The sequence below is a fragment of the Methylomonas sp. EFPC3 genome (assembly GCF_029643245.1).
Taxonomy (GTDB): domain Bacteria; phylum Pseudomonadota; class Gammaproteobacteria; order Methylococcales; family Methylomonadaceae; genus Methylomonas; species Methylomonas koyamae_B.
The window spans coordinates 4,258,309-4,315,979 of the sequence record NZ_CP116398.1 but is presented as its reverse complement, the minus strand read 5'-3'; the positions used below and the strand labels follow the sequence as shown (position 1 = coordinate 4,315,979).

Here is a 57,671-nt window from a genome sequence, read left to right as displayed (position 1 = left end):
GAATGCGTTTATCCAGATCTTTGACGCGCTCATCCAGGCCGATCAAATCGTCTTTTAAACCGTTGAGCAAACTTCGGAAGTGGCTGGTCAGGTGGTTGTCACCATCTTCCAATAAGCCCGGTAGCGCTTTGCGTAAGGTTTCCAGGCGTTGTCCGACGACGATGCCGTATTCGGCCAGCAAGCCGCGAATTTGATTGGCCTTCTCGGTGCGCTGACTGACCAATTGACTGCGTATGCGATGCGTGGCCTGTAGGTCTTGCTGAGCCACCGTCTTGATGGCTACGAAACGCATCGTTGGTCGCGAGACCGCTTCGCAGATCGCTTCCGCATCATTGGCGTCGTTTTTGTTCGCCTTGACATAGGGTTTGACGAATTGCGGCGCAATCAATTTGACGGTATGACCCAGTTTTTCGAGTTCTCGTCCCCAGTGGTGGGCACTGCTGCAGGCTTCCAGGCCAATCAAACACGCCGGCAAGTCCCGAAAAAACGGCAGCATTTGCTCGCGTTTAAGTTTTTTCTTCAGCACGGTCTGTTCGTGGCTATCGACCCCATGCACTTGAAACACCTGTTTTGCCAAATCAATTCCTATACGTTTAACATTCATCTCGGACTCCTCCTTCCGCTTGTCGGATAGCTTTAGTCTATCCCTCTGGCACCCGATGCCGCTAGGAGGGAGGAGTCCATCCCATTGCCCTACAAAACTGCACAAATATTAGCCGGATTCGAATATAGCGGCGGGGTTTTCTCCCGTATGCCGCGCCGAGCACCGGAGCTTTTATCGAGATCAGCCCGAAGGGGCACCGCATGGATGCGGTGCGTCGGCGGAGGGGCTGGGAAGCCCCTTCTGCCGACCCTCGATAAAAGCTACGGCGCGCAGGAAACAAGCGGCATCCGGGTGTCTTTTCTTTTGGATACTTTTCTTTGGACAAGCAAAGAAAAGTATCGCGGCTGCCGGTCCGCGAACCGGCATCAAAAAACCATCGCGACAGCGACACCAAATTTAACCCATCCACCTAACCTTCAAACTACAAACCCAAATCGCCATAAACCACGCTGGAAAACCCCACACCCCACAGCCATTCCGTTTGACCTGAATCCGCTTATCCTGCAACATGCTCCGGCCCAGATCGCTACACTATTCTGCCGGACCGGAACTCGAATCCACAGACCAACGCCGCGCCAAGACCGGATGGGGAACACAGGCCATGACCATCAAACCGCTAGAGCCGTCGCAACTCTATAAACCGTGCCAGCTGGAGCAGTTCAGCTTTACCACCACCGACGAACTGGACGATGTCGATACGCTGCTGGGGCAGGACCGGGCCGTGGCCGCGATCAAGTTCGGCCCGCGCATCGACAAGAGCGGTTACAACATCTTCGCGCTGGCGCCGGACGGCACCGGTAAAATGACCACGATCAAACAACTGGCCGAGCACGAGGCCTGCCGGCAACCGCCGCCGGCGGATTGGTGTTACGTGCATAACTTCAGCCAGCCGGCCAAGCCGAAGGCGATCCGGCTGGAGCCCGGCGAGGGCAAGGGCTTTCAGGACGATATGGCCGAGTTGATCGACGAACTCAGCGTCGGCATCCCGGCCGCCTTCGACGGCGACGAGTACCGCTCGCGCGCCGGCGAGCTGGAAAACGAATCGCGCCAACGCGAGCAGGAAGCCATCAACCAGTTGCGCGAGGAAGCCGAACAAGCCCACATCATTTTCACCGAGGCCCCGAACGGCTACGCCTTCCTGCCGGCCGACGACAACAACGAACCCTACACCCCTGACCAATTCAACAAGCTGGACAAGGAGCGCCAGCATCAATTTCACGACACGGTGTTGGATTTGCAGGAAAAGGTGCAGGATGCGCTGAAGAAATTTCCGCAATGGCGCAAGCAAACCAAACGCAAGATCCAGGCCTTGAACCGGGAAGTCGCCGAATTGGCCGTGCACCATTCCATCGACGAATTGAAGCAAAAATACGCCAAAAACCAGGCGGTGCAGGACTATCTGAGCGCGGTGCAGCAGGACATCATCGACCATGTCCGCGACTTCATGCCGCATAGCGAGAAGGTGCTTTCATTCATGGAATTGCCGCAGGAACCGGCGCCGTTCAAGCGCTACCGGGTCAACCTGATGGTGAGCCTGAACCACAAACGCTGCGCGCCGGTGGTGTGCGAAGATTTGCCCAATTACGCCAACCTGCTCGGCCGCATCGACCATCAGGCGCAAATGGGCTCGCTGGTCACCGACTTCACGATGATCAAGCCCGGCGCGTTTCACAAGGCCAACGGCGGCTATCTGATCCTGGACGCCCGCAAGTTGCTGTTGCAACCCTACGCCTGGGAAACCCTGAAACGCACGCTGCAAGCCGGCGAGATCCGCATCGAATCGCTGGAGCGGGCACTGAGCCTGATCAGCACCACCTCGTTGGAACCGGAGCCGATTCCGCTAGATGTCAAGGTTTTGCTGCTGGGCGAGCCGATGCTGTATTACCTGCTGAATTTCTACGATCCGGAATTCGCCGATTATTTCAAGGTTGCCGCCGACTTTGCCAGCCATATCGACCGCGAACACAACACACTGGAATACGCCCGCCTGCTGGCCACCATCGCCCGCCGCGAAAAACTGCGGCCGTTGAGCCGGTCGGCCGTGGCGCGCATCATCGAACACAGCGCGCGGCTGGCCGACGACTCGGAAAAGCTGCTGACTCATCTGCGCAGCATCCGCGACCTGTTGGCCGAGGCCGACTATTGGGCCGCCGAAAACGGCCATACCGCGATCGCCAACAGCGACGTGCAGCAAGCCATCGACCAGAAAAACCACCGGCTGGACCAATTGCGCGAGCGGCTGTACGAAACCATCCGCCGCGGCACGATCATGATCGCCACCGAAGGCCGCGTCGCCGGCCAGATCAACGGCCTATCGGTGTTGCAACTGGGCGAGTTCAGCTTCGGCCAGCCGTCGCGGATCACGGCGACGACGCGGATGGGCAGCGGCAAGGTGGTCGACATCGAACGCGAAACCGAATTGGGCGGCGCGATCCATTCCAAGGGCGTGCTGATATTGTCCAGCTTCATCGCCGCCCGTTACGCCCGTAACAGCCCGTTCTCGCTATCGGCCAGCCTGGTGTTCGAGCAGTCCTACGGCCACGTCGAAGGCGACAGCGCGTCGCTGGCGGAGTTGTGCGCGATCCTGTCGTCTTTGGCGCAAGTGCCGCTGCGCCAGGATCTGGGGATGACCGGTTCCGTCAACCAACTCGGCCAGGTGCAACCGATTGGCGGCGTCAACGAAAAAATCGAAGGCTTTTTCGACATCTGCGCCGCCCGCGGTCTGAGCGGCAGCCAGGGCGTGATCATTCCGGCCAGTAACGTGCCGCATCTGATGCTGCGCTGGGACGTGGTCCACGCCGCCCAGGCCGGGCAATTTCATATCTATCCGGTCACGACGGTCGACGAAGCGATGGAATTGTTGAGCGGCATCGAAGTCGGCACCGCCGACGCCAGCGGCGCCTATCCGCCCGACTCGTTCAACGGCCGCATCGACGCCCAATTAAAGCAATTCACCAATACGATCAAAGAGTTCGGCAGCAAAGGCGACGGCAAATAGTTTACGGGCCGCACCGACCCGGTCAGAGCGAAGGGGTATCGCCTTCGATCGTTTCCGCCGGCAACTCAGCAACCACCTCCGGCAACCGACGAGATAGGCCGGCCAATAGCGAATCAATCGATCCGCTAAGATTCCACGCTCCCCTTCGTGAAAATGAAGCTACCAACGCTGAATCAACGCCGGCCGCCGGCGCTCTTCATCAGTGCATCGTATATCGGCGAGGTTTTCAACCAGCCGGCAATCAGCAGCGCCATGAAACAAGCGACGAACAAGGGCAGGATCAGCGCATAATTGCCGGTCAATTCAATAATCAGCACAATCGCCGTCAGCGGCGCCTGCACCACGCCGGTAAAAAACGCGGCCATACCGACCGTTGCAAACAGGCGCGGATCGACCGGGTTGTCCAACAATGGACCGATAAGCAAACTGAAAGCCCAGCCCAGCAAGGCCCCCAGCGCCAATACCGGCATGAAGATGCCGCCGGCGGCGCCGGAGTTTGCGCTGGCTACGGTCAAACCGAAACGAATCGACCAATAGGCCAGGACAATCTGCAAGGCAAACCCGTCCCGGTTCAGCAGTTGGTCGATCAAGGCCTGGCCGCCGCCCAGCAGCAAAGGACTACGGAACGCCGTGAACGTCACCAGCCCGGCCAGCATGGCCCACCACAGCCAGCGCCGCCAACCGCGCAGATCGGCCAGCGAGCGGCCGCGCAGCATCAGGTAATTGAATAATGCGCCGAACAGCCCGGCGCAAACGCCCAGCGGCAAAAATGCACTGAGTTGGGTTAAGGCCGGTGCGGGGGTGAACGGAATCTGGAACGTCGCGTCCTGGCCCAACAACGCTCGGCATACCATATCGGCGGACAAACAAGCCACGGCCGCCACGAAAAATTCCAACGTAGAACAACGCCTGTCCAATTCTTCCAAAACGAAGGTCAGACCGGATAACGGCGCATTGAAAGCGGCTGCCAAACCGGCGCCGCCGCCGGCTGCCAACAAAATGGCGGAGTCCCGCGGGCTTCTCCCCGACCCAAGTTGGGACAAGCCCTGCCCTATTGCCGCCCCCATCTGCACGCTGGGGCCGCCTCTCCCCAAAATCAGGCCGGCGCTGTTGCCCAGCCAGGTACTGAAGAATTTGACAAATAGAATACGAACCCAACGCAGCCGCCGGTTAGCTGCCAAATCCGCTTTCAATTGGGGGACGCCGCTGCCGGCCGTTTCCGGCGCCAGCAAACTTACCGTGCCGGCGGCAACGGCGATTGCGGCCAAAGCGATACCGAACAGAACGACGATACCCAACTCGTGCCGGCCTGCAACGTGGGCCAGGAATTGCTGACGGTAGGCTTCACCGCCATCCAGAGACAAGCGAAAACAGACCGCAATGAAACCGGCGCCTACCCCCACCGCCAGGGCCTGCGGCAGCATGCGGTGTCGATGCGCATCGGCCACACCGATCGTTTGTCGGTTTGAATGTTCGATACGCCCTCCCAATTTAAGTCGATTGACATGCCGGCCGATTCTAACGAACCCGCTAATTTTGAGGCAAACAATGTTTGCCTCAAAATATCAACCGGACACACGCCAAGCGCCATCCAATTGATTTTTATAAACTAATCCGGAAACTCGGGGTTGCGATAACGATATTGGTTGGCTATGAACCGGCTGACGGGGACTACCGACTCAAGCCGAATGTTTAACGAAAACAGCCAGCTCGTGCAGAGTGATCCCGGTGGCGTCGGCGGCCGCGCCCAGATTTTCCAGCGGCGCCTGTACCCGATTCACCCAGAAAGTCGGATAACCGAAGGCTTTGGCCCCGGCCGCATCCCAGCCGCCGAACGCGGCGAAGGCGATTTGTGCGCGCGGCAGTTCGAAGGCGTCTACTCCCATTTGATAGGCGCGCGGGTCCGGTTTGAAGGCGCGGACCCGGTCGGTGCTCAGATGCGCTTCGAAAATCCCCTCCAGGCCGGCATGCTTGACGCAGGCGTCCAGCATCGCTGCCGTGAAATTGGATAAAAACGCCAGCCGCAGGCCGGCGGCCTTCATTTGCAGCAAGGCCTCTTTCGCATCCGGCCAAGGTTCCAACCTCAGAAAGCTTTGCAACAAGCGGTCGCGTTTTTCGCCGCTTACATCCAGATGATGTTGGCGGACCGCAAAGTCCAAGGCTTCCGCGGTGACTTGCCAAAAATCGGCGTAATTCCCCATCAGGGTCCGTAGCCACGTGTATTCGAACTGGCGGGTACGCCAGGTTTGCGCCAGGGCCTGACCTTGGCCGGGAAACAGGCTTTCGGCCAAGACCGCGATCGGCCGCGGATCGAACACGGTAAAGCCGTCGAAGGCGACGGCTTTAATCCCGGTCGCCGCTTCGGCCCGGACCGGGTTCGGCAACATCAGGCCGGCGGCAACGCTACCGGAAACAGTCAGAAATTCGCGGCGGTTCATCGGCATTGCAGTTCTCCAAAATCACAATTTAAAAGGCCCTTATATACCGGTTCGCCTTTATGCCATTGGCTAGGGCGACCGAAAAGCAACATCGCATAAGGCTGCGGCAGGCTCAGGCTTTATGCCGCAGAAGGTACCAACGGAATACCAGCGATAACCGGAGCCTTTTAAAAAAACGATTTCAGATATGTCCGTCAAGCAGCAAGCACCCGTCTAACCTAACACCGGTTCGGCACACAGTCATTGTCCCGAATGAATTTGACGTTTTTGTGATCAGCCGACCGCCGCCAAGCGCCCGATTTTCTGCAGCGCCCGCCCGCCGAAATTGCGGTATTTACCGCTGGCAGACGCGATCGCCGATAACGACCGGGCAACGGCCAAGCCCAGCCTGGACCTAATCGACCAAATCTCACGGAGTTATCACGCCGCCGCGAAACTTTCGTGAATGGCGCTAACACGGCGCTTGGCCGATAATCGGCGTTATTTTGAACCAAGCCACCGCCGATGCCGCCCACCAAACACCTATTATTGGTTGAAGACGATCCCGACATCGCCGGGCTGCTGGCCGCCAATCTGCGCGACGAAGGCTACGATGTGGACTTGGCGGCCGACGGCGACGCGGCGCTGACGGCAATCGCCGGCAAGCCTTACGACTTGTTGTTATTGGACGTGATGCTGCCCGGCGTCGATGGCCTGGAAATTTGCCGGCGGGTGCGGGCCGAGCCGGTGTATACCCCAATCATCATCGTCAGTTCCAAATCCAGCGAGGTGCAGCGCGTAGTCGGCCTGGAAATGGGCGCCGACGACTACATCGTCAAGCCGTTCGCCTTGGCCGAGGTGGTCGCCCGAGTTCGCGCGCTGTTGCGCCGAGTCGAAGCCTTGAGCCGGCCGGCCGCCGAGCAAACCGATGCCGTCATCGTCGGCCACGGCTTGCGGATCGATGCGCAAAGCCGCACGGTGCTATTGGACGGCCAGCCGCTGGCGCTGACCGCCCGCGAATTCGACTTGCTGCATTTTTTCGCTCGCCATCCCGGCCGGATGTTCACCCGGCTGGAACTGCTGAATCAGGTCTGGGGCTACAGCCACGACGGCTACGAACATACCGTCAATTCCCACATCAATCGGCTGCGCGCCAAAATCGAGACCGATCCGGCCAAACCGGCGCGAATCCTGACGGTATGGGGCGTCGGCTACAAATTCGCCGGTCCTGACGACCTCGGCGCATGACGCTCAGTTTCCAAAGCCGCATCGCCTTACTGTTTGCCGCTCTGTTCGTCGCGGTGCAAGCCTTGACGGTGGCCTGCATTTACGTCGCGGTGCGGGACAATCTGCTACGCCAGCTTGATCAGGATTTGCGCTACGCCGAACAAGCTTTCCGCCAGTTGCTGGTCGAGCGCGCCGAACGGGTGGCCGGCGAGACCGGCTTGCTGGTCGCCGATTTCGGCTTCCGCAGCACAGTGACCGGCGGCGATCCGGCCACGATCGCCTCGGCGCTGGAAAACCTGCTGCTGCGCGTCCGTGCCCGGCGCGGATTTTTCATCGATCCGCAATTCAACGTCGTCGCCGACAGCGCCGGCCAATGGCAGGGCCGGCCGTTTCCCTATCCGCAAGCCTTGGCGCGTGCCGACGGCAACAACCCGGCGGTGTGGTTCGCCGTCACGGACGGCCGCTTGCAGGAATGGGCATTAGTGCCGGTGCTGGCGCCGCTGCCGGTAGGTTGGGTGGCGGTGGCGCAGGCGGTCGACGAGCCGCGCATCGCCCAGTTTCGGCAGAATTCGCTATTGCCGCTGCAAATCGGCTTGGCCGAGCTGAATGCCGACGGCGGCCGCTTGTTGGCCGGCTCCGCGCCGGACGCGGCCCTGGCTTTGCTGAACAGCGGCGCCGACCGGACGCTGGCGGCCACGGTCGATACCGCTCAGGGCCGTTATCTCGGCCGCATCCTGCCCTTGCCGGCCGCCGACCCGACGCAAGGCATCGTTGCCTTACTGCAAATCAAGTTCACCGACGCTTTCGCCGGTTATCGCCGGATGCTGTTGCTGGCGGCCGGGGTGTTGGTGCTCGGCCTGTTGGCGACGCTGGCCGGCAGCGTCGTGATCGCCCGTAATCTGTCGCGGCCGCTACGGGCCTTGGCCGGGGCCGGCGAACGGGTAGTCAACGGCGACTTCGCGTCTTCTGCGCTGACCGGCCGGAGCGACGAACTGGGCCGGCTGGCCGACACCTTCGTGCGCGCCGCGCAACTGGCCGGCCAATTGGGCGAATTGCGCCAGAAAGACCAGGAACGGCGCGAGCTGGTGGCGACCATGTCACACGATTTGCGCACGCCGCTGGCCGCGTTGCGCGGCTTTCTGGAAACGATGCAGCGCAAGGCCGATATCTTGCCGGCCAACGAGCAGCGGCATTTCCTGGACACCGCGTTGCGCCAGACCGAAAAAGTCAGCCGGCTGGCGCAGGAATTGTTCGAACTAGCCAAGCTGGAATGCGACGATGCCAGCTTGAATCCGGAGCCGTTCAATCTGGCCGAATTGCTGCAAGATGTAGCGCAAAAATACCGCTTGCAGGCCGAGCAGCGTGGCGTGACCTTACGGGCCGAATTGCGCCCGGCGCTACCGGCGGTCGTCGCCGACATCGGCCTGATCGAACGCCTGCTGACCAATCTGATCGACAACGCGCTGCGCCATACGCCATCCGGTGGTGCGGTAAGGCTGGACGCCTGGCCGGCGGACGGCCGCGTCGCCGTCTCGGTTGCCGATACCGGTATCGGAATTTCCCCGGAATACTTGCCGACCTTGTGCGATTGGGACTCGCCGCTGGCCCGGCGCGCCCGCGCCGACGGCGGCGGCTTCGGCTTAATCGTGGTCGGCAAGATCGCCCAATTGCACGGCAGCCGCTTGGACGTGGACAGTACGCTCGGCGTCGGCAGCGAATTTCGCTTCGATTTGCCGCTGGCGGATATGGCGCGCGACGCCGGCGGCAAACCCTAAATCGGCGACGTTTTCCGTGATCCGGCTGTCCTCGATTATCTCAACGCCGCCCAATTGGAACAGCGGGGTTTCATCGCGGCTGAAACTGTCGTTGGCCTTACTCGCTGTTACCGGCTTGCCAATCTGCCAAGCCGACGACGGCCAATTTCCGGAATTGACCTGGCACGGCCTGCTGGACCTGCGCTACCAGCACAGCGACGCCGCGCCCGGCGAGCTGGAACACGGCCTGGGCAAATTGCGGGCCGGCGGCGAGCACGACCGCTGGCGGGTCAACGAAGCCGCCGCTACCTTGCAGGTGCGCTTGGACTGGGACTGGATGGTCAATGCCACCGTCAAATACGCCGACCGCCAATCGGCACCGCTGGATTTGACCGAGGCCTATTTGGCCTACCGGCCGGTCGGCGCCGCCGGCTGGCGTTTCGCCGGCAGGTTGGGCATGTTCTTTCCGCCGATTTCGCTGGAGAACACCGGCACTGCCTGGAGCAGCCCTTACACCTTGAGTTCGTCGACCATCAACGCCTGGGTCGGCCAGGAATTACACGCCTTCGGCGGCGAGCTGCGCCTGGATTACCAAACCGAGGCCGGCGACAGACTGGGCGTGTTCGGCGCCGGGCTGGCCAACAACGACACCGCCGGCCTGATGCTGGCCTGGCGCGGCTGGAGTCTGCACGACTTCGAATCGACCTTGACCGGCCGCCTGCGCCTGCCGGACGGCATCGGCATTCCGGCCTTGTTTCCAAAGCAGGCGAACGCCAGCCAAACCTTCGTCGAAGTCGACGGCCGGCCCGGCTTTTACGCCGGCATCGCCGCCGAACGGCCACAGCGCTACACACTGCGGGCTTTGTATTACGACAACAACGCCGACCCGGCGGCGCTGTCGGCCGGCCAATACGGCTGGCACACCCGTTTCTGGAGCCTGGGCGCCAAGGCCGAATTGCCGTGGGAAATCACGCTGATCAGTCAAGGGATGCGCGGACGTACCAGCATGGGCGACTTGATCGACGACTTGCACGCGGTCGATGTCGGCTTTTGGTCGGCGAGCTGGCTACTGAGCCGGCCTTTGGGCGACGGCCGCTTCAGCGTGCGCTACGAGCGCTTCGGCAGCGACGAACGCGACTACCTGCCGCAAGACCGCAACGGCGAACACGGCCAGGCCTGGACCGTCAATTACAACCTGACCTTCGCTCAGCGCCATCAATTCAACCTCGAATTCAGCCGCATTTTCAGCGCCCTTCCGGCCCGATTGGAGCGCGGCGAAGCGGCATATCAGGAGGAGACGCTGTGGCAAGTCGGCTACCGGCTGTTTTTTTAACGGCGTGGGCCTCGGTGGCGCCGGCCGCGGAATTGGCCGGCACAGCCGAAGCCGGCGGCCTGCCACTGGCCAATCTGGTGGTGGCGGCACAGGCGCTGGACGAAGCCGGCCGGGTCAAGGCCGCGCCGCCGCCGGCAGCGATGGCGCTGGACCAGAAAAGCCGCGAATTCATCCCCCACGTGTTGGCGGTGCGTAGCGGCACGCCGGTGTATTTTCCGAACAGCGATGCCATCAAGCACCACGTCTATTCGTTCTCGCCGGCCAAGCGCTTCGAAATCAAGTTATACAGCGGCGTGCCGCCCGAGCCGGTGGTATTCGGTCAACCCGGCATCGTCGCACTGGGCTGCAACATTCACGATTGGATGCTGGGTTACGTCTACGTCAGCGACGCGGATTATCTGGCGGTTTCCGATAACGACGGCCGCTGGAGCTTGGACTTGCCGAACGGCCGCTACCGCCTGACCTTCTGGCATCCGGACGCCGCCGAACAGCCGGCCGATCAGGTAGTGACCTTGCCGTCCGCCGAATTGCGTGTATCGCTGGAATTGAAAATGCGCTTTCAGACCGGCAAACCACCGGCCAGCCTGCAAAATCAAGGCTATGGCGATGGGTTTTGACGCGTCGCATCGCCAAGCCGGCGTATAAATCCAGACTTGCACGCCAAGCCGGAAGCAACCGACAGCAAATAGCCGTACCGGGAGATCGTTGCCTCGCCGCCAAGTCCGTCAGCCCGACCTCAGCAGCATATCGCCGAACCGCGAACTGCCTTGGTTCGAGCGCGAATGGGGCGAACCGGAGTACAAATCGAGATTTGTACTCCAAGCCAACCCAAGCTGGCGGCGAAAAACCGAAGGGGGAAAACGCTTTCCCGCCGCCAACTCGGCCAGTCCGATCTTTAGCTCCTCATCGCGGCTAGAAAACGAACCGCCCGCCTCACGCCGACAAAGCAGAAGCCGGCGCGCGCCGCCGCAGCCAACCGAACAACGGCAACACGCTGCCGAACAACCACGCTGCCGCCGGTACCGGCACTTGCGACACCGCCGTGATTTGCAGCAACGGTGTGTTGGCGCCGGGCAGGTCGGTAAAGTTGTAACCGGCCGCGGTCGGCAAGCCGGCGTAGACGGAGAAGTCGTGGTTGGCTTGAATCGTGCCGTTTTGCGCCGGGCTGTCTAATGCGTTCGAGCCGACCAGAAAGGCCGCGCCAGTGGTGCCGTCCAGTTCGGTGCCGGCATCCCAAATACTGCTGCCGTTCTCGACGAAGGTGCCACCGGTGAAATGGCCTTGGGCGTCGAACAATTCGATTTCGGTTGGCGAATCGTTACCGACAAACCGATCGTTGGACGGTACTACCATCGCGAAGTAGCTCAGATAACGGTTTTTTACTGGATCCAGATTCAAGGTAACGCTGCCGCTGCCGCCGGGCAGGAAGATGCCGGGGCCGAAAGCGTTGACCGACGCCGTCACCGTCGCGCTGGTGCCGCCGGCCGCCGCCGCGCTGCTGGCCGCGAACGCCGAGGACAAGCCGCCGCCGTTGCCCAATTCGGCGATCGCTTCGATGGCCGAAGAGGCGGTCGTGCCGACATCGAAGGCATCGAACGAACCGTCGTGCAAGGCAATAAAGAACGGACTCAAGGCCGGCCCGTTGGCTGCGGACAAATTGCTGAAACTCAAGGTAACTTGCGCCGCCTCGGCCGAACTCAACGGCGCCGCGCCGGCCGCCAACAACAGCGCCGACAGCGCGAAAGCATGGTTTTTCTGCATCGTGATTCTCCTGAATGTGAATGCCAAATGGCGCGGCCATTGTGCAAACGGAAACATCACGAAATCCTCACGGGGCAGTCAAATCGGCGTGAGATGTGGAGCTGTCAGTCTTCAATTGCAGCTATAGGGTGGGCAAATTTGCCCACCGCTTCAATCCGCGTGGGCACAAAACCGTGCCCACCCTACCGGACCATACCCCATTTTGAAGGGCTGATCGATCCTGGAAAGCAGTCGCAGGGAAAATTCCGTTCCCGATGTGCGGCATACACAAACTGTGCAAGATACACTACCATGAGGTTAATATATTGAGCTACATAAAATGAGATCAACATTATGAGTAAAAATTATTTATTGGAAGACCGGCGTACTAACTGTCTATCTTGTATTTACACAACAACTGTTAATGAGTATTTGACTCTTGTTGAAAGTGTTTATTCAGACCGAGGTGGACTAGCTGGCCAGAGGGCTCCGCTGAAAACCAAAACGGGGATAAGAATAAGAAATCGTATGGTAAACGACATAAAAGTTGGCGCTATTCTCCCTCCAATGGTTATAGGTGCGGTACTTACTGAAAGTCAATTCAGTACTGCTAAAAATATTCAGTCAGATGAAGACATGAGTGATTTCATCAATAAAGTCAATAAGGATGATCTTTCGATCATTGACGGCATGCAAAGAACCACTGCAATTTTGGAGGCTAATAAAGACGGCCAAATTTCCAGTCATCCTATCAGAATCGAAATCTGGCTCTCAAGTCATATAGATGAGCTCATATATCGAATGCTTGTTCTAAATACTGGGCAGGTTCCTTGGGATATGAAACGTCAACTTGAAACAATCTACAAACCAATTCTAACGGAAATTGAAAAGGAGGTTCCGAACATAAATATCCTTTTTATTGACGAAAAAGAGCGTAGAAATCGAACCGATGCTGGCCAATATTTAAGCGAACGATTAATCGAATATTTCCTAGCGTTTTCGTCGCGTAAGACTGACGTTGACATTAAAGAACGAGTAGCCGAGGATTTTGCAAGAATGGATGCCACCGAGGCGACAGCAAGCAAATCATTTTTACCTAGGTTTATAAGTTCGTTAAAAAACATGGCGAAACTAGATGAAGCTTTCACCAAACTCACAAGCTCAGCAAATTCGATTGGTGAAAGATTTGAATCCGGTCGGGATATATTTGCTAGCGCACCTGCGGGTATTGGGTTCATTGCGGCTGCTTCAGTCTATATTTTTGGGCCTCCAGGGTTTTCCTATGATGACAACGATGCTGACAATAAGACAAATACACTTTCTACTAATATAGAAAACTTGGTGAATGTTCTAAATCAAAAGAATTTAGCTGAACTTGATTCATTTCTTGAATTGTCTTTTTTGAACGAAAAGCTTAGTCGAAGAAGCGGTAAAATCGGCGAATTTGAAAGAGATTTTTTCTTCAAAGCTTTTTCGACATTATTTTCTTACGCAGACAGACTTACATCAATGGAACCTTGTTGGGCGGCTAAATAATGAGTAGAGGCCTAATTCAATATAGCAGAAACATTTTCAACCTCCTTTCAGATGGTTTGAGCGTTTCTAATATTGATAACATGAAAATATTAAAAAACAAAAATAAATCAGCTTTTTGCGAGGAGTTAAAAATATTTCGTAACGCATCAAGACTAGAAGTAGACTACATCTTACATAACGTAAAAATTGGCAGGTTTTTATATGAAAACATCGAATATTTAGTACTAACCCAAATAAATAAAACCAACCCGAGTTATGAAGAAATATCGAGACACTTAGAGTCTTTAGGCATAGTTGAGCAAGAAGTTAATGCTGGACTATTTTTAGTAATAGCTACCGAAGCCAATTTACAAAGAATTTCACCATTAGATTTACGAGAGCTAGACGAAATATTTTTTGATGAATATGATGAAAATTATCAAGGACATGATTTTTATGATCTAATAAAATTTATCGAGATCTTTGCGATATTTAAAATAGATGCCAATAGCATTTATAGCGGTAGAAATTACATTGAAACAGGTTACTTTATTTGCTCTCAATTCCAAGAATTTATTAAGCTACCGATGCAACCCCTGATTAGTGATTATATTTCCATGCTGCAGGAGGACTCCCCAGTTCTAAAGGAAAACATTTTCTTATCGCTAACCGCAACGCATTATAAGCATGCATTTATTGAGCTATATCGATGCATTGAGGTTTTATATGTTATGCCGCGCAGCATAATGTTAAAAAATAAATTATCTTATTCAAACCCAGCTTATGAATTAGCAAGACATTGTATCGATGAGCTTGGGTGGCGAAAGCGTGAGGAAGATTCGCTATGCAGAATATTCAAAGATATCGATGAGAAAATAATTGAGACCAGTGGTATTCAGAGCGTTAGTTTTGCTGAAAACAGCTGGTCGTTTGATGGCACCGATGATCAGAAGAAATCTCACGAAGCATTGGCTATAAAGATTTACAGAATACGAAATCAACTTGTTCATCAACTCTATCCAAATAACGAACTTAAAATAATGGATTCTGACTGGAATCCCCTCATTAAACTTTTGCTGAATGTTACTAAGGATGCTTATCGTGTTTACCAAGCTGAACTACCTCAAAAATTTTCCTAAAATAGATCGCTCCGATTAGCGGTAGCCTAATCGGAGGCATGTTGACCTCGAAACAACCAACTCGCCTCCCGCTTCAAGCGCTACACTATCAAATCGACGAAGCTTCTGACCTTCGGGAAAGACCGGGGTCAGGTCTAGCATTCGAGCAACTTCTGCAGCAGCCGTAGGGTGGGTACAAAACCGTGCCAACCGGGCTTACTCGCTCCGAAGCACAAGTTTTTTAAGAGCCCGCAGTAAATAGTCCGGTATCAACTATATTAAAACCACCTTTAAAATTAACCCGGACCAATCGACCATGACCAAAAGAATTCTGTATTTTTTAACGCCTAGCGAAAACATCAGCCCATTCGATGTCACCATTGCTGCTGATGCCGGCTTCGATATGGTGGTGCCGTTTACCAAAGTCGAACCTAAGCAAGTATCGGCAATGGTTCAAGACGCCATTTTTTGTCGCCCACCCAACCGCTTTAACGACACCGGCATTTTCATCGGCGGACGCGATGTGCATATGGCGACCGACATGTTTCAGAATGCCAAAAATGCCATGGTCGGACCTTTCAAGGTTGGCGTATTCGCCGATCCGAATGGCGCGTATACCACGTCCGCAAGTATTGTCGCCTTGATCGAACAGGTTCTGAACGACAAGACCGGCCAAGGCTTGTCGGGAAAGAAAGTGGCCGTATTCGGCACGGGGCCGGTTGGTCTTTGCACAGCTATATTGGCTACGCAACAGGGCGCAAAGGTAAAACTGTGCCAACTGGTTGCCGACGACGACGAAAGATCGGCGCAACGCTTTTGCGAACGCTACAACGCTCAAGTCGAATGGGTGTCCGCGCAGACTAACGACGAAAAAGACATCGTGGTCCGGGAAGCCGAAATCATTATTAGTGCAGTAAGAGCCGGGGTGCGCATTTTGGAGAACTCCTTGGCGCATGCCAAGAACCTGATCCTGGCAGCCGATACCAATGCGGTGCCACCTAGCGGAGTGGCCGGCATCGGTCTTAACGACCTTGGTGTCGTCGCGGAGGTATCCGGCACCCGTTTTTTGAGCATAGGCCCGATGGCTATCGGTAATTTGAAATATAAAACCCAGTTTGGTTTATATGAGCAAATCCAAAAAAACAGTACCGCGGCCTTAATCGATTTCCCCGAAGCGTATGAATTTGCGCTATCGGTATTAAAACAGCAAGCGGCCAAGCCGGAAAAATCGATTTAAATCGTCAGTTAAATTATTTGGCGGCTTACCCTGACCGGCAGAGGTTCGCCGTTCGCAAAAGACCGGGGGCAGGTCCAGCATTAGCAACTTATGCAACGCAATAAAGCCCGCACCCCACATAGGTTGCGCCGAGCCAGCGGCGAGGCGCAACGGTCGCAAACGATGTGCCTGACGGAGTCATCCTATCGCACAGGAAAATAACCCGAGAACGCAGATCGTCCATCACTGCGACCAAAACACCTGAACCCACTGTTCGTAAAGGGCGAAATGATTGTCCGCGGACAACAAAATCAAATTTTCCTGGTAAGCACTTGCCAACAGCAACCGATCAAACGGATCGCGATGCTGCTTGCATAGCGGAATTTTGTGATAGCCAAACAGATGAGCGTTTTGGATGGACAAGAAATGTGCGATTACGCAAGCTTGTATGCCTTGAGGGGTAAATCGCAGCTGGATTTTTGAATGCCAGCTTATGTGCGTTTTCTTGTCCTTGCAAGTTACGAAAGCATCGCTAAAAAATCATCTTGAATCGGCCGGACGGTTGTCTTGAAACCCGCCGCTGAACAAATCACGCCGAACCCTTGCCGGGGATGCCGCGACCGGCGGTCTTACAGACAGCGGCGTGGCCAACGCCGCGCTTAACCGCCTCACAACCACCTCGCCTCCCGTTTCAAACGCTCGGCAATCAAATCGACGAAACTTCTAACCTTGGCCGAGGCGTAGCGGCCTTCGCGGTGCAGGACGTGGGTCGGGATCGGCGGCGGTTCGTGGCGGTTTAACACGGTTTGCAACTGGCCGCTGGCCAGGTAGGGGGCGATTTGGTAGGACAGCAGGCGGGTCAGGCCCAGGCCTTGCACGGCGGCTTCGATCGCGGCGTCTATCGTGGATGTGACTAATCGGGGTTGGATGCGTACGCTGTGCGCGTCGGCGCCGCTGCCGAAGCGCCAGTCCGGGCCGGCGCCGAGGCCGCCGGCGGCGATCAGGGTGTGTTTGGCCAGTTCGCTGGGGTCGTTCGGCGCGCCGTGGCGTTGCAGATAATCCGGTGCCGCGCATACCACCGGCCGCACTTGGCCGACCCGCACCGCCCGCAGGCTGGAGTCTGGCAATTCGCCGATGCGGATGCCCACGTCCATGCCTTCTTCCAATAGATTTACCACCCGGTCGACGAATAAGGCCGTGACCTGCATGGCCGGATAGCGTTGCAGGTAGTCAACGATGCCGGGCATCACGTACAGCTTGCCGAACTGCGCCGGCGCGGTGACGGCCAACTGGCCGGCCGGCTCCGCGTTGATGCCGGCGGCGGCTTCGTCGGCTGCGTCCACGTCGGCCAGTATCCGCTTGGCATCTTCCAGATAGCGCTGGCCGGCGTCGGTCACCCGCACCAGCCGGGTGGTGCGTTGCAACAGTTTGACCTGCAAGCGTTCTTCCAATCCGGTAATCGCCCGCGTCACCGCCGGCGGCGACATCGCCAGCCGCCGCGCGGCGCCGGCGAAGCTTTGCGCTTCGGCGACCGTAACGAACACCGTCATTGCTTGCAGTTTGTCCATATTTTGCCTCCTGGAGTGCGTTGAGCTATCGCCGCTTTAACGGTCGCCACGCGCCAGTTTTATTCCTATTTTCGGAATAGTCAATTGTAATTTATCTGTATTCTGTTTATTAGGCGTAATCAATACACTGTCCCCGCGGTTGGCAAAAGCCGGCCGCAATACCGATCCATCAATCCGAACATTACCGAGGTTTTTATGAAAATTTACGAATTCCGCGCTTTCCCGAATCCGCTGCGCGCTCGAATGGCCGCCGCCGAAAAAGGTTTGACTGACCGCATCGAGTTTGTGCAGGTGAATGTGCCGAACGGCGAACACAAGCTACCGGAGTTTTTACAACTCAATCCGGTCGGCAAAGTACCGGTGCTGGTGCTGGACGACGGCACCGCGATTGCCGAGTGTACCGCGATTACCGAGTATCTGGACCATTGCGCCGGCACGCCGGTTTTGACCGGCGAAACCGCCAAACAGCGTGCACAAATCCACATGTTGCAACGCCGCGCCGAGGCCTTGGTGCTGGATGCCGCCGGTGATTATTTTCACCACGCCACCGCCGGTCTGGGCAAATTGGAGCCGATTCAGATCAAGGAATGGGGCGAGTACCAACGCCAGGTGGCGATCAAGGGCATGCATTATTTCGACGGCGTGCTGCGCGGCCAGCGCTACCTGTTGGGCGAGCACTTGACGATGCCGGACATCACGCTGTTTGCCGGGCTGAAGTTGATCGACTTTATGCAAATCGGCGTTCCGGACGCCTGCAAAAATCTGCTCAGTTGGCGGGAGCGGGTCGGGCAACGGCCGAGCGCGTCGGCTTGATGCCATTTGGCCATGCTAACTGAGTAAGCCGAAAACCAGCACCGCGGACGGCTCGAGACCTGCCGTCCGTGACCCTGGATTCCCGCTTTCGCGGGAATCCAGGGTACAGAACAATTTTCACCATTCCGTAATCGAGGTAAACCGCCATGTCCAGAGCCTTTGCCGACCTTTGTTTTACCGATTCGGTGCGCGCCGCACAGCGCCGCTACGGCAGCCGGGAGGGCAATCTCGGTTTCGAAACCGCCGCCGATCCCCGCGCCGAGCTGGGCGAGACCGAGCAAGCCTTCGTCGCCGAGCGCGACGGCTTTTACCAAGCCAGCGTAGGCGAAACCGGCTGGCCCTACGTGCAGTTTCGCGGGGGCAGCGCCGGCTTCTTGAAAGTGTTGGACCCGCGCACGCTGGCTTATGCCGACCAGCGCGGCAACCGCCAATACATCAGCGTCGGCAATCTGGACGCCGACGGCCGGGTGGCGATGATCCTGATGGACTACGCCGCACGGCGCCGGCTGAAAATTTGGGGCGTGGCTCGCATCGTCGAGTTGGGCGCGGCGGACTGGCCGACGGTGCTGCCGGTCGAAGCCGGCGTCGAGCGGGCCATCGTGATTGCGGTTAAGGCTTACGACTGGAATTGTCCGAAGCACATCACGCCGCGCTTTACCGAAGCGCAGATTCAACCGCGCCTGACCGGTCTACAAGCGGAAATCGAACGCTTGCAAGCCGAAAACCGGCGGCTGCGCGACGCTCTGCAAGCTGTCGAACGCCGCTACCTGCCGTAATCGGCGGCGCAGGCATTGAGCCGTGCCACGCCGCCCCAATCTTCGAACAGTTTTTGCGCCGCCGCGTCGATGCGTTCCGGCGTCAGGTAGGGATCGGCGCTGTCGCCGCTGGCCGGGAAGATCAGCACCAGCGCTTGCGGTACTGTCCAGGCCTTGCCTTTGAATGCGCCCTTGCCGCGCACCTCCTGGTAGTTGGCCGGCGCCGCGCTTTTGCCGAGCAATTTGCCGTTCAAGGCAACCGAGCCTTCGCCCAATTCCTTCGCCGGCCCGGTATCGCCGACCACGGCAAATACCGGTGCGGAACTACCCGGCACCAGCGCCACGGCCAAATCGCCGACCTTGGCATGGCGTTTGGCAAATTCCGACAAGGTGTTCTTAGTGGGATTTTTCGGCAGCACCAGCGCTGGCGTGACCAAGGCATCGGCATAGTTGCCGATGTCGCAGACGTCGGCCACATTGGGTTTGTGCAAGGCGGTGGCGGACACCAAAAATCCGTCCACCGGCGGACAGGGTTTACCGCCCTTGAACGGAATGATCGCCGACGCGATTTTGGTTTGAGCCAATAGCTCGGCCGGCCATCCGTTTGCAAAGGCTTTTTGGGTGAGCAACCGCCGGCTGCGCAGCCCGTCCTTACTCAGTCCGGCGCAGGCGTCGCTCATGGCGTTGCACAGGTTGTTCAAGGCTGTTTCCTCACCCCAAAAATCGTCGACGCTGTACGAGCGACGAGTGCCGTCGGTATTGACGTTCAACCCTTCGATGAAAAACAGCGCCTTGGCCTCGCGATCCGACCAGACCGGGGTGAAGCCGGTTTTGGCATTGCCGTCCGGCTGTTTGAAGGCTTGCGCCATGTCGCAGTCGGCGGCATGGCCGGCCGCAGCGGATACCAGTAACAACAAACCGCAAGCGATCGCGGTACGGCGGGCAGATTTGGCTAAGCGGCAATCGGACATGGCGGCCTCCGGCAGTAGGGTCAATGCTGTTGAGTATCTAATATGCTTGCGGAGCGCGCTCGAAATATTTGCAGGCCGACAGTTTTGCCAACATCGAACCGGCTAACGCAGCAATTTGGCGTCGGCGGAATGGCTTGCCGCAGCGTTACCCAAGTAGGGATGAAAAGCCAATTGCCGGCAAAATTCGGCGAATTGGTCGGCCGGCATCGGCTTGGCCAGCAGGTAACCTTGCAGCAAGTCGCAGCCCTCGCTTTTCAGAAACTCGGCATGCTCGGCGGTCTCGACACCTTCGGCAATCACGGCCAGACCCAAACCGCGGGCCATGGCGATGATGGCGCGGATAATGGTAGCATCGCTGATATCATCGATGCAGTCGCGGACGAAAGATTGGTCGATCTTCAACACGTCGAGCGGGAACTGTTTCAAATAGCCGAGATTGGAATAGCCGGTGCCGAAGTCGTCGACGGCAAACCGCACGCCGGCCTGACGCAGGGCATTAAAGGTCCGCTGGCTTTCCTCGGAGGGCCTGAGCAGGCAGCTTTCGGTCAATTCCAATTCCAGCGCGCCCTGGCCTTCGGGCAGGCAACGCTGCAAGATTGCCAAGGTGCGAGGGGCGAACTGCGAATGCCAGAATTGGGCGGGAGACACGTTGACGCCGATATGGAATTCGGCATCGACCAAGTTCAACCGCCGCCACTCCGCCAGCGTATTTAAAGCGGTCTCGAGTACCCATTCGCCGATAGGCAGAATCAGACCGGTTTCTTCCGCCAGCGGAATAAACTCGGTCGGCGAGATCATCTCGTGTTTGTACTGCCAACGCAGCAAGGCTTCGGCGCCGATCAGGCGGCCGCGGGCACTATCGTATTTGGGTTGAAAATACAGCATCAGTTCGCCCAGCTCGCGGGCGCGTTTTAGACCGCTTTCCAGATTCAAGCGCCGTGCACCGCGTTGTTGCAAGGCCGGCTCGTAAAAGCGGTAGGTATTGCGGCCCTGGGTTTTGGCGTCGTACATGGCGCAGTCGGCATAGCGAATCAAGGCTTCGCTGTCGTCGCCGTCATGCGGGCAGAGTGCGATACCGATACTGAAGCTGGTACTGATGTCGTGACCGCGGATCGTAAACGGCTTGTGCAACGTGTGGCCGATCTGCTCGGCCAAGCGTGCGGCATCGCGACGGGCCTCGGCCAATTCGCGGCTCAAACCGTCGAGAATGACTACAAATTCGTCGCCGCCCATACGCCCGACCGTATCGCCGGCTCTGACCGCATGCCGCAGCCTATCCGACACTTCCTGCAACAATTGGTCGCCGAAGGAGTGGCCCAGCGTATCGTTGACGTATTTGAAGCGATCCAGATCCAGAAACAGCAAGGCCATCGAGCTGCGCCGACGATGGGTCTGGCTTAACGCCAGTTGCAAGTGGTCCTTCAACAAATTCCGGTTGGCCAGCCCGGTCAGCTCATCGTAAAAAGCCTGGCGTTCCAACATGCTCTGATAACTTTGCACTTCGGTGCGGTAATCGGCCAACCACGACACCATTAGATTGAAGGCCCGCCCCAACTCGCGCACTTCCGGGCCGCCGCTGTCCAGTTCCACCGGCTGCATGCGGCCGTCTGTCAATTGATGGGCGGCATCGGCCAATCGCTTCAACGGCGACGCAATCCGGGCGGTCATGGTTAACGACACCGCCAAGCCGATCAGCAAAATCACCGCGACCACCAGCAAGCCCCAACGCACGGCGTGGCGCACCACCGCGACGAAATCGTCCAGATTCATTACCAGCCGCACTTCACCGATCACCGTGCTGCTGGGCGTTTGCAGAAACAGCGCGTCTTCGTTCTGAAAGCCGCCGCTGGTGATCGGCCGCACAATCTCCAGCAAACCGTGGCGGTGCGAAGCCTGCCACCAATCCCAGAAACTCTCCGGACCTTTACCCGACTGCGGCAGCGGCCGGGAATCGTATTGGGTGTCGACCGACATCCGCGCCAATTCGCGGCCCTGAGCGTCGACAATCACCGCATAGGCCAAGCCCGGCACCTTGCGCAGCCGTTCCAGTTGCCGTTCCAGCAATTTGCCCTGGCCGGTGAACACCGCGTATTCGCTGGTCTCGGCCAGCATCATCGCCAAAGCCAGGCTGTGCTGCTGGCGGGCTTCGAACTGACGGGTCAATTGAGTGTAGGTGGCAATAAAGCCGACGCTGAGCGCAGTCACCAACACCAACGCAACGTTCAGCAGATTGAAGCGGGTCGCCATCTTGATCGAGCTCCGGCTCATGGCGACACCTCGCTGATTTCTCCCAGCCACCGTTCCGGAAAGCTCAATTTCATGTGCTCCAGGGTACGACCGTTGTATATGACCCTGACTTTGCGCGGCGACTGCGGCGGCAGACTGGACGGCGCGGCGCCATTGGCGAGGATGCGCCAGGCCAGATCGGCCGCCTGAGCGCCGAGATCGGCGTAATCCCAATCCAAGGCGTATATCGCCCCGGCCCTGACCCATTGTTCCGACAAACCGATCAACGGCGTGCGGTTGCGGAACGAGTACAACAGCAATTCGCGTACCGCCACCGCGTTGAAAGCCGCCACACCGTCGACCGCCCACAACGCGTCGAGCTGGGCCGGCAATTGTTTCAGTAACTGGGGCAGTTCTTCCGGCGCTGCCGCCGGGGCCGGCACCAACTCCACGCCGTCGGCCTTAGCCAATTGCTGCAGATCATGAAATGTCGGCTCCCCCCGCCGCGGATCGAAAATCACCGCGATGTGGCGAACGTCGGGCAACAGCCGGCGCAACCATCGCCAGTGCAACGCCGGTGAAAACTCCAGGCCGACGCCGGTCAAACGCGGTTGGCCGAGAAGCTCTTCGCTATCCAGTAACAAGCCGGCCACAATCGGCACCGATTGGCCGGAGGCCAAGGTAGCGCGCGTGGCCGGGGTACCCAGAGCCAACAGCAAGTGCGGCGTTTCCGCACGCAGACGTTCGGCTACCACCGGAGCCGGTTCGTCGCCGACGGTTCGGGTTTCGATGTGGGCGTGCACCCCGTGTTGCGCCAACGCATCGCTGAAGCCCTGCACTGCCTGTCGATACGGTGCGGAATCGTGGCTTTGCAATATCAGGATGTCGGTCGCGAGTGTTTTACCGAAGGGGCATAAGGCAGCGACGCCCAAACAGATCCGGGCGCAACTCCTGCTCAATTGTGGCTTGGCCCGCAACCACAGCAACAGCAGCCACTGCCATCCGCCTATAGCGAGCCGGGGTCGTAACGCTACGGCGGATTTAAAATTCAAGGGCCAACCTCAGACGCAGATTGCGACCATCCTGAGGAATCTGATCGGGTAGATTGGCATTGGGCGGAATCCGCGGATCGGTGTAATTTTCGTCGAACAGGTTGTAAACGCCGCCGGTCAATTCAACCCCCGGCAGCCACTTGCGCGAAAACAGCACCAAGTTGCTAACGGTGTAATCGCCGGTCTGGACATAGCCCGGATTGGCCCGCTGGCTGACGTATTGCAGCTCCCAGCTGGCAAACAATTTATCCTGCCACAACGGTGCGCTGACATTGAGCTTGACCATGTGCGTCGGCGAATTGGGCGCCTGTTCCAGCCCGGCGATCCGGGTCTGTTGGTAGGTATAACTCAGGCGGCCTTCGAAGCTGCGGTAACGGCCCTGCAACTGGGTTTCCAGGCCGTGCGCCTCGGCATTGCCCTGGTTACGGAATTGCCTGACGCCGCCGGCATCGACCTGATTGATCAGATTGCTCAGCTTGTTGTAGTAAGGACTGAAGCGAAGGTTGAAATACTCGTTGATGCGTTGTTCCAGGACAATTTCGTAGGATTCTATCCGCTCCGGCTTCAAATCCGGATTGCCGATCCAACTGCCGGAACAACAGGTGTAGTAGGTTTCGAAGGCGTTCGGCGCACGGAATGCAGTGCCGTAAAGCAGCTTGAGCGTGGTATCGGCGAAAGGCTGGTAAATCAGGCCCAAACGCGGGTTGGCGGTACCGCCGAAGTTGTCGTAATGGTCGTAACGGGCACCGGCGTGCAAACTCAAATTGTCTAGGATCTCCCACTCGTCTTGCAGGTATACGCCGGCAATGCTGCTGTTCAAACGGTTGTCCGCCCATTGAAAACCGCTCTGCACGTCGTAATTGGCCATGCGCTGAACGTAATTGCGGCGGTATTCGCTCCCCAAGGTCACGCGGTGCTTGTCGAAAAAGGTGTGACTCAACAAAACTTCACCGCCCAACCAGTTGCCCTGCCAGGAATCCTGGTTGGTGAGCAGTGGTTGCGGGGCCGGGCGACTGTTCAAGTCGTCCTCGAATTCGTAGCCGTCCCAAAACAAGCGGCCGGTAACCTCCCAATCGCCGCTGAAGGTATGCCGGTAATTCAAATCGGCATAGGCCCGGCGGTCGTCGTAGTGGCTATCCGGCACGCCGAAATCGGCGCCGGCGCTGCCGGCCGGCAGGTATTTTTTACGCTGCATGTAACCGCCGCTCAACGTAAAGTCGCCCCAAGCCAACTTGCCGAACAAGCGTTCGACTTGCTCTTGGTCCAACCCATTGGCAGAACCCAAATTACCGTAGTCCAAAGAATGGTGACCGTCGCTATGGTAATAACTGGCCGACAGCAGGCCTTCCATACCGTTGGCGAACTTCTGCCCATAGCTGACCTGGCCTTGTTCACTGTCGTAGCTGGCGACTTCGCCGCCCAGCCGCACGCCTTGCAGATCGCGGCCGCGCTGGGTGATGACGTTGACCACCGCAAATACCGCGCTGCTGCCGTACAGAGACGACGCCGGTCCGCGCACCACTTCAACCCGCTCGATGTTTTCGACGTCTACCAAAAAATCCCGGCCCAAGCCGGCATAGTCCTGCAAGCTCTCGTTGACCCTGTGGCCGTCGATCAACACCAGAATGCGGGTGTTGTAATCGCCCGGCGGCGCAAAGCCGCGCACGCCGACGCGTTGGTAAGCGCGATCGTAGGCGCTTAAAAAGCCGGGCAGACTGCCCAACATGGCGGCAACGGTACGCCAGCCGTAATGTTTGATCTGTTCGGAAGTGATGACATCGACTGCGGCGGGAGCTTTGGTGATCGGCTGCTCGTGGCGCGAGGCACTGAATACCGAGGGTAACTCGCCGAACAATACCGCCTGTTCGTCTTCGGTTTCCGCTGCGGCGGCGGCCTCGGCGCTGAGCGCAGGGGCGCTCAGCGACAGGCAAACGAGTAACGCAACTCGGCAATTTCCGGTCAAACAAGGCATGGCGATGGGGATTCGATTCAAGTTAGGCACAAAGCATTAGAGCTGCATAAGCTTAGCCAATCGAACACGAATGCCAAATGGATAAATCGTTTCTGCGTTTTGCCATACTCCCCCTCTCGGCATCGTTCCTCGATACCGCACGACGATTAAGTCACAAGGCCAGTGATGGCGGGTACTGTACACCGATTGATGCGGTACCACGAACTATTAATAACCTCCGTCTGGCAAAAAGCAGGGCAAGCCGAAACCCGGAACGGTTTCCGGCCACCGGCGTTGGACCGATTCCGCGCAACCGGCACGACCGGAAATGCGTGGCGCCGCCCGTTTCTCGGTTCTCACCCCGGACGGGCCTTGACCAACCGCCTGCCCACGGAAATGCAGGCAGACTTGATTCCATCCCCCGATCGGTATCGCGCTAGGCAAACCGGCCGTTTTGATAGTCGAATATAGCCTGTTCGATCTGCTCCCGGCTATTCATGACAAACGGCCCGTGCTGAACGATGGGTTCGCCCAGCGGCGCACCGGCGACCAGCAAGACCCGGCTGTCCTGCAGCGCGCGGATTACCACGCCGTCGGCCTCACCGGAGTTGCTTAACACCGCCATCCGCCGTAAACCGGCATTCCGTCCGGCCACCTCGATTTCGCCGGCATAAACGTAGAAAAACGCGTTATGTCCGGCCGGCAACGGCTGCTCGAATCGGGTTCCGGCCGGCAGGGCCAGATCCAGCACCAAAGGTTCGGTAGTCGGCCGTTGAATTGCGCCGATGACGCCGTGGCTGGCGCCGGCCAGCACCCGCACCTGCACGCCAGCCACGGTGAATTGGGGAATCTCCGGGCTTTGCACGTCCCGGTAGCCGGCCGGAATCATCTTGGCGGCGGCCGGCAGATTGATCCACAATTGAAACCCGGCCAACAATCCATCTTTCTGTTCCGGCATTTCCGAGTGGACGATGCCGCGGCCGGCCGTCATCCATTGCATGCCGCCGGTTTCCAGCAAGCCTTCGTGGCCGGCGTTATCTCTATGGCGCATCCGCCCGGCCCCCAGGTAGGTCAAGGTCTCGAAGCCGCGGTGCGGATGGTCCGGGAAACCGGCAATGTAATCGTCGGCCGACTCGCTGGCAAACGCGTCCAGCATCAAAAACGGGTCCAAGCGTCGCTGCAGATCCTGAGCCAACAACCGGGTCAATTTGACGCCGGCGCCGTCGGAGGTCGCCCTGCCCTCCACCAGCCGTTCGATATGCCGCGACTGCAACACGGTCTGGCTTTGTTCGATTTGTGTAGTCATGACTAATCCCCTCTCGCTGGAAATTTAAGCGGCCAAAGCCACGATTCGATCTTCAGCGGACCTAAGCGCAGTTTGTTCCGCATCCTGGCCCAGCGCCAGGCCTTCGGCGTAAACGAACTCGACGTCGGTCATGCCCAAAAATCCCAATACCGTGCGCAAGTATGCGCTTTGGCTGTCGGCTGCGGTACCGCGATGGATACCGCCGGCGGTTTGGATCACGTACACCTTTTTACCCTTTAACAAACCCTCCACGCCTTGTTCGGTGTAGCGAAACGTGACTCTGGCCTTGGCTATCGCATCGATCCAGGCTTTCAATTGCACCGGTATGCCGAAGTTGTACATCGGTGCGGCAATCACGATCCGATCGGCTCTTTGAATCTCTTCGATCAAGGTATCGTCCAAGGCCACCCGCTGCGCCTGCTCGGAGGTACGCTGCTCGGCCGGGGTGTTGAATGCAATCAACGCGGCCTGGTCCAGCCAGGGATGCGGCGTTTTTGCCAAATCGCGTACCACCAATTGCGCCTGCGGAAATTGCCGGCGCAGTTCGGCGGACAAACTGTCGGCCAACCGGCTGGAATAGGCATTTTCGGCTTGAATGCTGGAATTGATTTGCAGGATGTTCATGTCGGTCTCCCAAAATGTTGAAGTCGGGATGACTATACGCTGCGGCGATAATGGGCAGAAGACCGAAAAATGGATAACATTGTTCCACAGGAGGAACAATTGATGAGCATCGAAGCCAACGATCTGTGGCTGTTCGCCAAAATTGCCGATGCCGGCAGTTTTTCCAAGGCCGGCGAATTGCTGGGCTTGCCGAAATCGACCCTGTCGCGGCGTATCAGCCATCTGGAAAAACAATTGGGTGAGCGGCTATTGCAGCGTACCACCCGCCAGTTACATCTGACCGAGTTCGGTTTGCGCCTGCTGCAGCACGGCCGCCAGATCGGCGAGGAAATCGACGCCGCGCTAGCCTGGGCGGAACACCGGCAAACCGAACCGAGCGGCCGCTTACGCATTTCGCTACCGAACGACTTTGCCACTTTATTCCTGGTGCCGGTGTTGGCCGACTTCAACCAGCGCTACCCGGCAATTGCCTTGGAAATCGATTTATCCGCCCGCCGTGTCGATCTGGTCGGCGAAAATTTCGATCTGGCGATTCGGATGGGTGAACTGCCGGACGACGCCAGCTTGACCGCCAAACGATTGAGCCAACAAGATTGGGGCTTGTATGCGTCGCCGGAGTATTTGGAACGGCACGGGCAACCGCAACAGCCGGAAGACTTGAGCCGCTATCATGCCTTGACTTTGCCCGGCCGCTACCGCGAGCAACCGCTGTGGCAGCTCGACTGCGGCAATCTAAGTTGGCAGGGCTTGCCGCCGGCCCGGATTTTGGCGAATTCGCCGGAGTTGCTGGTCAAGCTGGCCTGCCGCGGCCGCGGCATCGTTGCCGCTCCGGTTTCCTATGCGGCAGCCTATTTAAAAAGTGGGGAATTACAACGTGTGCTGCCGGGGTGGTGCTTACCGCAAACCACGGCCTGGCTGGTGTTTCCCGGCCGAAAGCTGATGCCCGGCAAAACCCGTGCGTTTATCGATTTTTTGATCGCAAGCCAGCAAGCGCCGGCATAGAACCGCACCGACGGCGCCTCCTGCCTTGAGTGCGACGCAACCGGCTAAAATTCGAGCGCCAGCTTACCGTAAACACCGCGGGAAACCCCGCCCGGTTGGATGATGCCGGACTCGTCGATGTATTCCAGCCGCCCGTCGTCCAACAGGTTTTGGCCAACCAAGGACAATTCCAGGCCGGGCAGGACTTTCCAAGCCAGGCGGGTATCGAAGCTGGCGCGGCCATTAAGTTGCCGCAACTGGTTGCCGGCTCCGTTGCCGACCACACTACGCGGCCCGGTGTAACGCAACCAGAAATCCAGCGAAATCCGATCGGTCGGGTTGATTGCCGCGCGCAGCGACAGGTTATGCTGCGGGCTGGCCTGTTGCGCCAAGCCGACGAGAGTGCCGAACTCGGTTTTCAGCAGGCTGTAATTGGCATCCCAGCGCCACCAGTCCGCCATTTGCCAGACGGCTGCCGCTTCGAAACCGTAGGTATCGGCCTTGCCCAGATTGGTAACGCTGACCGGTTGTAGCAGGTGCAATACCGGCGCAGCCAACAATGACGGCGTCCCCATCTGATAAGCGGTCAGGTTATCGTAGTCGTTGTAAAACGCAGTCAAGTCCAGCGAAGCCTGGCTGGCCCAGGCGAAGCGGTAGCCCAATTCGTAGGACAGCACGTCTTCGGCCCGAAAACTCCGGTTGCCGTTCAGCACGACTTCAGTCGGCAAGGCCCCCAATCCCGGAACCTCCGTGGGAAGCACACCGTTGAGAAAACGAATATCGTGATCGGCCCGGGACGGTGTCCGCACGGCGCGGGAGAAAGCCGCCCAGATTCGTTGTTCCAAAGTCGGTGCCCACATCAATCGCGCCGTGGGCTGGCCTTCGAACCCGGAATAGGAATTGTGTTCGAACTTGGACCCCAGCGTAAGCCATAGCTTGTCGTCCACCAACATGATCTCGTCCTGCACGAATGCAGTAAACAAGTGAGTATCCCGCTGCAAACGTGTGGGCTGAATCAACGGACTGTCCGAAAATTCGTCCAGATTTGCCCGGTAACCGACACCCCAGATCGCGTTCTGCCGTTCGCCGATGGCGAAACTGTTTTGAAAATCCAGATCCAGTGTATCCAGCGACTGTTTGGCAAACGTGTGGTTGCCACGTTCGGAATGGTCGTAATAAAACTGCAGGCTGTATTCGGCGGTAGTGGAAAAGGTGTGCCGCAAACGCGACAGAATATTCGCGCCCGAGGTCGAAAAATTCTCGATCAGTCCCTGCTGAAACGGCGAACTCAGCACCGGCAATAGCGCGTTTTGGCTCAAGCCGCTGCGGTAAAGGTCGCCTTGCAAGGTCCATTCGTCGCGGTCGGACAGGTGGGAATCGATTCTAAATCCGCCTTGCTGCTTATCCCAGCGGTCGGCACTGGGCGCAAAGCCCTCAACCTGCTCCAGGCCGTCGCGCTGGAAGCCCTTGACGTAAACCCGGCCGAAGCTGTTGTCGCCCAATTGCTTGCCGTAACGCAAGGCGCCGAAACCGGTCTCCAGCGTACCGCCGCCACCGGTAACTAAACCGCCGCCGGTATCCTCGGCCCGCTTGGAAATGATATTGATCACGCCGTTGACCGCATTCGCGCCCCACAGCGTCGCCGCCGGCCCGCGGATCACTTCGATGCGTTCGACATCTTCCAGCATCACGTCCTGAGCATCCCAATACACACCGGAAAAGCCGGGGTTGTACACGCTACGACCGTCGATCATGACCAGCAGTTTGTTGGCAAAGATGCCGTTAAAGCCGCGGATGCTGACCGCCCACTTGCTGGAATTGACCCGTGCCACGTCGACGCCGGGCGCCAGGCGCAGAGCTTCCGGCACACTGGTAACGCCGGCGCGTTTGATGTCCTCGTTACTGATTACATAGACCGCCGACGGTGCGTTCGAGACATAACCGGCCTTTTTCGAAACCGAGGTCACCTGCGATTTCTTGCGGGTGGAAATGACCTGAATGTTCAACAGATCCGCCGTATCCATCTCGGTCACGGGTTGCCGTTCGACGTCCGCTGCGTCGGCGCCGGTTGGGACCAACACGCTGAAACCGGCAAAAACAACGGCCAAATAGGCTTTGTGAATCATCTGAGATTAATGCAGTCGCTCTGTCAACAAACCAATTCCGGCTATTCCAAATTCGGCCGCCGCCGGTCGACACAACCTCAGTTTCGGCCGTAAAAATGGGAAGCCCTTCAAACTTGAAGCATAGCCGTTTTTGCAACATCCGATGCGTCGGTAGCGCATTTTCCGGTGGCCGTGCCGGCAATCAACCCCGACCTCGAATATCGTTTGCAGTTATTGCTTGAGCCAGGGACACGCGCGGCCCAAACCGAACACCAGCGATCAATTTAATGCGGGGATCGGATAACCAGCGAGCCTACCAAGGCAGCGCAGAACCGTCGTATTTGACGAAGCGACCGCTATCGGCCAATTCGAATCCGGCAATCAGCCGGCGCATGCCGCTGACGCTTTCCTCGACATCGATCAAGCCATTCGGCCCGCCCATATCGGTCCTGACCCAGCCCGGATGCAAAATCAGCACGCCGACACCGCTGGAACGCAAATCGATCGCCAGGCTTTTCATCGCCGCATTCAAACCGGCCTTGCTGGAACGGTACAAAATGCTGCCGCCGCTGGTGTTATCGGCCATGCTGCCCATCAGACTGCTCAACGAGGCGATCAACGGTTTTTCGCTACGCTGCAAATGCGGCAGAAAACACTCGGCCAGCTTCACCGGCGCCATCACATTGATCGCCAAGGTCGACGCCCAGGTTTGGTAATCCAGTTTGCCGAAACCGCGTCCGGATTGATCGCCGTAGACCCCCGCGTTATTGATCAACACGTCGATTTTGCGCCCGGCCAGACTAGCGGCCAAGGCTTCGATTTGAGCCAGGTCGGCAACGTCGAGCGCTGATATTTCGATATTCGAATATTGGCCGGCCAAGGCCCGCAGTTGCGCCGCCTGTTCCGGCCGGCGGCAAGCCGCAATCACCTCGCAGCCGGCTGCCGCATATTGCCGGCAAAATTCCAGACCCAAGCCGCGGTTGGCGCCGGTGATCAGTACAGTTTGCATCGTGTAAGCTCCAAAAAGTCGATTGAAACAAAGGGCGCCAGCGGCCGGATCGCCGCTGGCGCAAATAATTGAAATACCTGGCGGCAAAATCGGAATATGCCCGGAACTATTCGCTTTTCCGCATGCCTGACCGCCACATCGAAACCCTGAATCCAGCGGAGGCCATTATGCAAATGCAAGCCGTCAAATCCAGCACGATAGAGGTGGTCGGTTACGACAAAGATACCCACAAAATGCGGGTTGCCTTCAAAGACCGTCCAGCCCAGGAATTCTGCCACGTTCCGGAGCAACTGTTCAGCGACTTTCTGAAAGCGCGTTCGAAAAACCGGTTTTACAAACGCCACCTGCAAAACCTGTTTCCCTGCTGAATCCAAGGTAAAACGCGGCGTCGACAGCTCTGCAACCTTTGGGGGCTTCCTCCAGAACTCGGCGCCGCTATGCCGGTTCGCGGCCCCGGCCAATTTTTCGATGCAGCGGATTGAGATTCCAGCCAAACACGCTCGGCCGACGCCGTGCCGCCGACCTGGCAACGCTCAGTCCTTCAGCCGCGTATTACATGTCACCAAACCTTAACAGAACTGAAACTTAGTTTTCTTTTGAGCTGGTTAACATTTGTGTTGCGAGTTCTGCGACGCAGTTCTTAGCCAAACACAACATAATTCAGTAACCCCAAGGATATACCAATCATGAACGCTTTTAGACTGACTCTGATCTCGGCCGCTGTAGCGACCCTGATCGCACCTACCGCTCACGCGGCTGCCACCGAGTTCGACAATTTCACGCCGATGACCGGCAACACCACGCCGCTGAATCCTGGCTCCGCCACGCCGTACAAATTGTCTTCGCCTAACTTTAGCCAACAAACCATCGCTGACCGTAAAACCCAAAATACCTTGGTTCCAGGTTCTAACTCAGGCAGTTGGGACATGATCGCCGCCAACGAAACCGGCCCTAACGCCGGCCGCTATTTGTTCATGCCATTCGAAACCGGCACCGGCGGTGTGCAACGTATCGATTTGTGGGATAACAACTACAACACCCGCACCACTACCATCGTCGCTCCAGGCACCCAAGGTTTCGTATCCGGCGATGCATCGTTGTGGACACCATGGGGCGGTTATCTGACTGCGGAAGAATCCTGGGGCGCCGGCAGCTCTAAAGGCCGTTTGTTCGAGGTAACCAATCCCACCACCGCGGCCGCGAACGGCGGTACCTTCATCCAACGTTCGATTCTGCCCCGCGTTTCTCACGAGGGATTGGCGTTCGACAAGAACAACAACCTGTATTTCGTTGATGAGTTGAACGGTGGTTCCGTCTACAAATATGTTTCGGCCAATCCGTTGACCACCAATGGCAACGACTTTTTTGCCGCTGGTCAAACCTTCGCTTTGAAAGTTGGCGCCGGCGGCCAATTCGAAGGCAACAACGCGCCGGCGATCACCGGCGCCTCGACTTGGGAAGCGATCACCGATGTTAACGGCGGCGTATTGGCCGGGATTTCTAGCCAGTTGGCCGATGGCACAATCGATGGCCGAGTCAGCGCAGATAACGCTGCCGTGAAAGGCACCGGCTTCAACCGCCCGGAAGACATGGAAATCCAGAATCTGGACAACGGTAACCAATTCTTGTATTTCACTACCACCGACTCCGATAACGACGGTAACACCGCTAATGGCCGTAGCCGTGTTTATTCGATCGATTTGGGTACCAGTGAAGTCAAACTGTTTGCCGACAGCAACACGATCGATATGGCGACAGGCTTGGCGGCTGGCGGCGAATTTAAAAATGCCGACAACTTGGCGATCGACGCCGAAGGCAACATCTACATCATCGAAGATCAAGACGGCGGTGTGGAAGACGTTTGGTTCGCTAAAGACGAAAACCGCGACGGTGTCGCCGAGTCGATCGGTAAATGGATCAGCTTGACTACTGCCGGCGCCGAAAGCACCGGTTTGTATTTCGATAAATTCAACCCGAACAAAGCCTACATCAACGTGCAACATCCGGCCGACGGTATCGACCGGACCATCATGCTAACTGCGGCACCGGCTGCGGTGCCGGTTCCGGGCGCGGTATGGTTGTTCGGTTCGGCAATCGCCGGCATGATCGGCTTGCGCCGCCGTAAAGCTTAATCCAAAGCAATCCCCATACCCCGTCCTGCGGTTTCCCACTCCCGCAGGCGACCCCTTAGCGCCTGCCGCGATTAATATCCGGCAGGCATTTCTTCCGGTTCCCACGGCTCTCCGCTCATCGTTATACAGCAAGTGCCGTCATGCCCGCGGGACGCGGGCATCCAGTGCCATGGACGGCAACTTCAAGCGATCCTTGCAGCCTGGATTCCGGCAATCCCTGCCGGAATGACGGTTATCAAACAGAGATGTGTATAACGGCGAGCGGTCCTCCGCGGGAACCCACCCCGCATTGAAAACGGCTACGACTTGTTACGCCAAAACATGGGAACCCGCAAAACGGAACCGTTGCCAAAGTGGCCGATTGTAATTGCGCGAACCCTATCGTTTCCGACTACTTGATTTTTCAAGGAGAACACGGGCTACTGCTGATGCCTGGCTCGTTTACACGACTAATTCGGTCCTGGCTTTCGCAGACTACGTCATGATCGATTTTGCCATCCTGATGTTGCAACTTTAGCCGTCCGTTCCGGTTGAAAGCCTGATAAGTCTCCCCGGCGACAGCATGGAATAACAAAGTGCAGGTTGTGTCTCGCGCGGTAATGACATAAGGCGTTGAACTGGTTGTCTTTTTTTCGCAGACTTTTTGCTTTTGGTTATTGAATTCCTGTTCCTTACATTCGCAGGAACCGGTTTGGGAAGTGGTATCGCCGGCTACTTTTTTTTCAACGATGGCGGTCTCCATCGTTCTTACGCTACGAAGGCCGGGTAATACATAGACTTTACTGAATCGGTCCAGCTTGACTTTATTCGATGCATTTACATCCCAAGTTCCTGTGTCGGGATCATCCAATTCAATACGGCCAACAAAAATATTGGGCCCCCAAGAGGTTTCGTTCCAGTGTTCGGAAAACCATAGCAGCATATTCAACGGAAACACCCAGAATAGAGGTACCTTGGACAGCGCAGGCGCTTTGAGCTCGATCGTGGCGACTTGATTGTCGGGTAACTCGGGTCCTCGATAGCCTTTAGCGCTGCAAGCCGTCAAGCAGATGCTGCATACCAGAGCGGCATAGTGAAGGATTCTAGTCTGCATGATCAAATCTCCGTTTCGCGGTTTAGTTAAAGGTCAGCTTGTTCTCGCCATTGGCTCGGTACACCAAGCCAATGCGGCAAACGCTGGGATTGCGGAATCGCTGCTGCCGTAAACAGGCTTGCCGCGCAACGGACACAGTCCTTCGCTAGCGGATTGCCAACTTGCCGAAAATCGGTCTTGCGCGAGGCATGGGGGCGGTCTGAAGCAGGCGTGTAGTCGTTCGCGTAGCCAATGTCGGTGAACGCGCTTAACCCGGACTTAACGAATCAGCCCAGTCGCCCGGGGGTTTAGTCGCATAGAAAGATGTTGGGGGGATTTTGGCAAATGCGCCTTTGCGATTCCCACGGTCCGCCGTGGAAATCCAGGCTACAAGAAGAACTTGGGGCTACCGTCCATGGCGCTGGATGCCCGCGCTGCGGTCACGCACACCGCAACGCGGCCAGTCCGACATTCCCACGCAGCGCATGGGAACGAGAGAAAAAGGTATGCGGTGCGTAACATATCAGGCTGTGTGTAATACGGCGCAATGCCCTCAGGTTTGCGCCTTACGGCCTTGCTTACTACGTGGGTTCGCGCGCGTCGCGTGGGAACCCACATGTTTCGCGCCGCAGTCACGCATGCCGCAACGCGGCCAAGCCCGACATTCCCACGCAGCGCGTGGGAACGAGAAAAAAGGTTGTTTTTCCCGAACAATGCGCACCGCATGCCTGAGTTTGTCGATATGATCGACCAGCAGCCGGGATTTGCGTTCGAGCAAATTCACCGTGAAGAAATAAATTCCGCCAGGGACGCGGTTACGTCGATAGTTTGGCATTGGTAAAGGTTAGCCAATTTGGCGGATGACGCTTCGCTTATCCGCCCTACGATCCTACAGCCTGGCGCGTTCCGCCTTACGAGCCAGGAAATTATTATTGCATTAGCCACGCGTTCGTGATAATGATACAGCAGAATTTTTACTATCTAATCACTTTGAACTAGCAGGTTGGTGAAAAACCATACTCTAGCCACTAATTCAGCTAGAAGAGGCCTTTATTTAGTCAAAGCCAACCTCGTAACACTAAATATAGGCTCGATTGGTTGTAAAAAAGAGTTTTTCACCAACCTGTTAGATACGATATATTGAGAAAATATAATTGATTTTTTTAAAAAAATATCATGTTTACATCGAACTTAAAAATAACTACTCTTAATAAAATTAATTCCGCATTTTAGTGTCTGGCTATTTATTATCCAGTTATTCTCTTGCATGCCAAGGGACATTAGAACTATCTGGCGGTGATTTAGGATGCCAAGCACTTGTTCAAGAGCCATACGTCATATCGTTAAAAAAATGCAATTTTACATCTATACCTGAAATAACATTAAATGGTGTAACTACAGATCTTGGCAAATACGACTCTGTATCTGCCACAGTAGATGATGTAACAAAAACAAGATTAACCGTTATTGTCACAACTCGCGGTCGTCATGGCAATGAAGTATGTGCAAGAACAGCATTAGTTTGGAGAGCAGAAGAATAGCATGTCTATTCAATTTCTCATGCGTGATTCTATGATTTTATTGGAGTTAACATGAAAGGCTTTTATTTGGTTTTTATAACCGCGTTGTCGACCGCAACAATATCTGTTCGCGCCGAAGATTCTTCAGTCGAAAAATACAAATCATCAGATGCAATATTGCTTGCCCAAAACTGCCCCAATGATACTAAGCTTCGACAATGTTATTTAAATTTTGAAATGTGTGCAAAAAGATGTGAAGCACAGGATGGCGGTATAAAAGCAAGCTCTCCTTGTGTAAATTCTTGCAGAGCAGAATCAGAAGAGTGTCGTCTAAATTCAATTAGATGTTAGGAACCATAAGGTCCGATTAGCGAAGCTTAATAGGATCTATGTAACGTTCAACCAACCACCTTCAACTCGATAGCGAACTCGATAACGTGCGCAGATAAGATGTTCCGACGGCAGGAGGCGCATCAATCGCGACCGATGCACTTCTCTCCGTTCAACACATATCCTCGACCGGCCGTAGGGCGGATAAGCAAAGCGCCATCCGCCATTCAAGCACCACGGACTCGCGATCCATTTCCCCGGCGACAACATGACCGCAATGGCAATGTTAACCAACCACTCTCAATGTCTGCGACAACGCCAAAACCTCAGCCTTCTTCAACGACTTACTAAGCAGCATATAAGTATCCCGATCAAACGCCGGAACACCGGCCTGCAGCAACTCCGCGATTTCCGCGTCATTTTTGGCGGTGCCCAAGTAACACCAGCGGTCGATCACATGCAGTTCCTCGCCTTCGCGGACGCCAATCGCGCCCGGATACGGCCAGACCGCAAGTTTGAGTTTTTGCATGGCGATCAGCACCCGCGCCGCGTGGGCCAGCGGCGCTTCGCTGCCGACGCAGGCGCCGCGGCATTTTTTGATCTGGTAACCGAAGCACGGCCTCCCAGCGGCGGTTTTCTCCAAGCCCAGCACGCTCAGGCACAAACCGTGCTGTTCGGCGACGCCGCGCAAGGCTTTTTGGGCGTCGCGTTGGCTGTGGTACAGGCCGTAGAGATTGTCCTGGGCGCCGAAATCCAGCTCGCCGGCCCAGCTCAATACCGGCTTGAGCTGTTCGCCCTGTTGTTGCAATTGCCAGGCGCACAGGGCGTTTTTGCGACGCAGGCGCTGGTTGTGCACCGGGGTTTTGTCCTTGATCAAGCGGGCTTCCAGCAACAGCGCGCCCAACTCGCCGGCGGTTTCGATCCAGTCGATGCGGCGTAATTGCTGGGCCAGGCTCATCTCCTTGCTGTTCTTGTGGTCGGCGCCGAAATGCGCCAGCACCCGGTTGCGGATGTTGACGCTTTTGCCAATGTAAAGCGGCAGGTCGTTCTCGCCGTAAAACAGGTAGACGCCGGGGGCTTCCGGCAAATCGTGGATCAATAACGGGTCGATATTCGACGGCAGGCTGGAGCGGCCGACCAGACGCTGCACCGCGGCATCGACGGTTTCCTCAGAAAATTGCTCGCAAGCCTGAGTCCAGAATTGATGAATCAATTGCGCGTCGGCCAGAGCCCGGTGCCGGTCCTTGGCTTGCAAACCGTGGCGTTCGATCAGGCTGTCCAGATTATGGCGGTGGAACTGCGGATACAAGGCCCGCGACAGTTTGACAGTGCACAAGACTTGCGGCCGAAAGCTCATGCCCACCCGACTGAACTCGTTCTTCAAAAACCCATAGTCGAAACGGGCGTTGTGGGCGATGAACAGCCGGCCATCCAGCAATTCCGCCACTTCGCCGGCTACTTGCGCAAAGCTCGGCATCTCGGCGACCATCTCGTTGCTGATGCCGGTCATTTGTTCGATGAACAACGGAATCCGGGTTTGCGGATTGACCAATTGATTCCATTCCCGCACACCGTCGGCGTCGACCAGGACGATGCCGATTTCGGTGATGCGGTCCTTGGTGGCGGTGGCGCCTGTGGTTTCCAGGTCGACGAAGGCCAGCGGCTGGTTAATGAGTTTCGGCATCACACTCCGTCGCGGCTTGCGCCCAATCCAGCGGGCAACTGCAAAATACATGGCGGTCGCCATAGACGCTGTCGATCCGCCCAACCGGCGGCCAGTATTTGTCGTCGTGCTGATGGCTGTCCGGGAAGAAGGCTTTTTGCCGGGAATACGGCAGCTTCCAGTCCTCCAGCAACAGCCGGTGGGTATGCGGCGCGTTGTGCAACACGTTATTTTCCGGGTCGGCGCTGCCGGTTTCGATCTCGCGGATTTCTTCGCGGATCGCAATCATGGCCGCGCAGAAACGGTCGATCTCGGTTTTGTTTTCGCTCTCAGTGGGTTCGATCATCAAGGTATCCGGCACCGGAAACGACACGGTCGGGGCATGAAAGCCGTAATCGATCAGGCGTTTGGCAATGTCTTCGACGCTGACGTTGGCGGTTTTTTTAAAGGCATGACAATCGATGATGCATTCGTGCGCCACCCAGCCGTTGGCGTCGGTGTACAAAATCGGATAATGCGGCGCCAGCCGGCGGGCGATGTAATTGGCGTTCATGATCGCAGTCAAGGTGGCGCGGCGCAGGCCGGTCGCGCCCATCATCGCGATATAGGCCCAGGAAATGGTCAGAATGCTGGCCGAGCCCCACGGCGCCGCCGACACCGTACCCACCGTGCCGTGCTCGCCCTTGGCCGGATTGACGCCCTCCACGACCGGATGCTCCGGCAGATACGGCGCCAGATGCGCGCCGACGCCGATCGGGCCGACACCGGGCCCGCCGCCGCCGTGCGGAATCGCAAAGGTTTTATGCAGATTCAAATGCGCCACGTCGGCGCCGATCTTGCCCGGCCGGCACAAACCGACCAGCGCATTGAAGTTGGCGCCATCCATATACACTTGGCCGCCGTGTTGATGGACGATGTCGCAAATCTCCCGAAACGCTTGTTCGTACACACCGTGGGTGGACGGATAGGTAATCATTAGCGCCGCCAGCGTGTCTGGGTATTGCGCGGCCTTGGCGCGCAGATCGGCGACATCGACGTTGCCGTGATCATCGCAGGCCACGACCACGACCTGCAGCCCGGCCAAGGTGGCGCTGGCCGGATTGGTGCCGTGCGCCGAAGCCGGAATCAGGCAGATGTTGCGCTGGCCTTGACCGTTGACCTGGTGGTATTTCCTAATCACCAGCAAGCCGGTGTATTCGCCTTGCGAACCGGCATTGGGTTGCAACGAGAAGGCATCGAAGCCGGTCAGGTCGCAGAGCATGTCTTCCAGTTCGGCGAACAACTGCTGATAGCCCTGGGTTTGGTGCAGCGGCGCGAACGGATGCATCGCCGCAAATTCGTAAAACGAGATGGCCTGCATTTCGGTGGCGGCGTTCAGTTTCATCGTGCAGGAACCGAGCGGAATCATCGCTCGATCCAGGGCAATGTCGCGCCGCGCCAGCCGGCGCATGTAGCGCATCATCTCGGTTTCCGAGTGGTACAAGCTAAACACCGGATGGCTCAGAATCGCATCGTCGCGCAACAACGAGGCGGGAACGCATTCCGCCAGGCCGGCATCCAGCGCGGCGATGTCGGGCAATTCGCTGATCGGCGAGGCGAAGATTTGCCAGAGCGCGCGGATATGGTCGCGGGTGGTGGCTTCGTCCAAGGCAATCCCCAAGGTATCCGGATCGATCACGCGCAGATTGATGCTCGCCGCTTCAGCCTGAGCGGCAAAGCGCCGCGCCCGGTTGGGGACACGGATTCTAATCGTGTCGAAATAACACTGGCTCAACACCTGGTAACCGCTGCGCGCCAAGCCGGCGGCCAGAATCTGGGCGTAACGATGCACCCGGCCGGCGATCAGGCGCAAGCCGTCGGCGCCGTGGTAAACCGCGTAAAAACCGGCGATTACCGCCAGCAACACCTGCGAGGTGCAGATATTGCTGGTGGCCTTGTCGCGGCGGATGTGCTGCTCGCGGGTCTGCAAGGCCATCCGCAATGCGACCTGGCCGTGGCTGTCCTTGGAGACGCCGATCAAGCGGCCCGGCATCGAGCGTTTGAAGTCATCGCGGGTGGCAAAGAACGCCGCATGCGGGCCGCCGTAACCCATCGGCACACCAAAGCGCTGAGCACTGCCGACCACGATGTCGGCGCCGAACCGGGCCGGCGGCGTCAATAGCACCAAAGCCAGTAAATCGGCGGCGACAGTGACCAGCGCCGATTTGGCGTGGGCCAACGCGGTAATTTCGGTCAAATCGTGGATTTCGCCGCCGCTGTTGGGGTATTGCAGGATCAGCGCGAAAAACTCGTGCCGCTCCAGCCCGTTGAATGGGTCGGTGACCACCACCTCGTAACCGAGCGAGCCGGCCCGGGTTTTGACCACGGCGATGGTCTGCGGATGACAGTTCTGGTCTATCACCACCGTGTTGGCTTGGCTTTTCGCCAAGCGGCGCGCCATCGTCATCGCTTCGGCGGCGGCTGTGGCTTCGTCGAGCAACGAGGCGTTGGCGATCTCCATGCCGGTCAGGTCGATGATCATTTGCTGAAAATTCAACAACGCTTCCAGCCGGCCTTGACCGACTTCGGCCTGATACGGCGTGTAAGCGGTATACCAGCCGGGATTTTCCAGCACGTTACGCTTGATCACCGCCGGCATGATCGTGTCCGAATAACCCATGCCGATCATCGACACCATGACTTTATTGCGTTCGCGCATGGCGCGCAGGTACTTGATCACCGCCCGCTCGCTGATCGACCCGGTCAGTTTTAACGGCTCGTGGTTAAGAATATCGGGCGGCAGCACCCGGTCGACGATTTGTTCCAGGTCGTCCAGGCCCAATTCGGCCAGCATGGCCCGAGTTTGCTCGGCACTTGGGCCGATATGGCGTTGAATGAAGTTACCGCGCATTTCCAGTTGATCGAGGCGGAGACGATGGCTCATGGGTTTATCTCCCAGGTTTGTGGTACCGATGCGGCACGAAAGGTAGCCGGCAGACTGTCAAATCGATTGCCGAGTTCCGCACCAGGGCTTTGAGGCGGGTGCCGGTTGTGGCGACGCGTTGATCGACCAAGGCCATCGCGATCGGCCGGTTCAAACTCGGCGAAAAGCTGCCGCTGCTGACGATGCCAACTTCGCTATCAGCGTTACCCAGCAAGACAGCGCCATCCCGAACCGGAATTTTCCCGTCCACCAGCAAGCCGACGCGTCGGCGGCCGACCGCGTTTTGCCGCTGCGCCAGAATGGTTTCAGCGCCGGGAAAATCGGTGTGGCCTTTCTTGAAAATCCAGCCCAGGCCGGCCTCGATCGGTGTAATGGTTTCGTTCAATTCATGGCCGTACAGGCAAAGTCCGGCTTCCAGCCTCAGAGTGTCGCGGGCACCCAAACCTATCGGCTCGACGCCGTCCTCGGCCAGCAACACTTTGGCGACTCGTTCGGCCTCCGCAGCCGGCAACGAGATTTCAAAGCCGTCCTCGCCGGTGTAGCCGCTGCGGCTGACGCTGCAAGCTACACCGGCGATGCGGGTGTCGCAGACTTGCATGAACTGCAGCGCCGTGGCGTCAGGCGAAAATTTTGCGATTACCGCAGCCGCTTCCGGGCCTTGCAAGGCCAACAAGGCCTGGTCGGCCAGTTCCCGAAATGCAGCTTTGCCGGCCAATTTTTCCCGCAGATAGGCAAAATCCTTGTCCTTGCAACCGGCATTGACGATGAGACCGACGCCGTCCGCCAGCCGAGTAACGATAATGTCGTCGATGACGCCGCCGTGGTCGTTGGTCAGTACCGAATATTTTTGGCTGTTAACCGGCAAATCGAGGATGCCACCCGGCGTCAGCTTTTCGATGGCCTCAGCCGCCCCATCGCCAAGCGCCAGGCATTGGCCCATATGGGAAATATCGAAAAAGCCGGCCCGACTGCGGCAATGCAGGTGTTCGTGGATGATACCGCGCGGGTATTGCACCGGCATTTGGTAGCCGGCAAAAGCGGTCATTTTGGCGCCCAGTTGCTGATGGAGGGCGGCAAGCGGGGTTGGTTTCAAGTCTGACATGGCGGGCCGGCTATTGCTGGTTGCGAGAGCGTCAGTCTACCAGCGTATCGGGAAACACCGCGGTCCGCCGGTGTAGCTGGCCTACGGTGCGGATTCGCCGTTTGCCGCTGCGGGCGGCTGTGCCGAGGCGGCGCTGTGCTGTAAATCGGCACCGCAATCGGGACAATAGCGCTGCTCCGCACCAACCAAGGCACCGCAAGCATAGCAGTGGAGGCTTGGCTGCAATGAGCTGCCGCACTCCCCGCAATACTTGGCCGTGGCGGATACCGCCGCGCGGCATTGCCGGCAGCGGCGCTTGTCGGCGGCGGCCAGCCACGGCCGGAGCCTGGCCCAATCGCTCAGTGCCAGAACCAGTCGGTCGGCTTGGCGGTAGGCGCGCAATACCAGCCAAACGCTGACGCCAACGATTAACGTCAATACGCTACCGTAATAAATCGTTTTGCCGGTGGCATTGACGAAGGGCGCCAGCACCTCCCAAAACAGGCTTTGCGCGGCAACCAGTATCGCCAACGCGCATAGCGGTTCGGCAATATCCTTGGCAAACACCAGCACTCCGCCGCGGTCCGGCACCGTTTGCAGCGCCAGACTGGCGCAAAAGTAAAACAGCACCAGAGCGGCCAGTTTCGCTGCGAACCAGACAATCTGCCCGGCCTTGAAATGCCAGAACAATTCCAGCTGGTCCATCATCGGTACCAGCGATACCGCCTTGCCGATGGCCAGTATCGTCAACAGCGTTACCAGCAGTTGGGCGGCGCGCAGAGCGGCACTGTTTGCGGACATGTTGCCTCCTTCGACGGGATATTCAAACTGATGCACGAAATCTTCGATCGGCTGGACGGAGCGCCGTATCCGGCAACCGGATAACGTCCGAACTCAAGCTCTTGGCTAGCGTAGCATAGAACAGGCGCCGGCGGGATTGGCGGCAGCGCCTGACGTTCGGAACTGAAAATCAAGGCTTGGCGAGATACTCGAAAAACTCCTGCATCCACTCCGCTCCGCGTTTTTTCGGAAACTGGTTGGGGTGAGTCTTGACCCATTGCAGGGCGTAGATCATCGGCACCGAATCCGGCTGAGTGATGTGCTTGGTTTTCCAGAGCTTGCGCACCAGCCGCGAGACCTGAAACTTCAATTCGATGTGTTTGACCGTATCCGGAGACGGCTCCCGGCAATGCTCGGCCGGCGACGTGACCAGGTATTCGCGGCAGGCCAGCGGCCGGTCGGGGTGAATCGAACAACTCTCAGCCTCCAGAAACGGGCAGGCGATGTTCTGGCGGAAATACTCCAGCGCGTGGCTCTGCACGGCGTCGTGAGTCGTGCCCTGCTCCAGTTGCTGCTGCAAGCGCTCCAGCCAGCCGATCCGGTCCAACTGCGCACAACCGTCGGCAAAACGTTGTTTGACCTCGCTGCGCCTGGGCTCCGGCAAGCGTTCGACCAAGGCGGCGATGTGGTAAGCCTCGAATTCGGCCAGCGGCACCACCTGCCGGCAACAGGCGCCGCACCCGGCCTGGCAGGAAATGGCCTGGTCGGTGCCGACGAAGGCCGCAACCGCCGTATCGACGAATTGGTTATCGATCTGCTGCAATGCCGGCAGCACGCCGAGCGGCGTCACCTTGTCCGCGGGGACCGCGAACTGCAACGCCACCGGCTGGCCGTAGAGCGTCAAATTGACTTGGGCGGATACATTCTTGGCCATGTTTTAAAACTCGTTTGCTGAATTAAGCGGCCGGGCAGCCGCCGGTCAATTTTAGCGCCTTCGGCCGGCCGGAGTGGTTTTGTTTCAATGCGAAAAGCAAGCTCGCCGGGCGCTCACGGCCTTACAAACCAACGGCTGCCACCACTGCCAGAAAAATCCCTTTCCCATTGCGGGAAATTAATGTTAAAAGTTTGCACTCAACCATCCACGAGGAAATGCCTGTGATCTCAGCCGTAATTTACATTCTGACCGTCAGTTTCGCCGCCTACGCCATTTACAGAGTTCAGGCCAAATAGGCCCTAGCCCGGCAGATGTCCAGCGCCAACCTCATCCCACCTCCGGCGGGGACGCCGCGCACTTATTGGGTCAAGGAAAGCGCTTTCGGCATCTGGTTTCTGAATACCTACATCTGGCGGCAGCGGGTACTACGCATCGCACTGACCGATCTGACCAGGTTGTTGCCGTCTCCCCCGCTCCGGCCGGCGATTCTGGATATCGGCTGCGGCCGCGGCAATTCGTTTGCGCTATTGGAGCAGCAGTTCCAACCCAAACATATCGCCGGCATCGAAATCGATCCGACATTGCTGGCCGACGCGGTCCGCGCCGGGGCCGGCTGCGCCTGCCCGGTCGACGTCGCTTTAGGCAATGCCGAGCAGTTACCGTATCCGGACGCCAGTTTCGACCTGCTGTTCTGCCACCAAAGCTTCCACCACATCGTGCAACACCGGCGCGCGATGCAGGAATTCCACCGGGTCTTGAAACCGGGCGGCCTGCTGCTGTTCGCCGAATCCTGCAAGCGCTTCATCCATTCCCTGCCGATTCGGCTGCTGTTCCGGCATCCGATGCAGGTGCAAAAAACCGCCGATGAATACATCGCCTTGATCCGCGACAGCGGCTTCAAACTGGACGATAGCGCCATCTCCAAACCCTATTTGTGGTGGAGCCGGCCGGATATCGGCGCGCTGGAATGGTTCGGCTTTTCCCTGCCGCAGCGGCCGGAACCGACCTTGGTCAATCTAGTCGCCGTCAAATAAGGTGGCGGTATTGCAAGCCCTCCGCCGCGGCCTGCCGGCCGCTTTTACCCTGATATTGGCCGCAGCATGCGCACCGGTGCCGCCGGCAGCGGATACCGCCGCGCCAACCTTGGCGCCGCCGTTGGGCCCGGCCCGACACATCCTGCAACTGGTGACCGCGACCTGGCCGGGCGGCAGCGACAGCCTGCTCTGCGCACTGGAATTGACTGCTGAACGCATCGCAATGGCCGGCACCAGCAAAGACGGTCTGAGTTTGTTCAATTTGAGCTACGACGGCGAAAACTTGGCATTGGATAGAAATCCGTTGCTGCCGGATGCGGTCGACCCGCGCGCCATCGTCGCCGATATGCAATTGATCTATTGGCCTGTCGCGCTGTTGCAAGACAATCTCCCGCCCGGCTGGCATCTGCAAACCGATGCCAACCGCCGCGAACTGTTCCAAGACGCGGAAAAAATCGCCGAAATCGTTTATCTGTCCAATGAAGCCGATTGGCCGCGGCACGCGGAATTGGCTAACCTGCGCTACCGCTATCGCTTGACCATCGATACCCTGAGCTATGAACTGCTACCTGAATGACTTAGGCATCCTCTGCGCATTGGGCAGCGGCCAACAGGAGGTTCTTGACGGCTTGTGGCGCGGCGACCGCGGCGGGCTGCAACCGAGCGACGCATTCAGCCCGGGCCGCAGCCAGTACCTGGGCGCAGTCACAACACCGCTACCCGAAATACCGGACACACTGGCCGTGTACGCCTGCCGCAACAACCAACTGCTGTTGGCCGCGGCAGAACAGATTCGCCCCGGCATCGAAGCAATGCGCGAACGCTTCGGCCCGGAGCGGATCGGCATCGCCCTCGGCACCAGCACCTCCGGGGTCCGCAATACCGAACTGGCTCTGGCTTATCAGGCCGAGTACGGCCGGTTGCCGCCCGCTTACCACTACAAGCAACAGCAGATGGGGGCCGGCGCCGATTTTCTGGCCGAATATCTGCTAGTCCGCGGACCGGCCTATACCCTGTCCAGCGCCTGCGCCTCCAGCGGCAAGGCCTTTGCCTCGGCACAACGGCTGCTGGCGATGGACTTGTGCGACGCCGTGATCGTCGGCGGCGCCGACAGCCTGTGCGGCTTGACCGTCAACGGCTTCGCCGCGCTGGAATCGGTCGGCGCCGGCTTGTGCAAACCCTTCGGCCGCCACCGCGACGGCATCAACATCGGCGAAGCCGCCGCACTGTTCATCCTGAGCAAACAGCCGGGGCCGGTCTGCTTGCGCGGCGTGGCGGCGACCAGCGATGCCTACCACTTCTCGGCCCCCGATCCGGACGGCACCGCCGTGCAAACCGCGATGCGGGCCGCGCTGGACCAGGCCGGCCTGACACCGGCGCAAGTCGATTATCTGAATCTGCACGGCACCGCGACTCCGTTGAACGACGCCATGGAAAGCAAGGCCGTACATGCCGTGTTCGGCGCCGACACGCCGGTCAGTTCCAGCAAAGGCATGAGCGGCCACACCCTGGGCGCGGCGGCGGCGCTGGAACTGGGCTTTTGCTGGTTGTTACTGCAAAGCAACGATGCTCAGGGCCGCCTGATCGCCAACATCAACGGCGACGATATCGACCCCGACCTGCCGCCGTTGAATTGGGTGGCGCCGGGCCAGAGCCTGGGCCGGCCGTTAACAGTGTGCCAAAGCAACTCCTTCGCCTTCGGCGGCAGCAACGTTTCGATCGTGATCGCGCAGGCATGACAGCCGTGACCGATTGGGACATCGCCGAGTTATTGCCGCATACCGGCGACATGGTATTGCTGGACCGGGTAGTCAGCTTTGAAGAGGACCGGCTCAGCGCGGTGCTGACCGTGCGCGGCGAAGGCCTGCTGTTCGGCGACGAACGCGCGGTACCGGCCTGGGCGGCGCTGGAATACATGGCGCAAGCCATCGGCGCCTATGTCGGCCTGCAAGCCAAACAGGCCGGCCAGCCGATCCGTCTCGGTTTCCTGCTCGGCAGCCGCCTGCTGCAAAGCAATGTCGGCACATTGCCGGTCGGCTGCGAACTGGCCGTGACGATCGAAAAAATCGTACAGGACGAGCAATTAGGCGTTTTCGATTGCCGGGTTAGCGGCGACAATATCGAAATCAGCGCCAAGCTGAATGTCTACCAACCTCGATCCGACCAATCCTTACCCGATGAATAACACTGTTCTCGTCACCGGCTCCAGCCGCGGTATCGGCAAAGCCATCGCACTTTACCTGGCCGGGCGCGGCTACGACCTGGTGTTGCATTGCCGCAGCCGGCGAGCCGAAGCCGAGGCTGCCGCCGCCGAAATTTCGCAGATGGGCCGGCAAGCGCGCATCCTGCAATTCGATATCGGCAACCGCAGCGAATGCGCCGACATTTTGAACGCCGACGTCGAAGCCCACGGCGCCTACTACGGCGTGGTCTGCAACGCCGGCATCAGTGCCGACAATGCCTTTCCGGCCTTGACCGGCGAGGACTGGGACAGCGTGATCCGCACCAATCTGGACGGTTTTTACAATGTGTTGCAGCCGCTGGTGATGCCGATGGTCAGGCGGCGGCAACCGGGGCGGATCGTGACCCTGTCGTCGGTTTCCGGTTTGATCGGCAACCGCGGCCAGGTCAATTACAGCGCGGCCAAAGCCGGCATCATCGGCGCGACCAAAGCCCTGGCGCTGGAACTGGCCAAGCGCGAAATCACGGTCAATTGCGTGGCGCCGGGCTTGATCGACACCGACATGACCGAAGCCTTGCCGCTGGACGAAATCAAACAAATGATCCCGGCGCGCCGGGTCGGCCGCCCGGAAGAAGTTGCCGCGGCGGTGGCATTTCTGCTGTCGGCAGACGCCGGCTACATCACCCGCCAGGTGATTGCGGTGAACGGAGGCCTGTGTTGAAGCGGGTGGTGGTTACCGGCATGGCCGGTTTGTCGCCGATCGGCAACGACTGGCCGACGATAGCCCAGCATCTGCAAAGCGGCCGTACCGGCATACGCGCCCTCGCCGAATGGGACCAATACCGGGGCCTGAATACCCGGCTGGCGGCGCCGGTGGAATTCGAACGGCCGGCCCACTACAGCCGCAAACAAACCCGCAGCATGGGCCGGGTAGCGCTGCTCGCGACTTACGCCACCGAACTGGCTTTGGTCGACGCCGGCTTGCTAGATCACCCCTGTCTGGGCAGCGGCAATACCGGCATCGCTTACGGCAGCTGCGCCGGCAGTTTCGAGGCGATCGCCGATTTCGGCAATATGCTGTTGAATCACGCCACCGACGGTCTCAACGCCACCTCGTACATCCGGATGATGGCGCATACCGCGCCGGTCAATATCGGCCTGTTTTTCGGCATCAACGGCCGGGTGTATACCACCTCCAGCGCCTGTACCTCGGGCAGCCAGGGCATCGGTTACGCCTACGAAGCGATCAAATACGGCAAGCAGCAGGTCATGGTGGCCGGCGGCGCCGACGAATTGTCGGCCTCGGAAGCGGCGGTGTTCGACACCCTGTTCGCCACCAGTCTGCGCAATGCCGAACCGGACAAATCCCCACGGCCGTTCGACCGCGACCGCGACGGTCTGGTGATCGGCGAAGGCGCCGGCACGCTGGTACTGGAGGAACTGGAGCATGCCCTGGCCCGCGGCGCGCATATCTACGCCGAAGTCGCAGGTTTCGGCACCAACTCCGACGGCCTGCACGTGACCCAGCCGGACGCAGCCAGCATGCAAACCACGATGCGGCTGGCGCTGCAGGATGCCGGCCTGCCGGCGTCGGCCATCGGCTATATCAGCGCCCACGGCACCGCCACCGAACATGGCGATATCGCCGAAAGCCGCGCCACCTTCGCAGTATTCGGCGGCAACACCCCGATCAGCGCATTGAAAAGTTTCACCGGCCACACCCTGGGCGCTTGCGGCGCGCTGGAAGCCTGGGCAACGATCATGATGATGAACGCCGGCTGGTTTCACCCGACCGCGAATCTGGAGCAGGTCGACCCGGCCTGCGCCGATCTGGACTATATTCGTGACCAAAGCCGGTTGGTGGACACCGAGTACGTGATCAGCAATAACTTCGCCTTCGGCGGCATCAATACGGCGCTGATTTTCAAACGTTTTTAACCGGTGGAGGAATAGCGTATGAAAAAGTTGAGTTTATTGGTCGCCGTATTGGCCGCCCAAGGTTGTGCCTCGCCGGTGATCCGGATCGAACCGGTGCCGGCCACCGAAACCATCAGCCGCCTGTGCATCAAGGAAAATCCGAAAACCTATATGGAGGACTTCCTGCCCGAAGTCCGCGCCCAGTTGGCGGAACACGCCATCGAAACCGAACTGCTGGGCCAAGGCGGCGATTGTCCGTATACGATGAGCTACGAGGCGCAATGGTCCTGGGATTGGTTTTGGACTTTTAGCGTATATTTGTCGCTGGCGGAATTCTCGGTCAACAAGGACGGCCGCCAGATCGGCATGGCCTCCTATAACGCCAGCTTGGGGCCGTCCGCCGTTGGCCGCACCAAAAACAAAATCCGCCCGTTACTGATAGAACTATTCCGAAAATAAACCGTAACGTTTTATTCAACCCAGGAGACAACCATGCTGAACAAGATCGTACTCGCGCTGTTTTTGAGCCTGTTGGTGGGCTGCACCACTACCGGCCATTTCAAGGTACCGGAAGGCTCGCAATTGTATCTGTACAAGCGACCGCAACCGGTGGACATTAAAGCCAACGGCGAAGTCACGACCCGGCCGTTCTTCTGGACCGCAGCCGGCATGCCGCCGGGCGGCGGTATTCCTTACCGGCTAGAGAAAGACGGCAAGGTGGTGAAAGAAGGCAAGCTCCGCGCCAAATTCCGGGTGGTTTCCATTTTCTGGCCGCCGTTCTCGTTGATTTACTGGCCGATGGGTCTGAATCCGAACATCACCTACGACTTGATTAACGACAAACAGGAATAATCCGCACCGCTTCGGTTCCGGCCCGGCCGCCGGCCGCGAACCGAAGCCCGCCGGCCCGTTGCGCCGGCATTGCCTGTAGCACCTGACCACAGCGGCAGCGGCGAGAATAGGCATAATGGCTTTTCCCGTTAGCCGGAATGCTGTTAAATTAAACGGCAAACGATGACGCCGAACCCGTCCGGCCGTCAAACCACCACTCCGGCAACTTACGATTCAACACATGCTTACCCAACCACAAGCCGACAAACTGGCCGACGCCTGGCTCCAGGCCTGGAATAGCCGCGACCTGGCGCAGATCATGGAACACTACGCCGACGCGATCGAGTTTCGCAGCCCGTTCATCGTCAAACTCATGGATATCGCGGACGGCAGCCTGCGCGGCAAACCGGCTTTGGCAGCCTATTTTGCCCAGGGTCTGGCCAAATTCCCCGAATTGCATTTCACGCTATTGCAGGTCCTGCCGGGTGTCGGTAGCGTCACCTTGTTGTACCGTAGCGTGAACGACCTGCTGGCGGCGGAAACGATGGAAATCGACGCCGCCGGTAAAATTTGCCGGGTCATGGCGCATTATTGCGACCCGGCGGCCGCGGCCCGCGGCGCATCATTGGAATCTTGATACACGGGAGCTTATCGATATGAGTTTGAGTCTGGTTATCGGCAATAAAAATTACTCGTCCTGGTCGTTCCGGCCCTGGTTTTATTTGAAACACCACGATATCGAGTTCGAAGAGATCCGGATTCCGCTGTACCAGGAAGAATCCAAAGCCAAAATCCTGCAATACTCACCGTCCGGCAAAGTCCCGGTATTGCTGGACGGCGAACTGCGGGTTTGGGATTCGTTAGCCATTCTGGAGTATCTGGCCGAACGCTTCCCGCAAACCCAGGGCTGGCCGGACGATTTTGCCGAACGGGCGTTGGCGCGCTCGCTGGCGGCGGAAATGCATTCCGGTTTCACCGCATTGCGCACCTATTGCGGCATGAATTGTCGGCGCACGCCGGCCGCGAAGCACTTGCCGGAAGGGGTGCAGCCGGATATCGACCGCATCGGCGAAATCTGGCAACAATGCCGACGCCGGCACGGCAAAGACGGCGCCTGGCTGTTCGGCCGTTTCGGCATCGTCGACGCGATGTACGCACCGGTGGCGTTCCGCTTCCACACCTACCAGTTGGTCACCAACCCGGACGCCGAAGCCTATGTGCAAACCGTGTTGCACAGCCCGGAAGCGCAAGCCTGGATCGAAGCCGGCAAACAGGAAAGCGAAGTCATCAGCGCGTTTGAGTAAAGCACCATTGGGAACTGCGCCGTTTTATCGGTGAAAAGCAGCGCAAAGCTGATTTAAAAGCCGGAGCGCGGTCCGGGATACCGAATTTTGGTGTTTTATTCTGCCGAAAGAAATTCGACGGTTGGAGCGAAGTGGTGAGTGGTCGGTAGCGGCCCGTTACTGGCATTGAGCTTTGATTTCAAATGACTGCAATGGTTTATAATTTCGTCATTCTATCCGCTTTTACGTAACGCTATTAATAACAACCTTAGTTACAAAAATAACTAACTTTCTTGCAGAATATGGCCATGAAAAATCTTTCCAATCTATTGACTACGATTAATGTCACTCTGTCCGATTTACTATTAGATCCCAACAATCCACGTTTTTCTGAATTGGGCGAAGAGCTAAATCCTATTCCTGAGGGCCGTTTTCTAGATATCAAGGTCCAAGCCAATACGTTTGACAAAATGAGGGACCCTCTCTTTGATGTCGCTGAACTACGCGATACTATCAAAACCATAGGTTTCCTTCCCATGGATAGAATTGTTGTTCGCAAATGGAAAGGTAATTCTGAAGAGGTACCACTTAAATATGTTGTAATTGAAGGGAACCGTCGAGTTACTGCGCTTAAATGGCTAATAAATTTGCATGACATCGGCAAGGAAACGTTTGATGATGAAAAGCTTGAGAATTTAACAAGAATTGAATGTCTACTATTAGATGATTCTGCCGTTACTACAACTGCAACTTTAATATTACCGGGGCTACGCCATGTATCTGGGGTAAAGCAATGGGGAGCTTATCAGAAAGCGAAAGCAGTTCATGCACTTAGAAAGAGCGGTATGACACCGCAAGAAGCAGCACAGAGTCTTGGTCTTTCAACCCGTGCCGCCAATAGTGCTTATAAGTGTTTCTTGGCTTTGGAGCAAATGAAGATTGATGAGGAGTATGGTGAATACGCCGAACCAAAAATGTACAGCTATTTCGAGGAAGTGTTTAAGCGCTCAAACCTTCGCAACTGGCTGGGCTGGAGTGATGAGAGTGAGCGTTTTACAGAAGAAGAAAAGTTAACTGAGTTTTATAGCTGGATGGCTCCTCAAAGTGAGGACGATCCAATTCCAAAGCTACCAGAGTCAAAAAGTGTTCGAGACTTATCCCAGATTATTGGTGATGAGAATGCGCTGAATATTCTTCGAGGCTCAGAAGGTTCATTGACACGAGCCCTGGCACGTTACGAAGTTGATCATCCCGAAGACTGGTACCCTAAAGTAGTAGCCGCCACTTCGGCAATCAAGTCATTAACGCCAGATATTCTGCGTAGCATGGATGAAAATACCATCAAGAGCCTAGAGGAATTGGTTGCACGCATTAATCAAGCTCTGAATGATAGAAAGTTGCTGATTAATTAAGTTTGCATTGCAATATGGCTAAACCTTCATCACAAGTTCTTGCTGGATGGGCAAAAGAAGTCTTAATTGAAGCATCGTGGAATTCTCTCGATTCAGTAATCATCACGGGAATAAAGAAGAACTGGCCTAATATTTCTGAAACTACTCTTTATGAGTTAGTCGAGGAAAATTTACAGCATATAGCCGAGCTTCTGAGAAACGAAGCGGCTGAATGGAGAATAGATGGAACATTGCCGATTTACGAAATTGACGATGACCCTACTAATCCGTACGTAAAATCTCTGGAAAATAACTCGCGTGAAGTGTTATCGCACTTGAGAAAAATTTCACCTGCGAATTTTGAATTTGTGTGTGCTCGTATTTTAAAAGCACTCGGTGCCGAAACCTCTCATGCAACTCGGCAAACCGTTGATGGTGGAATTGATTTTCAGGCATTCAGAATAAATATTGTTCCCTCAGCGTTGGGTGTACCCGTTGGTTGCAAAGCTGCTGTAATTGGTCAGGCAAAGCGATATAAGGCTGGCAACTTAGTGCGGGAGGTCAACATTAGAGAGTTTGTAGGGGCTGCCATTCTTCGCCACCACGAATTGTTACTCCAAGGAGATCTACTACGCCTATCGCCAACGCTGTTCGCATTTTGGACAACTTCAGACTTTGATCCCGGTGCAAGGAAGTTTGCAAGAGCGTTAGGGCTTTGGCACATGGATGGTCGCACCCTCGCAAACTATGTCAAAGAACTATCTTTGGAGGATGAGATATTTGACCTGCCTAAGGATTCTGAGACCGAATTGATTTCTGGTCAGTGAGGATCAATATGTCAGCCCGCGTAAGGCGTATTAGCGATAGCGTAATACGCCGCATAATTAAAAGCCAACTTGCGGCGCAATACGGCTTAGCTTATTGACGTATATGGACTCCTCCCGTTTTGCAAGCAAATCACTTCTGTTGGTAAAAGGTACGACTGCACACGTATATCCGGCCTTACTTGAGCATCATAGGCTCTGGCCATAATGGGCTATTCGCGCGCTGGTTCCTTATCGCCCTAACGTGCTCTTGGGCACAACTCAATAGTCAGGTTTTACCAGCGCCGGTTCGTCCGGTTGCCATCAGGGTGATGCTTCGCAATCGAGTGGATTGCTCTTTTATCTCAATCGGTTTGGGCGTGACAGTTTACTGTCAGGCCCAAGCCGATTCCCCAGCCGGCCGGTCTCGGTCCGGTTGGTAGTCGATGTTCTTGCTCAATAACGCCCAAGCAATTCGAGCGTTTTTATTGGCCAAGGCGACGGCGGCGATGTTTTTGTTACGCCGCTCGCTGAGGGTTTGCAGCCAACGGCTGCGCGGATCGTCTTTTTGCCCGGCGACTTTGAGCACGGCCCGTGCGCCGTGAATCAACAAGGTCCTCAAGTAGGCATCGCCGCGCTTGCTGATGCCCAACAGCCGTTCCTTGCCGCCACTGCTATGTTGACCTGGCGTCAAGCCCAGCCAAGCCGCCATGTCCCGTCCACGCTTGAATTGCTTGCCGTCACCCACGCCGCTGACCAGGGCTGTGGCGGTAATCGGGCCGATGCCCGGAATTTGCTGCAGACGTTTGGCGCCCGGATCGGTATCGGCTTGGCGTTGAATGCGTTTATCCAGATCTTTGACGCGCTCATCCAGGCCGATCAAATCGTCTTTTAAACCGTTGAGCAAACTTCGGAAGTGGCTGGTCAGGTGGTTGTCACCATCTTCCAATAAGCCCGGTAGCGCTTTGCGTAAGGTTTCCAGGCGTTGTCCGACGACGATGCCGTATTCGGCCAGCAAGCCGCGAATTTGATTGGCCTTCTCGGTGCGCTGACTGACCAATTGACTGCGTATGCGATGCGTGGCCTGTAGGTCTTGCTGAGCCACCGTCTTGATGGCTACGAAACGCATCGTTGGTCGCGAGACCGCTTCGCAGATCGCTTCCGCATCATTGGCGTCGTTTTTGTTCGCCTTGACATAGGGTTTGACGAATTGCGGCGCAATCAATTTGACGGTATGACCCAGTTTTTCGAGTTCTCGTCCCCAGTGGTGGGCACTGCTGCAGGCTTCCAGGCCAATCAAACACGCCGGCAAGTCCCGAAAAAACGGCAGCATTTGCTCGCGTTTAAGTTTTTTCTTCAGCACGGTCTGTTCGTGGCTATCGACCCCATGCACTTGAAACACCTGTTTTGCCAAATCAATTCCTATACGTTTAACATTCATCTCGGACTCCTCCTTCCGCTTGTCGGATAGCTTTAGTCTATCCCTCTGGCACCCGATGCCGCTAGGAGGGAGGAGTCCATCCCATTGCCCTACCCAATTACACCGTTCGGCCTTGGCTTCGGTTAGTATTGCATCACCCGTCCAAATTCTCTCGTTCCGAATCCTCTGAACGGCGACCCGCGCGCGGTAGTTCAGTTCCCGATTATAATTTGCTCCCCGCCGCTTCGGCGCCAGCGTCAACCGACTTCCGCAACATGGCCTACCCGTTCATCATCCGCCGTTGGAGCGCCTGGGCGCCGGGCTTGCAAACCCAGGACGACTGGCAACAATTTGCGGCCGGCCGGAAGCCGCCGGATCATCAACCCCCGCCGCCGCTGCAATACACGCCCAAACCCTTGCAACGCCGGCTCAGCCCGCTGGCGAAGGCGGCGATGTTCGTCGTCGAGCAATGCCTGACGCCCGGCGAACCAATGCCGGCCGTGTTCAGCTCGTCGCACGGCGAAATCGGCAAATGCCTGGACATGCTGAACGATCTGCAGCGCGGCGAGGAATTGTCGCCGACCGCGTTCAGCCTGTCGGTACACAATGCGATTGCCGGCCTGTTTTCAATCGCCTACGCCAACCGCTGCGAAATCAATTGCGTCGCCCCCGGCGCCGGCGGGCTCGGACCGGGCCTGATCGAAGCGCTAGGCTTATTACACGCCGGACACGGCGAAGTCCTGCTGGTGTATTACGACGAAGTATTGCCGGATTTCTTTCCTGCGACCGGTTTTGCGGCATCGTTACCGTTTCCCTGCGCGGCTGCGTTGCGGCTGGCGCTTACCGGCCCCGGTCTGGCGCTGGCGTTTTCGCCGACAAGCTCGACTCGTCAGGATGGCGAGCAACCGCTACAATTGCCGGCCTTTATCGAATTCCTGGCCGCCGACCAATCCGAATTGCATTTGGGAAACGGCGGCCGCGGTTGGCAATGGCAAAAACTCTGAGTCACAACATCAACTATCTTTGGCGACTGGCGGCAACCGCAATCAGCTTCGCCTGTTTCGGCCTCGGCGGTGTGCTGTTGTGGTTGGTGGTGTTTCCGTTGCTGGCGCTGCTGCCCGGCGACCGCCGCCGCAAAGCCTGCCGCGCCCAAACCATGGTCCATCTGAGCTTTTATGCCTTTATCGGCTTGATGCACCGGCTGGGCGTGATGAGTTACCAAATCTGCGGCGGCGAAAAACTGAATCGTCCCGGCCAACTGGTCGTCGCCAACCATCCGACCTTGGTGGATGTGGTGTTTCTACTCAGCCGCATCAAGCAAGCCAGTTGCATCGTCAAAGCCAGCTTGTGGCGCAATCCGGCCATGCGCGGCTCGATCCTGCATGCCGGCTACATCAGTAATGCCGATTCTCAGACCATGATCGCCGATTGTGCGGCGTGGCTGAACGGCGGCGGCGGTTTGATCGTGTTCCCGGAAGGCACCCGTTCGGTACCGGACCAGGCCTACCGCTTCCAACGCGGCGCCGCCGCGATTGCCCTGGCCGCCGACTGCGTGTTAACCCCGGTGACCTTGACCTGCACCCCCAGCACCTTGACCAAGAACCTGGCCTGGTACCGAATTCCGCCGCGGCGGTTTCATTTACGGATGGACGTCGGCGACGACATCGACCTGAGCGAGTACCGGCTACTGCAACCGCACTCGATCGCGGTGCGCCGGCTGACCCAAACTTTACTGGATTACTTCACCGAACAACGCCAAGCTTATGAGCAACACCGAAACTGAATTAAAACGCCTGATCGTCGATACGCTGGCTTTGGAAGACATCGACGCCGCCGACATCGACAGCTCGGCGCCGCTGTTTAACGGCGGGCTGGGGCTGGATTCGATCGACGCCCTGGAATTGGGCGTGGCGATCCGCAAGCAATACCAGGTTAAAATCGACGCCGAACAGGACGACGTGGCGCAGATTTTTTCGTCGGTTGCGGCTCTGGCTCAATTTATCGATTCCGCGCGCAGTTAACAGCTTATGAAAAATCGTGAACAAATTTTGGCCGCCATCCAGGACATCATGGTGGAAATGTTCGAAATGGATCCAGACCGCATAGAACCGGAAGCCCGCCTCTACGAAGACCTGGATTTCGACAGTATCGACGCGGTCGACATGATTGTGCGCCTGAAAGAACTCACCGGCAAAATGGTGAAACCCGAGGATTTCAAAACCGCGCGCACCATAGGCGACGTGGTCGAGGCCGTCCACCGCCTGATGCAGGATTGAGATGGCGCCGGGCTTGAATGCGCTGATCGGCCTGTTAACCGCGCTGTATCCGGCGGCGGTGTATTTCGGCCTGCAATACCTGCAACCCCGGCTCATCGCGCTGGCGCTCGCCGTGATGTTGCTGTTGCGCTTGGCCCTGATCCGCGCTGACTGGAGCAAACCATTGTTGCTGGCCGGCTTGGCCTACGCCGGCTTTGCAATCTGGAGCAATCAGGCCGTGGCCTTGCGCTTTTATCCGGCGCTGGTGAATGCGGTGATGCTGGCCATTTTCGGCGCCAGCCTGTTGCATCCACCTTCGATCGTCGAACGTCTGGCCCGGTTGAAGCAACCCGATCTGCCGGCGCAAGGCGTGTCGTATACCCGGCGCGTGACCCAGGTCTGGTGCGGCTTTTTTATCATCAACGGCGGCATCGCTGCGGCGACCGCGCTGTGGAGCAGTTTCCAGTTTTGGAGCCTATACAACGGCCTGATCGCTTACCTGCTGATGGGATTGCTGTTTGCCGGCGAATATTGGGTCAGGCTGCGCACGCTGAAACCGGAATAAGCTCTTGATTGCGCTGGCCGATTTACTCAGTGCCGAGCGGAGCGGAACCGTTGCCAGACACGGCGGCCGCGATTACAGCTTCGCCGAATTTCGCGCGGCGGTCGATGACTGGCGGGAATCGTTGTCCGCTGAAAACAGGCAAAAATATGCCTTGTTCTGCCACGACGCCTACCCGTTTGCGGTGTTGTTGTGCGCGCTGTGGCACGCCGGCAAGCAGGTCTGGCTCGCCGCCAACAACCGGCCCGGCACGGCGCAGCAACTGCAACAGGCCG

General features: G+C 57.5%; 53 protein-coding genes (2 of these 53 only partly in view). 33 read left to right on the top strand and 20 right to left on the bottom strand.

Annotation, left to right across the window (positions count from 1 at the left end; genetic code table 11):
* Positions 1 to 604: the 5' portion of an IS110 family transposase gene (locus PL263_RS19740; protein ID WP_278209722.1), read on the bottom strand. The gene continues 443 nt to the left of window position 1, outside the view; the window shows 604 of its 1,047 coding nt (coding positions 1–604); the start codon lies at positions 602 to 604; its stop codon lies beyond the left edge, outside the window.
* A gap of 601 nt (positions 605 to 1,205) precedes the next feature.
* Here PL263_RS19740 and PL263_RS19735 point away from each other — a divergent pair.
* Positions 1,206 to 3,602: an ATP-binding protein gene (locus PL263_RS19735; RefSeq protein ID WP_278210983.1), complete on the top strand. Its 2,397-nt coding sequence runs from the start codon at positions 1,206 to 1,208 to the stop codon at positions 3,600 to 3,602.
* 173 nt (positions 3,603 to 3,775) lie between these two features.
* On the opposite strand, the gene clcA is transcribed toward PL263_RS19735, so the two are convergent.
* Both clcA and PL263_RS19725 read right to left on the bottom strand, forming a co-directional pair.
* The gene (clcA, locus tag PL263_RS19730; protein WP_278210982.1) at positions 3,776 to 5,026 is read right to left on the bottom strand and encodes a H(+)/Cl(-) exchange transporter ClcA; all 1,251 of its coding nucleotides are present in this window, start codon (positions 5,024 to 5,026) and stop codon (positions 3,776 to 3,778) included.
* A gap of 255 nt (positions 5,027 to 5,281) precedes the next feature.
* Positions 5,282 to 6,046 (bottom strand): haloacid dehalogenase type II, encoded by a 765-nt coding sequence (locus PL263_RS19725; RefSeq protein ID WP_278210981.1) that lies wholly within the window; start codon positions 6,044 to 6,046, stop codon positions 5,282 to 5,284.
* A 498-nt stretch (positions 6,047 to 6,544) separates the two neighbouring features.
* Between PL263_RS19725 and PL263_RS19720 the strand changes: the two genes are divergently transcribed.
* Genes PL263_RS19720 through PL263_RS19705 form a run of 4 tightly spaced genes read left to right on the top strand, consistent with a single transcriptional unit; the run spans position 6,545 to position 10,950 of the window.
* Positions 6,545 to 7,267, top strand: a complete 723-nt coding sequence (locus PL263_RS19720; protein ID WP_278210980.1) for a response regulator transcription factor — start codon at positions 6,545 to 6,547, stop codon at positions 7,265 to 7,267.
* A complete protein-coding gene (locus PL263_RS19715) occupies positions 7,264 to 9,021 on the top strand; it encodes a HAMP domain-containing sensor histidine kinase (RefSeq protein ID WP_278210979.1) in 1,758 nt (585 codons plus the stop codon). The genes PL263_RS19720 and PL263_RS19715 overlap by 4 nt, the downstream gene beginning before the upstream one ends.
* Before the next feature lie 16 nt (positions 9,022 to 9,037).
* On the top strand, positions 9,038 to 10,333 hold the full coding sequence (locus tag PL263_RS19710) for a hypothetical protein (protein ID WP_278210978.1): 1,296 nt from the start codon (positions 9,038 to 9,040) through the stop codon (positions 10,331 to 10,333).
* Positions 10,303 to 10,950, top strand: coding sequence for a methylamine utilization protein (locus PL263_RS19705; protein WP_278210977.1), 648 nt, complete (start codon positions 10,303 to 10,305; stop codon positions 10,948 to 10,950). The genes PL263_RS19710 and PL263_RS19705 overlap by 31 nt, the downstream gene beginning before the upstream one ends.
* Before the next feature lie 316 nt (positions 10,951 to 11,266).
* Here the strand turns inward: PL263_RS19705 and PL263_RS19700 are convergent, their stop codons facing one another.
* Positions 11,267 to 12,094: a spondin domain-containing protein gene (locus tag PL263_RS19700; protein WP_278210976.1), complete on the bottom strand. Its 828-nt coding sequence runs from the start codon at positions 12,092 to 12,094 to the stop codon at positions 11,267 to 11,269.
* A 333-nt stretch (positions 12,095 to 12,427) separates the two neighbouring features.
* Between PL263_RS19700 and PL263_RS19695 the strand changes: the two genes are divergently transcribed.
* From PL263_RS19695 to PL263_RS19685, 3 genes are all read left to right on the top strand, one after another.
* Entirely contained in the window at positions 12,428 to 13,609 is a 1,182-nt protein-coding gene (locus tag PL263_RS19695; RefSeq protein WP_278210975.1) for a hypothetical protein, read from the top strand.
* Positions 13,609 to 14,727 carry a hypothetical protein gene (locus PL263_RS19690; protein ID WP_278210974.1) on the top strand — a complete coding sequence of 373 codons (1,119 nt, stop codon included), beginning with the start codon at positions 13,609 to 13,611 and terminating at the stop codon, positions 14,725 to 14,727. Before PL263_RS19695 ends, PL263_RS19690 begins: the two co-directional genes overlap by 1 nt.
* A gap of 295 nt (positions 14,728 to 15,022) precedes the next feature.
* Positions 15,023 to 15,943: an NAD(P)-dependent methylenetetrahydromethanopterin dehydrogenase gene (locus PL263_RS19685; RefSeq protein ID WP_278210973.1), complete on the top strand. Its 921-nt coding sequence runs from the start codon at positions 15,023 to 15,025 to the stop codon at positions 15,941 to 15,943.
* A gap of 647 nt (positions 15,944 to 16,590) precedes the next feature.
* Here PL263_RS19685 and PL263_RS19680 read toward each other — a convergent pair.
* Complete coding sequence (locus PL263_RS19680; RefSeq protein ID WP_278210972.1) at positions 16,591 to 17,490, bottom strand: LysR family transcriptional regulator; 900 nt, start codon at positions 17,488 to 17,490, stop codon at positions 16,591 to 16,593.
* Positions 17,491 to 17,685: 195 nt separating this feature from the next.
* On the opposite strand from PL263_RS19680, the gene PL263_RS19675 reads away from it, so the two are divergent.
* Positions 17,686 to 18,303: a glutathione S-transferase gene (locus PL263_RS19675; RefSeq protein WP_278210971.1), complete on the top strand. Its 618-nt coding sequence runs from the start codon at positions 17,686 to 17,688 to the stop codon at positions 18,301 to 18,303.
* A gap of 146 nt (positions 18,304 to 18,449) precedes the next feature.
* The gene (locus PL263_RS19670) at positions 18,450 to 19,079 is read left to right on the top strand and encodes a pyridoxamine 5'-phosphate oxidase family protein (protein WP_278210970.1); all 630 of its coding nucleotides are present in this window, start codon (positions 18,450 to 18,452) and stop codon (positions 19,077 to 19,079) included.
* Here PL263_RS19670 and PL263_RS19665 read toward each other — a convergent pair.
* The 6 genes from PL263_RS19665 to PL263_RS19640 form a co-directional block, all read right to left on the bottom strand.
* On the bottom strand, positions 19,067 to 20,029 hold the full coding sequence (locus PL263_RS19665) for a glycoside hydrolase family 75 protein (RefSeq protein WP_278210969.1): 963 nt from the start codon (positions 20,027 to 20,029) through the stop codon (positions 19,067 to 19,069). The genes PL263_RS19670 and PL263_RS19665 overlap by 13 nt on opposite strands.
* A 102-nt stretch (positions 20,030 to 20,131) precedes the next feature.
* Positions 20,132 to 22,297, bottom strand: coding sequence for an EAL domain-containing protein (locus PL263_RS19660; protein ID WP_278210968.1), 2,166 nt, complete (start codon positions 22,295 to 22,297; stop codon positions 20,132 to 20,134).
* A complete protein-coding gene (locus tag PL263_RS19655; protein WP_278210967.1) occupies positions 22,294 to 23,307 on the bottom strand; it encodes an ABC transporter substrate binding protein in 1,014 nt (337 codons plus the stop codon). Before PL263_RS19655 ends, PL263_RS19660 begins: the two co-directional genes overlap by 4 nt.
* Positions 23,297 to 25,279: a TonB-dependent receptor gene (locus PL263_RS19650; RefSeq protein ID WP_278210965.1), complete on the bottom strand. Its 1,983-nt coding sequence runs from the start codon at positions 25,277 to 25,279 to the stop codon at positions 23,297 to 23,299. Before PL263_RS19650 ends, PL263_RS19655 begins: the two co-directional genes overlap by 11 nt.
* 415 nt (positions 25,280 to 25,694) lie before the next feature.
* Complete coding sequence (locus tag PL263_RS19645) at positions 25,695 to 26,564, bottom strand: pirin family protein (RefSeq protein ID WP_278210964.1); 870 nt, start codon at positions 26,562 to 26,564, stop codon at positions 25,695 to 25,697.
* A 24-nt stretch (positions 26,565 to 26,588) separates the two neighbouring features.
* Complete coding sequence (locus tag PL263_RS19640) at positions 26,589 to 27,188, bottom strand: NAD(P)H-dependent oxidoreductase (RefSeq protein WP_278210962.1); 600 nt, start codon at positions 27,186 to 27,188, stop codon at positions 26,589 to 26,591.
* Between the two features lie 69 nt (positions 27,189 to 27,257).
* Here PL263_RS19640 and PL263_RS19635 point away from each other — a divergent pair, with 69 nt between their 5' ends.
* Positions 27,258 to 28,190, top strand: coding sequence for a LysR family transcriptional regulator (locus tag PL263_RS19635; RefSeq protein WP_278210961.1), 933 nt, complete (start codon positions 27,258 to 27,260; stop codon positions 28,188 to 28,190).
* A gap of 44 nt (positions 28,191 to 28,234) precedes the next feature.
* On the opposite strand, the gene PL263_RS19630 is transcribed toward PL263_RS19635, so the two are convergent.
* Positions 28,235 to 30,295: a TonB-dependent receptor gene (locus tag PL263_RS19630; RefSeq protein WP_278210960.1), complete on the bottom strand. Its 2,061-nt coding sequence runs from the start codon at positions 30,293 to 30,295 to the stop codon at positions 28,235 to 28,237.
* A 292-nt stretch (positions 30,296 to 30,587) separates the two neighbouring features.
* Entirely contained in the window at positions 30,588 to 31,283 is a 696-nt protein-coding gene (locus PL263_RS19625) for an SDR family oxidoreductase (protein WP_278210959.1), read from the bottom strand.
* A gap of 167 nt (positions 31,284 to 31,450) precedes the next feature.
* Between PL263_RS19625 and PL263_RS19620 the strand changes: the two genes are divergently transcribed.
* Both PL263_RS19620 and PL263_RS19615 read left to right on the top strand, forming a co-directional pair.
* Positions 31,451 to 31,651: a KTSC domain-containing protein gene (locus PL263_RS19620; RefSeq protein ID WP_140912985.1), complete on the top strand. Its 201-nt coding sequence runs from the start codon at positions 31,451 to 31,453 to the stop codon at positions 31,649 to 31,651.
* 318 nt (positions 31,652 to 31,969) lie between these two features.
* On the top strand, positions 31,970 to 33,415 hold the full coding sequence (locus PL263_RS19615; protein ID WP_278210958.1) for an alkaline phosphatase PhoX: 1,446 nt from the start codon (positions 31,970 to 31,972) through the stop codon (positions 33,413 to 33,415).
* A gap of 403 nt (positions 33,416 to 33,818) precedes the next feature.
* Here PL263_RS19615 and PL263_RS19610 read toward each other — a convergent pair whose 3' ends face one another.
* Positions 33,819 to 34,508 (bottom strand): hypothetical protein, encoded by a 690-nt coding sequence (locus PL263_RS19610; protein WP_278210957.1) that lies wholly within the window; start codon positions 34,506 to 34,508, stop codon positions 33,819 to 33,821.
* 1,211 nt (positions 34,509 to 35,719) lie between these two features.
* Here PL263_RS19610 and PL263_RS19600 point away from each other — a divergent pair.
* Together PL263_RS19600 and PL263_RS19595 are read left to right on the top strand one after the other, a co-directional pair.
* On the top strand, positions 35,720 to 36,028 hold the full coding sequence (locus PL263_RS19600; RefSeq protein WP_278210955.1) for a hypothetical protein: 309 nt from the start codon (positions 35,720 to 35,722) through the stop codon (positions 36,026 to 36,028).
* Between the two features lie 51 nt (positions 36,029 to 36,079).
* Positions 36,080 to 36,358, top strand: a complete 279-nt coding sequence (locus PL263_RS19595; protein WP_278210954.1) for a hypothetical protein — start codon at positions 36,080 to 36,082, stop codon at positions 36,356 to 36,358.
* Positions 36,359 to 36,623: 265 nt separating this feature from the next.
* Here the strand turns inward: PL263_RS19595 and PL263_RS19590 are convergent, their stop codons facing one another.
* The 5 genes from PL263_RS19590 to PL263_RS19570 form a co-directional block, all read right to left on the bottom strand.
* Entirely contained in the window at positions 36,624 to 38,021 is a 1,398-nt protein-coding gene (locus PL263_RS19590; RefSeq protein ID WP_278210953.1) for a 3'-5' exonuclease family protein, read from the bottom strand.
* Positions 38,005 to 40,923 carry an aminomethyl-transferring glycine dehydrogenase gene (gene gcvP / locus PL263_RS19585; RefSeq protein WP_278210952.1) on the bottom strand — a complete coding sequence of 973 codons (2,919 nt, stop codon included), beginning with the start codon at positions 40,921 to 40,923 and terminating at the stop codon, positions 38,005 to 38,007. Before gcvP ends, PL263_RS19590 begins: the two co-directional genes overlap by 17 nt.
* Before the next feature lie 4 nt (positions 40,924 to 40,927).
* Positions 40,928 to 42,025: a glycine cleavage system aminomethyltransferase GcvT gene (gene gcvT, locus PL263_RS19580; protein WP_278210951.1), complete on the bottom strand. Its 1,098-nt coding sequence runs from the start codon at positions 42,023 to 42,025 to the stop codon at positions 40,928 to 40,930.
* Positions 42,026 to 42,106: 81 nt separating this feature from the next.
* Positions 42,107 to 42,805 carry a zinc ribbon domain-containing protein gene (locus PL263_RS19575; RefSeq protein ID WP_278210950.1) on the bottom strand — a complete coding sequence of 233 codons (699 nt, stop codon included), beginning with the start codon at positions 42,803 to 42,805 and terminating at the stop codon, positions 42,107 to 42,109.
* Positions 42,806 to 42,974: 169 nt separating this feature from the next.
* Entirely contained in the window at positions 42,975 to 43,718 is a 744-nt protein-coding gene (locus PL263_RS19570) for a YkgJ family cysteine cluster protein (RefSeq protein ID WP_278210949.1), read from the bottom strand.
* A 311-nt stretch (positions 43,719 to 44,029) separates the two neighbouring features.
* On the opposite strand from PL263_RS19570, the gene PL263_RS19565 reads away from it, so the two are divergent.
* From PL263_RS19565 to PL263_RS19510, 12 genes are all read left to right on the top strand, one after another.
* Positions 44,030 to 44,752, top strand: a complete 723-nt coding sequence (locus PL263_RS19565; protein ID WP_278210948.1) for a class I SAM-dependent methyltransferase — start codon at positions 44,030 to 44,032, stop codon at positions 44,750 to 44,752.
* A gap of 10 nt (positions 44,753 to 44,762) precedes the next feature.
* The gene (locus PL263_RS19560; protein ID WP_278210946.1) at positions 44,763 to 45,329 is read left to right on the top strand and encodes a DUF3261 domain-containing protein; all 567 of its coding nucleotides are present in this window, start codon (positions 44,763 to 44,765) and stop codon (positions 45,327 to 45,329) included.
* Entirely contained in the window at positions 45,310 to 46,491 is a 1,182-nt protein-coding gene (locus PL263_RS19555) for a beta-ketoacyl-[acyl-carrier-protein] synthase family protein (protein ID WP_278210945.1), read from the top strand. The genes PL263_RS19560 and PL263_RS19555 overlap by 20 nt, the downstream gene beginning before the upstream one ends.
* Positions 46,488 to 46,937 carry a 3-hydroxylacyl-ACP dehydratase gene (locus tag PL263_RS19550; RefSeq protein ID WP_278210944.1) on the top strand — a complete coding sequence of 150 codons (450 nt, stop codon included), beginning with the start codon at positions 46,488 to 46,490 and terminating at the stop codon, positions 46,935 to 46,937. Before PL263_RS19555 ends, PL263_RS19550 begins: the two co-directional genes overlap by 4 nt.
* Positions 46,930 to 47,655 (top strand): 3-oxoacyl-ACP reductase FabG, encoded by a 726-nt coding sequence (gene fabG / locus PL263_RS19545; protein WP_278212897.1) that lies wholly within the window; start codon positions 46,930 to 46,932, stop codon positions 47,653 to 47,655. Before PL263_RS19550 ends, fabG begins: the two co-directional genes overlap by 8 nt.
* Positions 47,652 to 48,872 (top strand): beta-ketoacyl-ACP synthase, encoded by a 1,221-nt coding sequence (locus tag PL263_RS19540; RefSeq protein ID WP_347568955.1) that lies wholly within the window; start codon positions 47,652 to 47,654, stop codon positions 48,870 to 48,872. Before fabG ends, PL263_RS19540 begins: the two co-directional genes overlap by 4 nt.
* Before the next feature lie 18 nt (positions 48,873 to 48,890).
* Positions 48,891 to 49,310 carry a hypothetical protein gene (locus tag PL263_RS19535; protein ID WP_278210941.1) on the top strand — a complete coding sequence of 140 codons (420 nt, stop codon included), beginning with the start codon at positions 48,891 to 48,893 and terminating at the stop codon, positions 49,308 to 49,310.
* 33 nt (positions 49,311 to 49,343) lie between these two features.
* Positions 49,344 to 49,703 carry a hypothetical protein gene (locus tag PL263_RS19530; protein WP_140914226.1) on the top strand — a complete coding sequence of 120 codons (360 nt, stop codon included), beginning with the start codon at positions 49,344 to 49,346 and terminating at the stop codon, positions 49,701 to 49,703.
* Between the two features lie 220 nt (positions 49,704 to 49,923).
* Positions 49,924 to 50,319, top strand: a complete 396-nt coding sequence (locus tag PL263_RS19525) for a nuclear transport factor 2 family protein (RefSeq protein ID WP_278210940.1) — start codon at positions 49,924 to 49,926, stop codon at positions 50,317 to 50,319.
* 19 nt (positions 50,320 to 50,338) lie between these two features.
* On the top strand, positions 50,339 to 50,986 hold the full coding sequence (locus PL263_RS19520) for a glutathione S-transferase family protein (RefSeq protein WP_278210939.1): 648 nt from the start codon (positions 50,339 to 50,341) through the stop codon (positions 50,984 to 50,986).
* A 287-nt stretch (positions 50,987 to 51,273) separates the two neighbouring features.
* Positions 51,274 to 52,377 carry a ParB/Srx family N-terminal domain-containing protein gene (locus tag PL263_RS19515; protein WP_278210938.1) on the top strand — a complete coding sequence of 368 codons (1,104 nt, stop codon included), beginning with the start codon at positions 51,274 to 51,276 and terminating at the stop codon, positions 52,375 to 52,377.
* Between the two features lie 14 nt (positions 52,378 to 52,391).
* On the top strand, positions 52,392 to 53,183 hold the full coding sequence (locus tag PL263_RS19510; RefSeq protein ID WP_278210937.1) for a restriction endonuclease: 792 nt from the start codon (positions 52,392 to 52,394) through the stop codon (positions 53,181 to 53,183).
* 370 nt (positions 53,184 to 53,553) lie between these two features.
* Here PL263_RS19510 and PL263_RS19505 read toward each other — a convergent pair whose 3' ends face one another.
* Positions 53,554 to 54,600, bottom strand: a complete 1,047-nt coding sequence (locus PL263_RS19505) for an IS110 family transposase (RefSeq protein ID WP_278209722.1) — start codon at positions 54,598 to 54,600, stop codon at positions 53,554 to 53,556.
* A gap of 254 nt (positions 54,601 to 54,854) precedes the next feature.
* On the opposite strand from PL263_RS19505, the gene PL263_RS19500 reads away from it, so the two are divergent.
* The 6 genes in view from PL263_RS19500 to PL263_RS19475 are tightly spaced (at most 6 nt apart) and all read left to right on the top strand, a layout consistent with a single transcriptional unit that may run on beyond the window.
* Positions 54,855 to 55,583, top strand: coding sequence for a beta-ketoacyl synthase chain length factor (locus PL263_RS19500; RefSeq protein WP_278210936.1), 729 nt, complete (start codon positions 54,855 to 54,857; stop codon positions 55,581 to 55,583).
* Complete coding sequence (locus tag PL263_RS19495) at positions 55,568 to 56,362, top strand: 1-acyl-sn-glycerol-3-phosphate acyltransferase (protein ID WP_278210935.1); 795 nt, start codon at positions 55,568 to 55,570, stop codon at positions 56,360 to 56,362. Before PL263_RS19500 ends, PL263_RS19495 begins: the two co-directional genes overlap by 16 nt.
* The gene (locus PL263_RS19490; protein ID WP_140914219.1) at positions 56,343 to 56,600 is read left to right on the top strand and encodes a phosphopantetheine-binding protein; all 258 of its coding nucleotides are present in this window, start codon (positions 56,343 to 56,345) and stop codon (positions 56,598 to 56,600) included. The genes PL263_RS19495 and PL263_RS19490 overlap by 20 nt, the downstream gene beginning before the upstream one ends.
* A gap of 6 nt (positions 56,601 to 56,606) precedes the next feature.
* Positions 56,607 to 56,855: an acyl carrier protein gene (locus tag PL263_RS19485; protein WP_278210934.1), complete on the top strand. Its 249-nt coding sequence runs from the start codon at positions 56,607 to 56,609 to the stop codon at positions 56,853 to 56,855.
* 1 nt (position 56,856) lies between these two features.
* A complete protein-coding gene (locus PL263_RS19480; RefSeq protein ID WP_278210933.1) occupies positions 56,857 to 57,399 on the top strand; it encodes a hypothetical protein in 543 nt (180 codons plus the stop codon).
* A gap of 4 nt (positions 57,400 to 57,403) precedes the next feature.
* Positions 57,404 to 57,671: the 5' portion of an AMP-binding protein gene (locus tag PL263_RS19475; protein WP_278210932.1), read on the top strand. The gene runs 1,409 nt beyond the window's last position; 268 of the gene's 1,677 nt are visible here — the first part of the coding sequence; it begins with the start codon at positions 57,404 to 57,406; its stop codon lies off the right edge, out of view.

Coding starts and splice junctions, on each gene's coding strand:
- fabG (WP_278212897.1), top strand. CDS start 46,930: ATGAATAACACTGTTCTCGTCACCGGCTCCAGCCGCGGTATCGGCAAA.
- PL263_RS19615 (WP_278210958.1), top strand. CDS start 31,970: ATGAACGCTTTTAGACTGACTCTGATCTCGGCCGCTGTAGCGACCCTG.
- PL263_RS19575 (WP_278210950.1), bottom strand. CDS start 42,805: ATGTCCGCAAACAGTGCCGCTCTGCGCGCCGCCCAACTGCTGGTAACG.
- PL263_RS19715 (WP_278210979.1), top strand. CDS start 7,264: ATGACGCTCAGTTTCCAAAGCCGCATCGCCTTACTGTTTGCCGCTCTG.
- PL263_RS19690 (WP_278210974.1), top strand. CDS start 13,609: ATGAGTAGAGGCCTAATTCAATATAGCAGAAACATTTTCAACCTCCTT.
- PL263_RS19700 (WP_278210976.1), bottom strand. CDS start 12,094: ATGCAGAAAAACCATGCTTTCGCGCTGTCGGCGCTGTTGTTGGCGGCC.
- clcA (WP_278210982.1), bottom strand. CDS start 5,026: ATGCTGCCGCAGGCCCTGGCGGTGGGGGTAGGCGCCGGTTTCATTGCG.
- PL263_RS19635 (WP_278210961.1), top strand. CDS start 27,258: ATGGATAACATTGTTCCACAGGAGGAACAATTGATGAGCATCGAAGCC.
- PL263_RS19590 (WP_278210953.1), bottom strand. CDS start 38,021: ATGCCGAAACTCATTAACCAGCCGCTGGCCTTCGTCGACCTGGAAACC.
- PL263_RS19485 (WP_278210934.1), top strand. CDS start 56,607: ATGAAAAATCGTGAACAAATTTTGGCCGCCATCCAGGACATCATGGTG.
- PL263_RS19520 (WP_278210939.1), top strand. CDS start 50,339: ATGAGTTTGAGTCTGGTTATCGGCAATAAAAATTACTCGTCCTGGTCG.
- PL263_RS19650 (WP_278210965.1), bottom strand. CDS start 25,279: ATGCCTTGTTTGACCGGAAATTGCCGAGTTGCGTTACTCGTTTGCCTG.
- PL263_RS19535 (WP_278210941.1), top strand. CDS start 48,891: ATGAAAAAGTTGAGTTTATTGGTCGCCGTATTGGCCGCCCAAGGTTGT.
- PL263_RS19610 (WP_278210957.1), bottom strand. CDS start 34,508: ATGCAGACTAGAATCCTTCACTATGCCGCTCTGGTATGCAGCATCTGC.
- PL263_RS19515 (WP_278210938.1), top strand. CDS start 51,274: ATGAAAAATCTTTCCAATCTATTGACTACGATTAATGTCACTCTGTCC.
- PL263_RS19525 (WP_278210940.1), top strand. CDS start 49,924: ATGCTTACCCAACCACAAGCCGACAAACTGGCCGACGCCTGGCTCCAG.
- PL263_RS19695 (WP_278210975.1), top strand. CDS start 12,428: ATGAGTAAAAATTATTTATTGGAAGACCGGCGTACTAACTGTCTATCT.
- gcvP (WP_278210952.1), bottom strand. CDS start 40,923: ATGAGCCATCGTCTCCGCCTCGATCAACTGGAAATGCGCGGTAACTTC.
- PL263_RS19645 (WP_278210964.1), bottom strand. CDS start 26,564: ATGACTACACAAATCGAACAAAGCCAGACCGTGTTGCAGTCGCGGCAT.
- PL263_RS19505 (WP_278209722.1), bottom strand. CDS start 54,600: ATGAATGTTAAACGTATAGGAATTGATTTGGCAAAACAGGTGTTTCAA.
- PL263_RS19670 (WP_278210970.1), top strand. CDS start 18,450: ATGTCCAGAGCCTTTGCCGACCTTTGTTTTACCGATTCGGTGCGCGCC.
- PL263_RS19735 (WP_278210983.1), top strand. CDS start 1,206: ATGACCATCAAACCGCTAGAGCCGTCGCAACTCTATAAACCGTGCCAG.
- PL263_RS19625 (WP_278210959.1), bottom strand. CDS start 31,283: ATGCAAACTGTACTGATCACCGGCGCCAACCGCGGCTTGGGTCTGGAA.
- PL263_RS19660 (WP_278210968.1), bottom strand. CDS start 22,297: ATGAGCCGGAGCTCGATCAAGATGGCGACCCGCTTCAATCTGCTGAAC.
- PL263_RS19640 (WP_278210962.1), bottom strand. CDS start 27,188: ATGAACATCCTGCAAATCAATTCCAGCATTCAAGCCGAAAATGCCTAT.
- PL263_RS19570 (WP_278210949.1), bottom strand. CDS start 43,718: ATGGCCAAGAATGTATCCGCCCAAGTCAATTTGACGCTCTACGGCCAG.
- PL263_RS19550 (WP_278210944.1), top strand. CDS start 46,488: ATGACAGCCGTGACCGATTGGGACATCGCCGAGTTATTGCCGCATACC.
- PL263_RS19665 (WP_278210969.1), bottom strand. CDS start 20,029: ATGTCCGATTGCCGCTTAGCCAAATCTGCCCGCCGTACCGCGATCGCT.
- PL263_RS19530 (WP_140914226.1), top strand. CDS start 49,344: ATGCTGAACAAGATCGTACTCGCGCTGTTTTTGAGCCTGTTGGTGGGC.
- PL263_RS19675 (WP_278210971.1), top strand. CDS start 17,686: ATGAAAATTTACGAATTCCGCGCTTTCCCGAATCCGCTGCGCGCTCGA.
- PL263_RS19720 (WP_278210980.1), top strand. CDS start 6,545: ATGCCGCCCACCAAACACCTATTATTGGTTGAAGACGATCCCGACATC.
- PL263_RS19565 (WP_278210948.1), top strand. CDS start 44,030: ATGTCCAGCGCCAACCTCATCCCACCTCCGGCGGGGACGCCGCGCACT.
- PL263_RS19630 (WP_278210960.1), bottom strand. CDS start 30,295: ATGATTCACAAAGCCTATTTGGCCGTTGTTTTTGCCGGTTTCAGCGTG.
- PL263_RS19725 (WP_278210981.1), bottom strand. CDS start 6,046: ATGCCGATGAACCGCCGCGAATTTCTGACTGTTTCCGGTAGCGTTGCC.
- PL263_RS19680 (WP_278210972.1), bottom strand. CDS start 17,490: ATGGACAAACTGCAAGCAATGACGGTGTTCGTTACGGTCGCCGAAGCG.
- PL263_RS19500 (WP_278210936.1), top strand. CDS start 54,855: ATGGCCTACCCGTTCATCATCCGCCGTTGGAGCGCCTGGGCGCCGGGC.
- PL263_RS19685 (WP_278210973.1), top strand. CDS start 15,023: ATGACCAAAAGAATTCTGTATTTTTTAACGCCTAGCGAAAACATCAGC.
- PL263_RS19555 (WP_278210945.1), top strand. CDS start 45,310: ATGAACTGCTACCTGAATGACTTAGGCATCCTCTGCGCATTGGGCAGC.
- PL263_RS19595 (WP_278210954.1), top strand. CDS start 36,080: ATGAAAGGCTTTTATTTGGTTTTTATAACCGCGTTGTCGACCGCAACA.
- PL263_RS19495 (WP_278210935.1), top strand. CDS start 55,568: ATGGCAAAAACTCTGAGTCACAACATCAACTATCTTTGGCGACTGGCG.
- gcvT (WP_278210951.1), bottom strand. CDS start 42,025: ATGTCAGACTTGAAACCAACCCCGCTTGCCGCCCTCCATCAGCAACTG.
- PL263_RS19480 (WP_278210933.1), top strand. CDS start 56,857: ATGGCGCCGGGCTTGAATGCGCTGATCGGCCTGTTAACCGCGCTGTAT.
- PL263_RS19510 (WP_278210937.1), top strand. CDS start 52,392: ATGGCTAAACCTTCATCACAAGTTCTTGCTGGATGGGCAAAAGAAGTC.
- PL263_RS19490 (WP_140914219.1), top strand. CDS start 56,343: ATGAGCAACACCGAAACTGAATTAAAACGCCTGATCGTCGATACGCTG.
- PL263_RS19620 (WP_140912985.1), top strand. CDS start 31,451: ATGCAAATGCAAGCCGTCAAATCCAGCACGATAGAGGTGGTCGGTTAC.